Annotated in this window: 60 protein-coding genes, 1 tRNA gene and 1 riboswitch (2 of these 62 running past the window's edge); of the genes, 41 read left to right on the top strand and 20 right to left on the bottom strand. The window is 69.5% G+C overall.

Features of this window, described 5'->3' with window-relative positions:
- The 3 genes from DFR41_RS01310 to DFR41_RS01300 all read left to right on the top strand — a co-directional run.
- Positions 1–685, top strand: partial view of a carboxyl transferase domain-containing protein gene (locus tag DFR41_RS01310; RefSeq protein WP_114801420.1) — the final stretch only. It extends 2,615 nt beyond the left edge of the window; only the last 685 of its 3,300 coding nucleotides appear in the window; the start codon falls outside the window, past its left edge; the stop codon is at positions 683–685.
- Positions 686–749: 64 nt separating this feature from the next.
- Positions 750–1,988 carry an SGNH/GDSL hydrolase family protein gene (locus DFR41_RS01305; protein ID WP_114801419.1) on the top strand — a complete coding sequence of 413 codons (1,239 nt, stop codon included), beginning with the start codon at positions 750–752 and terminating at the stop codon, positions 1,986–1,988.
- A 134-nt stretch (positions 1,989–2,122) separates the two neighbouring features.
- Positions 2,123–2,509 (top strand): YXWGXW repeat-containing protein, encoded by a 387-nt coding sequence (locus DFR41_RS01300; protein ID WP_017757069.1) that lies wholly within the window; start codon positions 2,123–2,125, stop codon positions 2,507–2,509.
- Between the two features lie 141 nt (positions 2,510–2,650).
- Here the strand turns inward: DFR41_RS01300 and DFR41_RS01295 are convergent, their stop codons facing one another.
- The 5 genes from DFR41_RS01295 to DFR41_RS01275 all read right to left on the bottom strand — a co-directional run bounded on the left by DFR41_RS01295 (position 2,651) and on the right by DFR41_RS01275 (position 6,974).
- Entirely contained in the window at positions 2,651–3,379 is a 729-nt protein-coding gene (locus DFR41_RS01295) for an LrgB family protein (RefSeq protein ID WP_114801418.1), read from the bottom strand.
- Complete coding sequence (locus tag DFR41_RS01290) at positions 3,379–3,735, bottom strand: CidA/LrgA family protein (protein ID WP_114801417.1); 357 nt, start codon at positions 3,733–3,735, stop codon at positions 3,379–3,381. The genes DFR41_RS01295 and DFR41_RS01290 overlap by 1 nt, the downstream gene beginning before the upstream one ends.
- Positions 3,735–5,237 carry an FAD-linked oxidase C-terminal domain-containing protein gene (locus tag DFR41_RS01285; protein ID WP_114801416.1) on the bottom strand — a complete coding sequence of 501 codons (1,503 nt, stop codon included), beginning with the start codon at positions 5,235–5,237 and terminating at the stop codon, positions 3,735–3,737. Before DFR41_RS01285 ends, DFR41_RS01290 begins: the two co-directional genes overlap by 1 nt.
- Before the next feature lie 17 nt (positions 5,238–5,254).
- Positions 5,255–6,100, bottom strand: a complete 846-nt coding sequence (gene purU / locus DFR41_RS01280; RefSeq protein ID WP_114801415.1) for a formyltetrahydrofolate deformylase — start codon at positions 6,098–6,100, stop codon at positions 5,255–5,257.
- Positions 6,101–6,167: 67 nt separating this feature from the next.
- Positions 6,168–6,974: an IclR family transcriptional regulator gene (locus DFR41_RS01275; protein WP_114802138.1), complete on the bottom strand. Its 807-nt coding sequence runs from the start codon at positions 6,972–6,974 to the stop codon at positions 6,168–6,170.
- A 96-nt stretch (positions 6,975–7,070) separates the two neighbouring features.
- Here DFR41_RS01275 and DFR41_RS01270 point away from each other — a divergent pair, with 96 nt between their 5' ends.
- The 3 genes from DFR41_RS01270 to DFR41_RS01260 all read left to right on the top strand — a co-directional run bounded on the left by DFR41_RS01270 (position 7,071) and on the right by DFR41_RS01260 (position 10,492).
- Complete coding sequence (locus DFR41_RS01270; protein ID WP_114802137.1) at positions 7,071–8,108, top strand: Bug family tripartite tricarboxylate transporter substrate binding protein; 1,038 nt, start codon at positions 7,071–7,073, stop codon at positions 8,106–8,108.
- Positions 8,109–8,181: 73 nt separating this feature from the next.
- Positions 8,182–9,696: a class I adenylate-forming enzyme family protein gene (locus tag DFR41_RS01265; RefSeq protein ID WP_114801414.1), complete on the top strand. Its 1,515-nt coding sequence runs from the start codon at positions 8,182–8,184 to the stop codon at positions 9,694–9,696.
- 19 nt (positions 9,697–9,715) lie between these two features.
- Positions 9,716–10,492 (top strand): citryl-CoA lyase, encoded by a 777-nt coding sequence (locus tag DFR41_RS01260; RefSeq protein WP_114801413.1) that lies wholly within the window; start codon positions 9,716–9,718, stop codon positions 10,490–10,492.
- A 21-nt stretch (positions 10,493–10,513) separates the two neighbouring features.
- On the opposite strand, the gene DFR41_RS01255 is transcribed toward DFR41_RS01260, so the two are convergent.
- The gene (locus DFR41_RS01255; RefSeq protein WP_170159296.1) at positions 10,514–11,368 is read right to left on the bottom strand and encodes a ChaN family lipoprotein; all 855 of its coding nucleotides are present in this window, start codon (positions 11,366–11,368) and stop codon (positions 10,514–10,516) included.
- 84 nt (positions 11,369–11,452) lie between these two features.
- Here DFR41_RS01255 and DFR41_RS01250 point away from each other — a divergent pair, with 84 nt between their 5' ends.
- Positions 11,453–12,541 (top strand): AbrB family transcriptional regulator, encoded by a 1,089-nt coding sequence (locus DFR41_RS01250; RefSeq protein WP_114801412.1) that lies wholly within the window; start codon positions 11,453–11,455, stop codon positions 12,539–12,541.
- A 92-nt stretch (positions 12,542–12,633) separates the two neighbouring features.
- Here DFR41_RS01250 and DFR41_RS01245 read toward each other — a convergent pair whose 3' ends face one another.
- Entirely contained in the window at positions 12,634–12,909 is a 276-nt protein-coding gene (locus tag DFR41_RS01245) for a BTH_I0359 family protein (RefSeq protein ID WP_043117185.1), read from the bottom strand.
- Between the two features lie 176 nt (positions 12,910–13,085).
- Entirely contained in the window at positions 13,086–14,267 is a 1,182-nt protein-coding gene (locus tag DFR41_RS01240) for a DUF3108 domain-containing protein (RefSeq protein WP_114801411.1), read from the bottom strand.
- A gap of 172 nt (positions 14,268–14,439) precedes the next feature.
- On the opposite strand from DFR41_RS01240, the gene DFR41_RS01235 reads away from it, so the two are divergent.
- From DFR41_RS01235 to DFR41_RS01220, 4 genes are all read left to right on the top strand, one after another.
- Positions 14,440–15,498, top strand: coding sequence for a fumarylacetoacetate hydrolase family protein (locus DFR41_RS01235; RefSeq protein WP_114801410.1), 1,059 nt, complete (start codon positions 14,440–14,442; stop codon positions 15,496–15,498).
- A gap of 90 nt (positions 15,499–15,588) precedes the next feature.
- On the top strand, positions 15,589–16,113 hold the full coding sequence (locus DFR41_RS01230; protein ID WP_114801409.1) for a TspO/MBR family protein: 525 nt from the start codon (positions 15,589–15,591) through the stop codon (positions 16,111–16,113).
- Positions 16,114–16,350: 237 nt separating this feature from the next.
- Complete coding sequence (locus tag DFR41_RS01225) at positions 16,351–17,175, top strand: PhaM family polyhydroxyalkanoate granule multifunctional regulatory protein (RefSeq protein WP_114801408.1); 825 nt, start codon at positions 16,351–16,353, stop codon at positions 17,173–17,175.
- Positions 17,172–18,473: an FIST signal transduction protein gene (locus DFR41_RS01220; RefSeq protein WP_114801407.1), complete on the top strand. Its 1,302-nt coding sequence runs from the start codon at positions 17,172–17,174 to the stop codon at positions 18,471–18,473. Before DFR41_RS01225 ends, DFR41_RS01220 begins: the two co-directional genes overlap by 4 nt.
- 67 nt (positions 18,474–18,540) lie before the next feature.
- Here DFR41_RS01220 and DFR41_RS01215 read toward each other — a convergent pair whose 3' ends face one another.
- Positions 18,541–19,437, bottom strand: a complete 897-nt coding sequence (locus DFR41_RS01215; RefSeq protein ID WP_017759492.1) for a LysR substrate-binding domain-containing protein — start codon at positions 19,435–19,437, stop codon at positions 18,541–18,543.
- Positions 19,438–19,570: 133 nt separating this feature from the next.
- Here DFR41_RS01215 and DFR41_RS01210 point away from each other — a divergent pair, with 133 nt between their 5' ends.
- Positions 19,571–20,191 carry a glutathione S-transferase family protein gene (locus DFR41_RS01210; protein ID WP_114802135.1) on the top strand — a complete coding sequence of 207 codons (621 nt, stop codon included), beginning with the start codon at positions 19,571–19,573 and terminating at the stop codon, positions 20,189–20,191.
- Between the two features lie 54 nt (positions 20,192–20,245).
- Positions 20,246–20,734 carry a DUF2127 domain-containing protein gene (locus DFR41_RS01205; protein ID WP_114801406.1) on the top strand — a complete coding sequence of 163 codons (489 nt, stop codon included), beginning with the start codon at positions 20,246–20,248 and terminating at the stop codon, positions 20,732–20,734.
- Between the two features lie 91 nt (positions 20,735–20,825).
- Here the strand turns inward: DFR41_RS01205 and DFR41_RS01200 are convergent, their stop codons facing one another.
- The 8 genes from DFR41_RS01200 to DFR41_RS01165 all read right to left on the bottom strand — a co-directional run bounded on the left by DFR41_RS01200 (position 20,826) and on the right by DFR41_RS01165 (position 29,301).
- Complete coding sequence (locus DFR41_RS01200) at positions 20,826–21,554, bottom strand: GntR family transcriptional regulator (RefSeq protein ID WP_043114341.1); 729 nt, start codon at positions 21,552–21,554, stop codon at positions 20,826–20,828.
- Positions 21,551–22,444, bottom strand: coding sequence for an ABC transporter permease (locus DFR41_RS01195; RefSeq protein ID WP_017758480.1), 894 nt, complete (start codon positions 22,442–22,444; stop codon positions 21,551–21,553). The genes DFR41_RS01200 and DFR41_RS01195 overlap by 4 nt, the downstream gene beginning before the upstream one ends.
- Positions 22,445–22,567: 123 nt before the next feature.
- Positions 22,568–23,485, bottom strand: a complete 918-nt coding sequence (locus tag DFR41_RS01190; protein WP_114801405.1) for an ABC transporter permease — start codon at positions 23,483–23,485, stop codon at positions 22,568–22,570.
- 262 nt (positions 23,486–23,747) lie between these two features.
- Positions 23,748–25,028: an ABC transporter substrate-binding protein gene (locus tag DFR41_RS01185; protein WP_114801404.1), complete on the bottom strand. Its 1,281-nt coding sequence runs from the start codon at positions 25,026–25,028 to the stop codon at positions 23,748–23,750.
- 81 nt (positions 25,029–25,109) lie between these two features.
- Positions 25,110–26,141 carry an ABC transporter ATP-binding protein gene (locus tag DFR41_RS01180; protein ID WP_114801403.1) on the bottom strand — a complete coding sequence of 344 codons (1,032 nt, stop codon included), beginning with the start codon at positions 26,139–26,141 and terminating at the stop codon, positions 25,110–25,112.
- A 107-nt stretch (positions 26,142–26,248) separates the two neighbouring features.
- Entirely contained in the window at positions 26,249–26,860 is a 612-nt protein-coding gene (locus DFR41_RS01175; RefSeq protein ID WP_052383624.1) for a flavin reductase family protein, read from the bottom strand.
- 36 nt (positions 26,861–26,896) lie between these two features.
- Positions 26,897–28,207 (bottom strand): D-amino acid dehydrogenase, encoded by a 1,311-nt coding sequence (locus DFR41_RS01170; RefSeq protein ID WP_017762074.1) that lies wholly within the window; start codon positions 28,205–28,207, stop codon positions 26,897–26,899.
- A gap of 95 nt (positions 28,208–28,302) precedes the next feature.
- A riboswitch (glycine riboswitch) is annotated at positions 28,303–28,408 on the bottom strand.
- A 161-nt stretch (positions 28,409–28,569) separates the two neighbouring features.
- Positions 28,570–29,301 carry a helix-turn-helix domain-containing protein gene (locus DFR41_RS01165; protein WP_017762241.1) on the bottom strand — a complete coding sequence of 244 codons (732 nt, stop codon included), beginning with the start codon at positions 29,299–29,301 and terminating at the stop codon, positions 28,570–28,572.
- 1,038 nt (positions 29,302–30,339) lie between these two features.
- Between DFR41_RS01165 and DFR41_RS01160 the strand changes: the two genes are divergently transcribed.
- The 4 genes from DFR41_RS01160 to DFR41_RS01145 all read left to right on the top strand — a co-directional run bounded on the left by DFR41_RS01160 (position 30,340) and on the right by DFR41_RS01145 (position 34,741).
- Positions 30,340–32,283: an MFS transporter gene (locus DFR41_RS01160; protein WP_114802134.1), complete on the top strand. Its 1,944-nt coding sequence runs from the start codon at positions 30,340–30,342 to the stop codon at positions 32,281–32,283.
- A gap of 10 nt (positions 32,284–32,293) precedes the next feature.
- Entirely contained in the window at positions 32,294–32,947 is a 654-nt protein-coding gene (locus DFR41_RS01155; RefSeq protein ID WP_017757387.1) for a phosphatase PAP2 family protein, read from the top strand.
- Between the two features lie 179 nt (positions 32,948–33,126).
- Positions 33,127–34,251 (top strand): zinc ribbon domain-containing protein, encoded by a 1,125-nt coding sequence (locus tag DFR41_RS01150; protein ID WP_244917614.1) that lies wholly within the window; start codon positions 33,127–33,129, stop codon positions 34,249–34,251.
- An 88-nt stretch (positions 34,252–34,339) separates the two neighbouring features.
- Positions 34,340–34,741 carry a DUF3597 domain-containing protein gene (locus DFR41_RS01145; protein WP_114802133.1) on the top strand — a complete coding sequence of 134 codons (402 nt, stop codon included), beginning with the start codon at positions 34,340–34,342 and terminating at the stop codon, positions 34,739–34,741.
- A 190-nt stretch (positions 34,742–34,931) separates the two neighbouring features.
- Here DFR41_RS01145 and tgt read toward each other — a convergent pair whose 3' ends face one another.
- From tgt to queA, 3 genes are read right to left on the bottom strand one after another with little or no spacing between them, the layout of a single operon-like run.
- A complete protein-coding gene (gene tgt, locus DFR41_RS01140) occupies positions 34,932–36,110 on the bottom strand; it encodes a tRNA guanosine(34) transglycosylase Tgt (RefSeq protein ID WP_114801402.1) in 1,179 nt (392 codons plus the stop codon).
- Entirely contained in the window at positions 36,107–37,420 is a 1,314-nt protein-coding gene (locus DFR41_RS01135; RefSeq protein ID WP_244917613.1) for a PQQ-dependent sugar dehydrogenase, read from the bottom strand. The genes tgt and DFR41_RS01135 overlap by 4 nt, the downstream gene beginning before the upstream one ends.
- Positions 37,417–38,499, bottom strand: coding sequence for a tRNA preQ1(34) S-adenosylmethionine ribosyltransferase-isomerase QueA (gene queA, locus DFR41_RS01130; protein WP_114801401.1), 1,083 nt, complete (start codon positions 38,497–38,499; stop codon positions 37,417–37,419). The genes DFR41_RS01135 and queA overlap by 4 nt, the downstream gene beginning before the upstream one ends.
- Positions 38,500–38,615: 116 nt before the next feature.
- On the opposite strand from queA, the gene recG reads away from it, so the two are divergent.
- The 24 genes from recG to DFR41_RS01010 all read left to right on the top strand — a co-directional run.
- Positions 38,616–40,742 (top strand): ATP-dependent DNA helicase RecG, encoded by a 2,127-nt coding sequence (recG, locus tag DFR41_RS01125; RefSeq protein ID WP_244917612.1) that lies wholly within the window; start codon positions 38,616–38,618, stop codon positions 40,740–40,742.
- Positions 40,743–40,803: 61 nt separating this feature from the next.
- Complete coding sequence (locus DFR41_RS01120) at positions 40,804–41,769, top strand: LysR substrate-binding domain-containing protein (RefSeq protein WP_114801399.1); 966 nt, start codon at positions 40,804–40,806, stop codon at positions 41,767–41,769.
- 149 nt (positions 41,770–41,918) lie between these two features.
- Entirely contained in the window at positions 41,919–42,524 is a 606-nt protein-coding gene (locus DFR41_RS01115) for a Dps family protein (protein WP_017760919.1), read from the top strand.
- Complete coding sequence (gene ubiA, locus DFR41_RS01110; protein ID WP_017760918.1) at positions 42,521–43,414, top strand: 4-hydroxybenzoate octaprenyltransferase; 894 nt, start codon at positions 42,521–42,523, stop codon at positions 43,412–43,414. Before DFR41_RS01115 ends, ubiA begins: the two co-directional genes overlap by 4 nt.
- Positions 43,415–43,664: 250 nt before the next feature.
- A complete protein-coding gene (gene rplN / locus DFR41_RS01105) occupies positions 43,665–44,033 on the top strand; it encodes a 50S ribosomal protein L14 (protein WP_017760917.1) in 369 nt (122 codons plus the stop codon).
- Between the two features lie 13 nt (positions 44,034–44,046).
- Complete coding sequence (gene rplX, locus DFR41_RS01100) at positions 44,047–44,364, top strand: 50S ribosomal protein L24 (RefSeq protein WP_017760916.1); 318 nt, start codon at positions 44,047–44,049, stop codon at positions 44,362–44,364.
- 8 nt (positions 44,365–44,372) lie between these two features.
- The gene (rplE, locus tag DFR41_RS01095; RefSeq protein ID WP_017760915.1) at positions 44,373–44,912 is read left to right on the top strand and encodes a 50S ribosomal protein L5; all 540 of its coding nucleotides are present in this window, start codon (positions 44,373–44,375) and stop codon (positions 44,910–44,912) included.
- A 10-nt stretch (positions 44,913–44,922) separates the two neighbouring features.
- Positions 44,923–45,228: a 30S ribosomal protein S14 gene (gene rpsN / locus DFR41_RS01090; RefSeq protein WP_043117682.1), complete on the top strand. Its 306-nt coding sequence runs from the start codon at positions 44,923–44,925 to the stop codon at positions 45,226–45,228.
- Between the two features lie 20 nt (positions 45,229–45,248).
- The gene (gene rpsH, locus DFR41_RS01085) at positions 45,249–45,644 is read left to right on the top strand and encodes a 30S ribosomal protein S8 (RefSeq protein ID WP_017760913.1); all 396 of its coding nucleotides are present in this window, start codon (positions 45,249–45,251) and stop codon (positions 45,642–45,644) included.
- A gap of 17 nt (positions 45,645–45,661) precedes the next feature.
- The gene (gene rplF / locus DFR41_RS01080; protein ID WP_043117684.1) at positions 45,662–46,195 is read left to right on the top strand and encodes a 50S ribosomal protein L6; all 534 of its coding nucleotides are present in this window, start codon (positions 45,662–45,664) and stop codon (positions 46,193–46,195) included.
- 11 nt (positions 46,196–46,206) lie between these two features.
- Entirely contained in the window at positions 46,207–46,572 is a 366-nt protein-coding gene (rplR, locus tag DFR41_RS01075; RefSeq protein ID WP_043117689.1) for a 50S ribosomal protein L18, read from the top strand.
- 26 nt (positions 46,573–46,598) lie between these two features.
- Positions 46,599–47,117 (top strand): 30S ribosomal protein S5, encoded by a 519-nt coding sequence (gene rpsE / locus DFR41_RS01070; protein ID WP_017760910.1) that lies wholly within the window; start codon positions 46,599–46,601, stop codon positions 47,115–47,117.
- A gap of 14 nt (positions 47,118–47,131) precedes the next feature.
- On the top strand, positions 47,132–47,317 hold the full coding sequence (rpmD, locus tag DFR41_RS01065) for a 50S ribosomal protein L30 (protein WP_017760909.1): 186 nt from the start codon (positions 47,132–47,134) through the stop codon (positions 47,315–47,317).
- Position 47,318: 1 nt separating this feature from the next.
- Positions 47,319–47,750: a 50S ribosomal protein L15 gene (rplO, locus tag DFR41_RS01060; RefSeq protein WP_114801398.1), complete on the top strand. Its 432-nt coding sequence runs from the start codon at positions 47,319–47,321 to the stop codon at positions 47,748–47,750.
- Between the two features lie 26 nt (positions 47,751–47,776).
- Positions 47,777–49,096: a preprotein translocase subunit SecY gene (gene secY, locus DFR41_RS01055; protein ID WP_017760907.1), complete on the top strand. Its 1,320-nt coding sequence runs from the start codon at positions 47,777–47,779 to the stop codon at positions 49,094–49,096.
- A 98-nt stretch (positions 49,097–49,194) separates the two neighbouring features.
- Complete coding sequence (gene rpmJ / locus DFR41_RS01050; protein WP_017760906.1) at positions 49,195–49,308, top strand: 50S ribosomal protein L36; 114 nt, start codon at positions 49,195–49,197, stop codon at positions 49,306–49,308.
- 23 nt (positions 49,309–49,331) lie between these two features.
- Positions 49,332–49,697, top strand: coding sequence for a 30S ribosomal protein S13 (rpsM, locus tag DFR41_RS01045; protein ID WP_017760905.1), 366 nt, complete (start codon positions 49,332–49,334; stop codon positions 49,695–49,697).
- Positions 49,698–49,709: 12 nt separating this feature from the next.
- A complete protein-coding gene (gene rpsK / locus DFR41_RS01040) occupies positions 49,710–50,114 on the top strand; it encodes a 30S ribosomal protein S11 (RefSeq protein ID WP_017760904.1) in 405 nt (134 codons plus the stop codon).
- Between the two features lie 143 nt (positions 50,115–50,257).
- Entirely contained in the window at positions 50,258–50,881 is a 624-nt protein-coding gene (gene rpsD / locus DFR41_RS01035; RefSeq protein ID WP_017758444.1) for a 30S ribosomal protein S4, read from the top strand.
- Positions 50,882–51,021: 140 nt separating this feature from the next.
- Complete coding sequence (locus tag DFR41_RS01030) at positions 51,022–52,014, top strand: DNA-directed RNA polymerase subunit alpha (RefSeq protein WP_017758445.1); 993 nt, start codon at positions 51,022–51,024, stop codon at positions 52,012–52,014.
- Positions 52,015–52,093: 79 nt separating this feature from the next.
- Positions 52,094–52,492 (top strand): 50S ribosomal protein L17, encoded by a 399-nt coding sequence (rplQ, locus tag DFR41_RS01025; protein WP_017758446.1) that lies wholly within the window; start codon positions 52,094–52,096, stop codon positions 52,490–52,492.
- Positions 52,493–52,511: 19 nt separating this feature from the next.
- Positions 52,512–52,588: transfer RNA gene (locus DFR41_RS01020), tRNA-Met, on the top strand.
- A gap of 108 nt (positions 52,589–52,696) precedes the next feature.
- Entirely contained in the window at positions 52,697–53,965 is a 1,269-nt protein-coding gene (locus DFR41_RS01015) for a class I SAM-dependent methyltransferase (RefSeq protein WP_114801397.1), read from the top strand.
- An 82-nt stretch (positions 53,966–54,047) separates the two neighbouring features.
- Positions 54,048–54,312 carry the 5' portion of a DUF1840 domain-containing protein gene (locus DFR41_RS01010; protein WP_114801396.1) on the top strand. It continues 65 nt past the right edge of the window, so the window shows 265 of its 330 coding nt (coding positions 1–265); its start codon is at positions 54,048–54,050; its stop codon lies off the right edge, out of view.

Raw genomic sequence — 54,312 nt, 5'->3', positions numbered from 1 at the left:
GCGCGGCCTGGTGGACACCGGTTCGCTCCTGGAGCTGCGCGCCGGCTTCGGTGCCGGCATGGTGACGGCGCTGGCCCGCATCGAGGGCCGGCCGGTGGGCGTGCTGGCCAACAACCCGCGCCACCTGGGCGGCGCCATCGACGTCGAAGCGGCCGACAAGGCCGCGCGCTTCATGCAGCTGTGCAACGCCCACGGCCTGCCACTGGTGGCGCTGTGCGACACGCCGGGCTTCATGGTGGGGCCGGACGTCGAGGCCCAGGCCCAGGTGCGGCATGTGTCCCGCATGTTCATGGTGGCCTCGCACCTGCGCGTGCCCTACTTCACCGTGGTGCTGCGCAAGGGCTATGGCCTGGGTGCGCAGGCCATGGCGGCAGGTGGCTTCGATGCGCCGGTGTTCACCGTCGCCTGGCCCACGGGCGAGTTCGGTGCCATGGGCCTGGAGGGCGCGGTGCGGCTGGGTTTCCGCAAGGAGCTGGAGGCGGTGTCCGAAGGTGCCGAGCGCGATGCGCTGTTCAAGGAGCTGGTCGACCGGCAGTATGCCGACGGCCAGGCCGTCAACATGGCGCAGACGCTGGAGATCGACGCCGTGATCGATCCGGCGGACACCCGCGGCTGGCTGGTGCGCGGCCTGGCCTCGGCCGGGCGCGTGCAGGAGTCGCCCAAGCCCTACGTCGACACGTGGTGAGCCCCCGCAGGCGCGGCAGGGCGCCTGCGTCTATCGTGCGCTGTCGTTGACTGCACCTTGCACGATGTCCTTCTTTCCCTGGCGCCGCGTCGGCGCCGCGCTCGTCTTTGGCCTGGCTGCGCTTGGCGTCCATGCGGCGCCCGCGTGGACCGCGGCCTGGGCCGCCGCCCCCCAGAACTTCGACGTACTGCCGCAGTTGCCCGGCGTGCCCGCGGCACCCAAGTGGATGGTGCAGGGCACCGTGCGCCAGCAGCTGACGGTGGCCCTCGATGGCAGCCAGGTGCGGGTGCGCTTCTCCAATCGTTTCGGCCAGCGGCCACTGCGCATCGCCGCCGCCACCGTGGCCCTGGGCACCGGTGGCGGCAACCTGTCGCCCGGCACGGTGCAGCCTCTTGTCATGGGCGGCCGCGCTGCCTTCGAGGTGCCGGCTGGGCAGGAGCGCTGGACGGACGGCGCGGCCCTGGCGGTGCGCGCCGGGCAGCCCTTGGTGGTGAGCTTTGCGCTGGCCGAATCCGTGCCCGCCACCGTGGTGCATCGCCTGCCGCCGGAGGGGGCCTGGCTGGCACCCGGCAACCAGACGGGCGCCGCGCAACTGAAGGACGTCCAGCGCAAGCCGTGGAACCTGTTCGTCACCGGGCTCGACGTCAAGCCGCCCACGCCGGCCAATGTCCTCGTGGCCTTCGGCGATTCGATCACCGAGGGCTCCGGCGCGGAAAGTGGGGCCGAAGCGGCCCGTTATCCGCAGCGCCTGGGTGTGCGGCTGCAGGGTGTCGCCGGGCGCACGCCCGTTTCCGTGATCAACGCCGGCATCGGCGGCAACCGCCTGCTGGCGGATTTCACCGGGCCCAGCGGCATGTCGCGATTTGATGCCGACGTCCTGCAGCAGAGCGGCGCGACGCACGTCCTGGTGCTCATCGGCATCAACGACATCGGCTTCGGCACCTTCCAGGGCAAGCTGCTGCCGGGCTTCAACCCGCCCACTGCCCAGGCGCTCATCGACGGGCTCCAGCAATTGGTCGACCGTGGCCGCGGGCGCGGCCTGAAGGTGCTGCTGGGGACGCTGCTGCCTTTCGAGGGCTCCGGCTACTGGAGTGAGGCGAACGAGGCGAAGCGCGAGGCGGTCAACCGCTGGATCCGCGGCAGGCAGGACGTGGCCGTCGTCGACTTCGACGCCGCGCTGCGCGACCCGAGCGATGCGCGCCGGCTTGCCGCGCGTTACGACAGCGGCGATCACCTGCATCCCAACGCAGCAGGCACGGCGGCCATGGCGCAGGTGGCCGACGTACCGCTGTTGCGGGAATGAGGGCCCCGCGGTTCGGCATTTGCGCCGCCCTCGGGGCGGGATACAGCTTCACACAAGCATTTGCCTTGCGCTGACGTGCCGTTGACACCCGCGGCGCACCATCGAGGCTCCAACACTTCATGAGGAAGCAACCCATGAAAAAGAGCATCACCGCCGTCGCCCTCTCCCTGGGCACCGCCACCCTTCTTTCGCTGGGCGCCATCGCCGTACCGGCCTCTGCCCAGGCCCAACCGGTCATCAATGTGCAGATCGGCCAGCCCCCGCCGCCGCCCCGCGCCGAGCGCATGCCCCCGCCGCGCCGTGGCTTCGTGTGGGCGCCTGGGCATTGGGAAGCCCGTCGCGGCCAGTACGTCTGGGCGCCGGGCCACTGGGTCAAGGCACGTCCGGGCTACGCCTACCGGGCGCCGGAGTGGCGTGAGCGCGGCGGCCGCTGGGAATACAACCGCGGCCGTTGGGACCGCGATGGCGACGGCGTGCCGAATCGCCACGACCGCCGGCCGAACAACCCGAATCGGTATTGACGACAGCCCCATGCCGCTTCGCGGCTCCCCCTCCCTGGCGCCTTCGGCTTGGAGGGGGCGCACCCGGAGGCCTGGCGAAGCCAGTTCCTCGGGTGCACTTGCATCGTCTGCTCCGCGACGTTGCGATCTATGGGTAGGGCGTCAACCCAAGAGCCGGAAGATCAGCGGCATGAGGAGCGCAGCCAGTACCACCTGCAGGCCGAGCGCCAGCCCGGCATAGGCACCCGCGTCGGCGTTCACCTGCAGCGCCCGCGCGGCGCCGATACCGTGCGCGGCGGTGCCCAGCGCAAAGCCGCGGGCGGTCCAGCCCGAGCCGGCTGCAGGCACCCGCAGCAGGTCGAACAGGTACTTGCCGGTCAGCGCACCCACCATGCCTGTCAGTACGGCAAAGACCGCGGAGAGCGCCGGCACGCCGCCGATCTTCTCGGCGATGCCCATGGCCACGGGCGCCGTCACCGACTTGGGCGCCATCGACAGCACCACATCCTTGGGCAGGCCGAACAGCCAAGCCAGCAGCACGGCCGATGCGCCCGCAGCGCCGCCGCCCAGCAGCGCGGCCAGCAGCAGGCGAGGACCGCGCGCGCGCAGCTCGGCCCGGCGTTCCCACAAGGGCCAGGCCAACGCCACCACGGCGGGGCCAAGCAGGAAGTGGATGAACTGCGCCCCCGAAAAATAGGTCGGGTACTTCACCCCGGTCGCCGTCAGCAGCAGTGCCAGCACCACCACCGACCACAGCACCGGATTGGCCCAGGGCGCGCCTTGCATGCGGCCATAGAAGGCCTGCGCCAGCAGGTAGACCACCAGCGTGGCCGTCAGGCCGAACAGCGGCGTGGCAGAGAGGTAGACCCAGAGTTCGACGAAGTGGGGCATCAGCGCTTCTCCTGTTCTGCCTTGGGCCGGGCGGCGTGTAGCACCAGTGCGGTGACCGCCAAGCCGATCCATGTGGAAAGAGCGACGACCAGCAGGATGCGCAGCCCGTAGTCCGCGAACAGCCCCAGGTGCGTCATCACGCCCACGCCCACGGGCACGAACAGCAGCGACAGATGCGACAGCAGGAACTGCGCGCACACGGCCACTGCCTCGCGGATGGCAACCACACGCAGGGCCGGCAGCAGCATCAGCAGGCCCAGCACCGGGCCGGGCAGCGGCAGGTGCAGGCCGCGGGAGATCAACTCGCCCAGCGACTGGAAGACCAGCAACCAGGCCAGGCCACGCAAGCCCTGCATCAGAAGCGCGGCAGCTCGGGATGCGGCAGGCGTCCGCCCCGCACCACCTGCTTGCCGTATTCGGCGCAGCGCGCCAGCGTCGGGATCACCTTGCCGGGGTTGAGCAGGCCGGCCGGATCGAAGGCGGCCTTCACCGCGAACATCTGCGCGTTCTCCTCGGCGGTGAACTGCACGCACATGCTGCTGAGCTTTTCCACGCCCACGCCATGCTCGCCCGAGACGGTGCCGCCCATGGCCACGCTGGTCTCCAGGATGTCGGCGCCGAAGAGCTCGCAGCGGTGCAGCTCGTCGGGGTCGTTGGCGTCGAACAGCACCAGCGGGTGCAGGTTGCCGTCGCCGGCATGGAAGACGTTGCAGCAGCGCAGGCCGTACTTCTTCTCCATCTCCGCGATGGCGAGCAGGATGTCGGCCAGGCGCTTGCGCGGGATGGTCGAGTCCAGGCACATGTAGTCGGGGCTGATGCGGCCCGAGGCGGGGAAGGCGTTCTTGCGGCCGCTCCAGAAGCGCAGCCGCTCCTCCTCGCTCTGGCTCACGGCGATGGCGGTGGCGCCGCAGCCGCGCAGCACCTCGCTCATGCGGCCGATCTCCTCATCGACCTCTTCGGGCGTGCCGTCGGATTCGCACAGCAGGATGGCCGCGGCCGTGAGGTCGTAGCCGGCCTGCACGAAGTCCTCGACGGCGGCGGTCATGGGCTTGTCCATCATCTCCAGCCCCGCGGGGATGATGCCGGCGGCGATCACCGCCGCGACCGCGTCGCCGGCCTTCTGCACGTCGTCGAAGCTGGCCATGATGCAGCGTGCGAGCTGCGGCTTGGGCACCAACTTGACGGTGACTTCGAGCGTCACGGCCAGCATGCCTTCGCTGCCGACGATCAGCGGCAGCAGGTCGAGGCCCGGCGCGTCCAGCGCCTCGCCGCCGAATTCCACCTGCTCTCCATCGGCCAGGAAGCCGCGCACCCGCAGCACGTTGTGCAGCGTCAGGCCGTACTTGAGGCAGTGCACGCCGCCGGAGTTCTCGGCCACGTTGCCGCCGATGGTGCAGGCGATCTGGCTGGAGGGGTCGGGCGCGTAGTACAGGCCGTAGGGTGCAGCGGCCTCGCTGATGGCCAGGTTGCGCACGCCGCACTGCACGGTGGCGGTGCGGGCCACCGGGTCCACCTTCAGGATCTCGTTGAAGCGGGCCAGCGACAGCGTCACGCCTTCGGCATGCGGCATGGCGCCGCCCGAGAGGCCGGTGCCCGCGCCCCGCGCCACCACCGGCACGCCCAGGCCGTGGCAGGTGCGCAGCACGGCCTGCACCTGGGCCTCGTTCTCGGGCAGGGCCACCACCAGCGGGCGCTGGCGGTAGGCGGTGAGGCCGTCGCATTCGTAGGGCGTGGTGTCCTCGTCGTGCCACAGCAGGGCATGCGCGGGCAGCAGGGCGCCCAGGGCCCGCACCACCTGGGCCTGTCGTTCTGCGCGCTGGAAGTTCGAGTGCTGGGCGGGGGTGGCGGGGGCGTTCATGGCGGTCGCGGTGGTGGCTAGCGGAAGATCACCGTGCGGTGGCCGTTGAGCAGCACGCGGTGCTCGCTGTGCCACTTGACGGCGCGGGCCAGCACCAGGCTCTCGGTGTCGCGGCCGCGGGCCGTGAGGTCCTCGACGGTGTCGGTGTGGTCGGCGCGGGCCACGTCCTGCTCGATGATGGGGCCTTCGTCCAGGTCGGCCGTCACATAGTGGGCGGTGGCGCCGATCAGCTTCACGCCGCGGTCGTGGGCCTGGTAGTAGGGCTTGGCGCCCTTGAAGCTGGGCAGGAAGCTGTGGTGGATGTTGATGGCCCGACCGGCCAGCTTGCCGCACATCTCGTTCGACAGGATCTGCATGTAGCGCGCCAGCACCACCAGGTCGGCGCCCTCGGCCTCGATGATCTCCAGCTGCTTGGCCTCGGCCTGGGCCTTGGTGGCGGCGGTCACCGGGATGTGGTGGAAGGGCACGTTGTAGCTGGCGGCCAGCTGGTAGAAGTCGCGGTGGTTGCTGATGATGGCGCGGATGTCCACCGGCAGCAGGCCGCTCTTCCAGCGGAACAGCAGGTCGTTGAGGCAGTGGCCTTCCTTGCTGACCAGCAGCACGGTCTTCATCGGCTGCTGGGCGGCGTGCAGCTTCCAGGCCATGCCGAAGCCGTCGGCCAGCGAGGCCAGCTGGCTGCGCAGCTCGGCCTCGGGCACGCCCTCGCAGGCGAAGCGCACGCGCATGAAGAACAGGCCCGTGCCATGGTCGTTGTACTGGGCGGCCTCTTCGATATTGCCGCCCCGCTCCATCAGGAAGCCCGAGACGGCATGCACGATGCCGCGGCGGTCCGGGCAGGAAAGGGTCAGGATGTACGCGCTCATGAGGGGGCGGATTGTCGCAGCGCCGGCAGCGGGGCGTCGGCGGGCGCAGCGGCGCGGTCGGCGGGGCTCAGAGCTCGCCCGGCGGCATCGCGGCCAGCGCGGCCCGGCAGTTGCGGGCGATGAGTTCCTGCCGCTGGCGCGGCATGCGCTCCAGCGTGGAGGCGACGCTGATGCCCGCCACCGCCTCGCCGCGCGCGTTGCGCACCGCCATGCCCACGGCCAGCACGTTGCGCGTGGCATGGTTGCCGATGACCGACCAGCCGCGCTCGCGCGTGGCCCGCACCAGGATCCGCAGCCGCTCGGGCGTCATGCCGCCGTAGCGCGGCAGCTGCGCGGCGTTGGCGGCGATCACCTCATCCACCTGCGCATCGGGCAGGGCGGCCAGCAGGGCCAGCCCGGCCGCGCCCACGCCCAGCGGCTGGCGCGTGCCCACCTGGATCACCAGCACCTGCACCGGGTGCGTGCCCACCTGTCGCGCGATGCAGTGCGAGGCCGCGCCCTCGCGCACGATGGCGAAGGCCGCATCGCCGCAGGCGCGGCTCACGCGTTCGAGCACCGGCTGCAGCTGCACCGCCATGTTGGGCTGCCGGGCCGCAGGCTGCAGCGCGCCCCAGCGTGGGCCCGGCACGTAGAGGAAGCGGCCGCGTTGCGCCACATGGCCGCCTTCCTTGAGCGTGGCCAGCAGCCGGTAGACCGGCGCCCGCTCCAGGCCGGTGGCGCGGCACAGGTCGACCACGCGCAGGCCCTCGGGCCGGGCCATCACGGCGTCCAGGATCTGCAGTCCGCGGCGCAGGGTGCGGCTGCCGGGGTCTTCCGTGGCCTCGGCCAGATCGTCCGGCTGCCGGACATTTTCGTTCGTGTTTCGGGAGGCCATCTCCAAGAATCCGCCCATCCAAAAGCCTGCAGTGTGCCGCGCATCGCGCGCTGCGCCGACGGGCTCTGGCATTCGAACATCACGGAGACACCGACCATGCCTGCATCCTCACCCCGTCCCTCGCCCTGGCCCGGCCTGCGCCCGCAGCGCGCCGGCCGCCGCCTGTTCACCTTGGCCGCCCTGGCCGGCGCCGTGGTGCTCGGCAGCGCGACGGCGCCAGCCGCCGCCCAGCCGGAGGCCTGGCCGACCAAGCCGATCCGGCTCGTCGTCGGCTATGCCGCTGGCGGCGCCACCGACGTGGTGGCGCGCCTGGTGGCGGTGAAGATGGGCGAACAGCTGGGCCAGCCCATGCTGGTGGACAACCGGGCCGGTGCCAACAGCAACCTGGGCGCCGAGATCGTGGCCCGCGCCGCGCCGGACGGCTACACGCTCTACGTCTACACCATCGCCAACACCATCAACGCCTCGCTCTATCCCAGGCTGGGCTACGACCCGGTGAAGGACTTCGAGCTGGCGGGCCTGATGGCCAAGATCCCCAACATCCTGGTGGTCAATCCCAAGCTGCCGATCCGCTCGGTGGCCGATTACGTGCGCTACGCCAAGTCCTCGAAGGAGGGCCTCACCTTCGCCTCGTCCGGTGCCGGCTCGTCCATCCACCTGTCGGGCGAGATGTTCAAGATGCAGTCGGGCCTCAACATGCTGCATGTGCCCTACAAGGGCAGCGCGCCGGCCATCACCGACCTGATGGGCGGCCAGGTCGACTCGATGTTCGACAACGCGCCCTCGTCGCTGCCGCATGTGCAGGCCGGCAAGCTGCGCGCCATCGCAGTCACCAGCGCCCAGCGCCTGCCGCAGCTGCCCGACGTGCCCACGCTGGCCGAGGCGGGCTACGCCGGCTTCGACGTGCAGTCCTGGTTCGCCCTGGCCGCGCCGGCCGGCACGCCGCGGCTGGTGATCGACCGGCTCAATGCCGCCCTGGCCAAGGTGCTGGCTGCGCCCGACGTGCGCCAGCGGCTGCAGGACCTGGCGGCCACGCCGGCCGGCGGCACGCCGGAGCAGGCGCGCGCCTTCGCCGCGGCCGAGATCCAGCGCTGGCGCGAGGTCGTCAAGGCCTCGGGCGCCAGCGCCCAGTAAGCGCAGGCGCGGCGCGCGCACCCCGCCGCCGCGCCCTGCATCACGCCCGACCGGGCCGCTTTCCTTCCTGACCATGTACCCCATCGACTTCTTCTGGCGGGCCGCCCAGCGCTGGCCCGCGCGCATCGCCATCGATGCGCCCGAGGGCCTCGTGCGCTACGACGCGCTCGCTGCCCGTGTCGCCGCCCTGGCCGCCGGCCTGATGGCCCTGGATCCGGCGTCCCAGAGCCGCGTCGGCCTCTGCGCGGCCAACAGCACGGACCACATCGTTGCGCTGCTGGCGGTATTGGCCTGCGGCAAGGTGTGGGTGCCGCTCAATCCCAAGAGCACGCGGCCGGAGATCCGGCGCATCGTGGACGCGACCAAGCCCTCCATCCTGGTGCTGGACGCGGCCCATGCCGACCTGCTGGACGGCGCGCCGGGTGCTCGCGTGCTGACGGGCGGTGCGGTGCCACCCGCCAGCGCCACCACGCTGCAGGCCCTGGAACAGGCCCATGCCGGCGCGCTGCCGCCGCGCCTGACGTTGCCGGCCGACGCCACGCAGGCCATCAAGTTCACCGGCGGCACCACCGGCCTGCCCAAGGGCGTGATGCAGCCCTACCGCGCGTGGATGGCCACCATCGCCAACCAGATCCATGCCTGGGGCTTCGACGAGCACGAACGCTACGTGGTGGCCGCGCCCATCACCCATGGCACCTCGACCTACCTGCTGCCCATCCTGGCGCAGGGCGGCTGCCATGTGCTGCTGGCGGGCGCGGGCGCCGAGGCGGTGCGCACCGCCTTCCGCGAGCGCGGCGGCACCGTCTGCTTCATGCCGCCCACGCTCGTCTACATGCTGATGGCGCTGCCGGATGCAAGCCGCGACGACTTTCCCCAGCTGCGCCGCCTGATCTATGGCGGGGCGCCGATGCCGCCCGAGAAGATCCGCCAGGTGCGCGACTTCTTCGGCCCGGTGCTGGGCACCACCTACGGCCAGACCGAGGCGCCCCAGATCCTCACCGTGATGCGGCCCGAGGACTTCGACGACCCGCGCAACTGGCCCGCCGTCGGTCGCACCACCTGGTTCAGCGACGTGGCCATCATGGCGCCCGACGGCCGCCTGCTGCCGCCCGGCGAGGTGGGCGAGGTGGTGGCCCGCGGCGACCTGCTGATGACCGGCTACTGGCGCCTGCCCGAGAAGACTGACGAGACGCTGGTGGACGGCTGGCTGCACACAGGCGACCGCGGCCTGATCGACGAGCGCGGCTACCTCTTCCTGAAGGACCGGCTCAAGGACATGGTCATCACCGGCGGCTTCAACGTCTACCCGGTGGACGTGGAGAACGCCCTGGGCCAGCACCCTGCCGTGCACGAATGCGCCGTGTTCGGCCTGCCCGACGACAAGTGGGGCGAGACGGTGCAGGCCGCGGTGCAGCTGCGCCCCGGCGCCGACGTGGGCGAGGCCGAGCTGATCGCCTTCGTGCGCGAGCGCCTGGGGCCGGTGCAGACGCCCAAGCGCATCCACTTCCACGCCAGCCTGCCGCGCTCGCCGGTGGGCAAGGTGCTCAAGACTGCCGTGCGCGACGCCGCCCTGGCCGCCACCGCCTGACCCTCGAACGGAGACACCGATGACCGACAAGAACGCCGCCCCCGTCACCCGCCTGTGCACCCACACCCTCACCAGCCTGCACTACCGCGACGCGGACCTGGTGCAGGACCTGATGGGCCAGAAGACCTTCACCGAGGTGATGCTGATGCAGATCCTCGGCCGCACGCCGCGCCCGGTGGACATGCGCATCACCGACGTGGTGCTGATCGTGCTGATGGAGCACGGCCTCACGCCCAGCGCAATCGCCACGCGGCTGATCTACATGAGCGCGCCCGAGAACCTGCAGGGCGCCGTCAGCGCCGGCCTGCTGGCCGTGGGCAGCTCCTTCGTGGGCACCATGGAGAACTGCTCGCGCCTGCTCGACCGCATCATGGCGGCCGAGGATCCGCAGGCCGAAGCCGCCGCCATCGCCCAGCACCACAAGACGCAGAAGAGCGCGGTCCCCGGCTTCGGCCACCACCTGCACAAGCCGGTGGACCCGCGCGCCTACAAGCTGCTGGAACTCGGCCGCGCCGAGCCCGAGCTGGCCGGCCGCCACATCCGCGCGCTGGAGATGCTCTCGGCCGGCGTCGATGCCGCCGCCGGCCGGCCCATCACCATCAACGCCACCGGCGCAGTGGCCGCGCTGCTGGGCGAGATCGGCGTGCCCACCGGCGTGATGCGCGGCTTTGCGGTCATCTCCCGCGCGGCCGGGCTGGTGGCGCACATCGTCGAGGAGCAGCAGAGCCCCTCGGGCCGCTTCATCTGGGACACGGTGGAGCACGCCATTCCCTACGTGGGCGAGGGCGGCCGCTGAGCGGCCTTTGCGCCGCCGTTTTCAGGGTTTGGCCGGCGCGGCGGGTTTGCGCAGCTCTGCGCAATAGTCCCTGGGCGGCACGGCGGGCGTGGCCCAGAGGGCGTCGAATCGCTGGCGGTCGGCACCCGCGCCGCCTGCGGCCATGCGCACGCTGCGCACCTTCAGGTCGGTCGGCAGGTGCTGGGGCACGCCCAGCGCCGGGTCCGCATGGCCGGCACCGGTCACCAGCAGCACCACCCGGCCCGGCGCTGCCGCCTGCGCGGCCTGGGCCACGGTGCGCGCCATCTCGCGGTCGCGGGCGACCTGGATGCGGGTCATGGGCTGCATCTGCGATTCCGGCAGCAGACCGCAATGGCCCTCGCGCACCGCGGCCATCTGGGCCTGCCAGGCGGGGGGCGGCAGCTGGGCGTCGAGCGAGACGTCGGCCATGGCGTCCTTCATGCGGGCGCGGGGCAGGTTGGCGCCGAGCACCGGCACGCCGGCGCCCACGGCGGCCATCACCACCGGGCCGTAGGCAGTCCAGGGCCAGGCGCGGTCGTTCCAGGCCAGGGCGGCGCGGGCCTGCGCCTCGGTGGCGGTCGGCGGCAGCGCGGCGGTGCTGCGGCCGCTGTCGGCCATCTCCAGCGCGACGGCCGCCAGGCGCTGGCGGGCAGCGAGCTGTTGCACCGTCTCGCGCTCCAGCGCATGGTGGGCGTCGGCGTCGTGCTGCTCGCCGAGGATCAGCACCTGCGCGGGCAGCAGGGCGTCCAGGCGGCGGGAGAGCGGGGTGTCGGGCGCGTCTGCCGCGGGGCCGGCCAGGCCCGCGCAGCCCGCGGCCAGCACGGCCGCCATCGACAGCGCCGCACGGCGGCAGAGCAGGGGCAGGGGAGACAGCATGCCGCGGATACTAGGCGCGCCGGCGGCGGCCTGCCTGTCCGCGCGATTCGCTTTCTTCCGCGTCTTCTTCCGTTCTTCGCCCCCGTGCCGTCTTCCGCTGCCGCTGTCCGGCGCCCCCCTCCCTACGTGCTGCGCGTGCTGGGCACCCTGCTGCTGGCCCTGGCGGCCGCGGGCCTGTGCCTTCTTCTGCACACGCCGCTGCCCTGGATGATCGGGCCCATCCTGGCCGTGTCCTTCGCCTCGATGGCCGGCCTGCCCACCGCGAGCTGGGCGCCGCTGCGCAACGGCGGGCAATGGACCATCGGCGCGGCCCTGGGCCTGTACTTCACGCCCGAGGTGACGGCGCTGGTGGCCAGCCTGTGGTGGGCCATCGTGCTGGCCATCGCCTGGGCGTTGGCGCTGGGCACCGGCTTCGGGCTCTGCCTGGACCGGGTTCACGCGCGCCACATGCCCCAGCTGCCGCCGCGCACGCTGAGAGCCACCACTTACTTTGCAGGCGCCATCGGTGGCGCGTCGGAGATGACGCTGCTGTCCGAACGGGCGGGTGCGCGCACCGATCTGGTGGCCGCCGCCCACAGCCTGCGGCTGGTGATCGTGACGGTCAGCATTCCTTTCGGCCTGCAATGGACGGGCCTGCACGGGCTGGACAGCGTGCCTGCCGCGCTGCGCGAGGTGCGGTGGGGCGGCTTCGCGCTGATGGCGATTGCCACGGCCGCGGGGGCGTGGCTGATGCGGCGGATGGGGCGGGCCAATCCCTGGTTCCTGGGTCCGCTGCTGGTCACCGCGGGAATCTCGATGAACGGCATCACGCCCTCGGCCGTGCCGCAGTGGCTGTCGAATGCGGCGCAGCTGGTGATCGCCGTGAGCCTGGGTGTGCGCTTCTCGCGGGAGTTCGTGCACACCGCGCCCCGCTGGCTGGCCTCGGTGGCCGCCGGCACCTTGGCCATGATCGGCGCTTGTGCCCTCTTTGCCGAGGTGCTGGCCTGGGCCACCGGCCTGCGCTGGACCACGCTGCTGCTGGGCACCTCGCCGGGCGGCATCGCCGAAATGTCGATCACGGCCAAGGTGCTGCAGCTGGGGGTGCCGGTGGTGACGGCCTTCCAGGTCTGCCGGCTGGTGGCGGTGCTGCTGCTGACGGGGCCGCTGTTCGAGCGCCTCTACAGGCGGCGCTGAGGCGGACGCCAGAAAGCAAAAGGCCCGCGATGCGGGCCTTTGTCACGCTGGCGCTGCCGGCCTGTGCCGACGGCGCCCGAAGAGGGCAAACCTCAGTGCATCAGCACCGGGTTCTGCGCCAGCTCGGCATAGCCTTCGAGCGTGTCCTCCACCTCTTCCTGGGTGGGGGTGTTCTCTTGCCAGGCGGCGATCTGCTGCTGGAACAGCTCGGCCCAGGAGCCGTCGAGGTAGACCTCCTTGCCGGAGCGCTTGTCCACGATCTCGAAGCCGTCGCGCGACAGCATCGGATGGCTGCCGGCGGGGCGGCTGGCCTCTTCCGGCTGCACGTGGACGACGACGAAGCTGTCGGAGTCGTAAAGCATGTGCATGGCAGGGTGCTTCAGAGAGTCGATGAGGGACATGGTCATGTATTTAGCAATCAATGCGCCAGATTCAAGAGCTGCCGATCTCGTGTGGGCCAATGCGCCGCCCTAATGTACGCGGCGCATCGCGGGGCCGTCCGCAAAGGGTTTCCTGCGGGGCGCCACTGTTGCGGCGGCGCATCTCACTGTGCCTTGTCGGCGCTGCGCAGCTGCAGGTCGGCGAAGTCGCCATTCGCCTCGGTCTGGCGGATGCGCACGGGCAGCCAGCCGAGGTCGGGGGCGAGCCAGACCTCGATCTTCTGGTCGTATTCACGACGCGGCAGGCGCACCAGGCGGCGCGCCGCATGCTCGCCGGAAGGCGTGGCGACGGTCTCGTCGCCTTCGACGCGGAAGGTCCAGACATCGGCGTCGCGCGGCCCCGCCACCTGCAGGCTGATCGTTCGACCCGTCGTGTAGCGCGCCGGGTCGCCGCCCACCAGGGCCGTCAGCTGCATCAGGATGCTCAGGCGGTCCTGCGCGCCCGGCTGCAGCGGCACGCGGGTGTTGGCGCTGCTGAAGACGATCTCGCCGGTGTCGCGCACGAAATGCGTGGCCACCTCGCTGCGGCGACGGTCCGAGAAGCGCTCCGGCGCGATGCCCTGCGGGCCGATGCGGCCCTCGCTGGTCTGCGCCCGGATGGTGCGGAACAGCACCTTGAGCGACAGCCGCGCGTTGTAGCGGTCGCCGTCCTGCAGCCAGGTGAGTTCGCCGAACACGCCCGACATGGGCTGCATGCCCTGCTGTCCGGTGGCGTCGAAGTCCAGCTTCACCGAGCCCGGCAACTGCAGCGGCACGGTGGCGCCGGCCGTGGGCGTGCCGGACGGCGGGCCCGACGGGGCGCTGCCGCTGCCGCCCGACCCCAGCATTCCGCCGCGTTGAGATCCGCCGCCGTTGTCGGCGTCGTCGGACGCCATCTCGGCGGGCGCGGACGCCGCGGCCTGCGGCGTGGGCGCCGAGGCGGCCGGCTCCGGCGCGGTGGCCACCTCAACGGGCGCAGCGGATGGCGCCGGCACCGGTGGCGCGGGCTCGACGTCTGGGCGAGGCACCGCCACCGGTGCCGGCCGGTGCACATGCGGCCGGGCCGCTGCATGCGGCGCGGCGCGCGCATGCGCCGGTGGCGCTGCGGCGGGGGTGAGGGGCGCGATCACGATCTCGCGCGTGCTGAAGCTGTGGGCCAGCGGCAGGGGCGGCGGCTCGCTGCCCAGCGGCAGCAGGCCCAGCAGCAGCCCGTGCACAGCAATCACGGCCAGGGCCAGCAGCGCCAGCGCCCGCCAGGGCGTGCGGCGGGCGTGGGAAAGGTCGTTGGGCGCGGGGCTCGGCGTCATCGGCGGCACAGGGGGCTGGCTACACTGCCCCGTCCTGGGGGATGGCCTTCGCCGATCGCGCAGCCAGTGGGCAGCAGGCACACGGCGCGGCGATGGGGAACGGCATCCCGATGAGTTTAGTCAGCGCGTGCGGCCCGCCTCCGGCCGCGCGCCGCATCCCCTTCACGCCTCCATGAAACTCGCCACCCTCAAGGACGGCTCGCGCGACGGCCAGCTGGTCGTGGTCTCGCGCGACCTGACGCAGGCCCATTACGCCACCGGCATCGCCCACCGGCTGCAGCAGGTGCTGGACGACTGGGGCTTCATGAGCCCTCAGTTGCAGGACCTGTACGACCTGCTCAACAGCGGACGCGCACGGCATGCCTTTCCCTTCGATCCAGCCCAGTGCATGGCGCCGTTGCCGCGCGCCTACCAGTGGGCCGATGGCTCGGCCTACCTGAACCATGTGGAGCTGGTGCGCCGCGCCCGCGGCGCCGAGATGCCGGCCAGCCTGCGCAGCGATCCGCTCATGTACCAGGGCGGCAGCGACGACCTGCTGGGCCCCTGCGACGACATCGTGGTGCCCAGCGAAGCCATGGGCATCGACTTCGAGGCCGAGGTCGCCGTCATCACCGGCGACGTGCGCATGGGCGCCTCGCCCGAGCAGGCACTGGACGGCGTGCGTCTGCTCATGCTGGTCAACGACGTCTCGCTGCGCCACGTGATTCCGGCCGAGCTGGCTAAGGGCTTCGGCTTCGTGCAGGGCAAGCCCGCCACCGCCTTCAGCCCCGTGGCCGTGACGCCCGACGAGCTGGGCGAGGCCTGGCGCGAAGGCCGCGTGCACCTCACGCTGCAGGTGGCCTGGAACGGCCGCACGGTGGGGCTGTGCGAGGCGGGTCCGGACATGCACTTCCACTTCGGCCAGCTGATCTCGCATCTGGCGGCCACCCGCCGCGTGCGCGCCGGCAGCATCGTCGGCAGCGGCACGGTCAGCAACCCGGGCGTGGAAGATGCCGCGGGCCGACTCGACTGGCCGCGCGGCTATGCCTGCATCGCCGAGAAGCGCTGCATGGAAACGCTGCAGGACGGCGCCCCGCGCACCGGTTTCATGCAGTTCGGCGATACCGTGCGCATCGAGATGAAGGGCCTGGACGGCCGTTCGGTCTTCGGCGCCATCGAGCAGGAGGTCGTGCCGCACGGGGGCCGGCCGCGCGTCGAGGCGCAGCCTGCCGGGGGCGAAGGCCGCGACTGATCCGGCGCCACGGTGCTGGCGTAAGGAGAGCGCAGCGTCCCACCCGCCGATGGTGGCCACGGTGCCAGCATTGCCTTGGAGGTCCTTTCCATGAACGCCACTTCTCTTTCCCTGAACACACCGACGCCGTCGCGGGGCCGCCAGGTGCTGGGCCTGGTCGGCTGGCTGCTGCTGTGTTTTGCGGCGGCCGGTGTGGGCGGACTGGCCTCGGCCAACGCGGCCGGCTTTTACGGCGCACTCACACGGCCCGACTGGGCGCCGCCTGCTTGGCTCTTCGGACCGGTGTGGAGTGCGCTCTACACGCTGATGGCGATCTCGGCCTGGCTGGTCTGGCGGCGCGGTGGTTGGGCGGCTGCACCGGGCGCGCTGGGGCTGTTCGTGGCCCAGCTGGCGGTCAACGCCTCATGGAGCTGGTTCTTCTTCGTGTGGCACCTGGGTGCGGCTTCGCTGGCCGTGCAGGTCGTGTTGCTGGCGCTGGTACTGGCGAACCTGGTGGCCTTCTGGCGGCGTTCGGCGCTGGCGGGTGCGCTGCTGCTGCCCTATATGGCCTGGCTGGGATTTGCCGGTGCCCTGATGACGACCGTCTGGCGACTCAATCCGGCGCAGCTCGGTTGAGCCGCTTGCCGAGGGCGCAGACCGCCGCCTGTGCATGGATGCTCCCAGCGGCCGGGGCATGACGGGCCAAGGAGCGCACCTGGGTCCGCTCTACCCGGGCCGATGGCCGACGCCGCGGCCACCGCTGGCTCGGGTAAGCTGGCACGCCCCTCACCCGCCGCCGGGATGCGCCCGCCAAGGCTCAGCCCTCCGGCCCGCGACCGATCTGCGTTCGAACGCCCCGACAGGAGACGCCCCATGTCCGATGCCAGCCCGCCCCCCTTCAGCTTCGCCCAGTTCGTGCCGGGATTCGACTTCCTGCGCAACCTCGCGGCCGGCGGCGCCGCGACGGCCAGCGCCATGCCTGGACTGGGCAGCATGTCGAGCTGGGTCGCGCCCACGCTCAGCGTGGAGGAGATCGACAAGCGCATCCAGGAGCTCAAGGCCGTGCAGTACTGGCTGGAGCAGAACGGCCACGCGCTCAAGGCCACCATCCAGGCGCTGGAGGTGCAGCGCATGACGCTCTCCACCCTGCGCGGCATGAACGTGCGCATGGAGGACCTGGCCCAGGCCTTCGCCGACTCGACGACCCGCGCGGCCGAGGCCGTTCGCGAGGCGACTGCTGCGGCCGCGGCGAGCGCCTCTGCCGCGGCGTCGCCCGCGTCGACGGCGGACGATGAGCGGGATTCGTCCACGGCGCCGGCCCCTGAGCCGGACGGACCCTCTGCGGCGCCAGCATCGGAGGCCGGCGCCGCAGAAGGTCCAGCCGCAGCACCGGGCGTCATCGACCCGCTGCAATGGTGGGGCTCGCTCACCCAGCAGTTCCAGCAGATCGCCAGCCAGGCCCTCAAGGAGGCCTCGGCCATGCAGATGCCGATGGCCGCGGCCGGCGCGATGCCCGCCGCGCCGACTGCCCCTGCCAAGAGCCGGCCGACCGCACGCAAGCCCCCCGCGAAGAAGGCTGCGACCCGCAAGCCCGCCGCCCGCAAGAAGGCGCCGGCCGCCCGGTCCAACCCCGGCAAGAAGCCGGCCGCGGCCGCCTCCACCGCCCGCCGCACCGGCGGCAACCGGAGCACCGGATGAAGCTCTTTCCCACCGGCCACGCCACCCATCCCGACTGGCGCATGGCCGCCGGCCTGGTGCTGGCGCAACTGCGCGCGCAGATGGCGCTGCCCGACTACGAATCCTCGCCCTCGCTGGGCCTGCTCTACGTCACCGACCACTACACCGCCGAGGCGGCCGACATCCTCGACCTGCTGGCGGCCGAGCTGCCCGAGGTGAGCGACTGGGCCGGCGCCGTGGCGGCCGGCATCGTCGCCAACGCGGCCGAGTACATCGACGAGCCCGCCATCGGCGTGATGCTGCTGGGCGTGCCGGCCGACCAGTACCGCGTGTTCTCGGGCGTCGCACCGCTGGCGGCTTCGGGCCATGCGCCGGGCGACGGGCCCAATGCCGGCTTCAGCGCGCGCTGCGCGCTGGTGCATGCCGACCCGGAGACGCCCGAGCTGCCCGAGCTGATCGCCGAGGTCGCCGGCCGCACCGACGACGGCCTGCTCTTCGGCGGCCTGGCCTCGGGCCGTGCGGGCGCGCTGCAGTTCGCGCTGGGCGGCAACGGCACCATGGCGGGCCAGGGCGCCACGCGCGGCGTGTTCGAGGGCGGCTTGTCGGGTGTGGCCTTCGGGCCCGAGGTGGGGCTGGCCACGCAGGTCACGCAGGGCTGCCAGCCTGTCTCGCGCCAGCGCGAGATCACCGGCGCCGACGAGAACCTGCTGCTCACGCTCGACGGCCGACCCGCCCTGGACGTGCTGCTCGAAGACCTGGACATCTCGCTGGAACGCGACCCGCAGCAGGCCATCGACACCGTGCGGGCCACGCTGGTGGGCCTGTCGGCCGCCGGCACCGACGGCGTACGCATCACCGGCGACCTGGGCCCGCAGGCGCGGGTGCGCCACATCATCGGGCTGGACCCCAAGCGCCGCGCCGTCGCCATCGCCGACCGGGCCGAGGCCGGCATGCGCATGAGCTTCTGCCGCCGCAACGCCCAGGCCGCGCGGGCCGACCTGATGCGCATCTGCGCCGAGATCCGCGAAAGCCTGGAGCCGCAGGAGCAGAGCCTGGCGACCGCCCAGGCGCTGGCGCTGTCGGAGACCGATGCCTCGCCGCACCCGGCGCGCCGCATCGCCGGCGCGGTCTACATCAGCTGCGTGGGCCGCGGCGGCCCGCATTTCGGTGCGCCCAATGCCGAGCTGCAGATCCTGCGGCACGCGCTGGGCGACGTGCCGCTCACCGGCTTCTTCGCCGGCGGCGAGATCGCCGGGCATCACCTGTACGGCTACACCGGCGTGCTGACGGTGTTCACCGCGGACGCGCCCACGGATTGAGGGCCTGAACTTCTTCCGCACTCCGCCAGGCGGGTGCGGCGACGCCCGAAATTAGGCTGGGACGGACTCAGCCGCCCGCCAGCCTGGCGCGGTAGGTCGCCACTTCCTCCGCCAGCCAGTCGCCGAAGGCCGTCGGCGGCGCCCGCCGTCCGCCTGTGGTCGGCCACACCAGCCAGTAGGGATAGGGGTAGGGCACGCGCACGTCGGTCAGCGCCACCAGCTCGCCGCGCTGCAGCAGGCCGTGGACGATGCTCAGCCGCTCCAGCGCGACGCCCTGACCCAGGCGCACGGCCTCGATCGTGAGGTTGGAGTCGTTGATCCACAGGCCGGCGAGCGGCGGCGGTTCAGGCAGGCCCACGGCCTCGCACCAGCTCGACCAGGATTCGGCCGAGCGCACCGGCGGGCAGGCCAGCACCTCGGCCGGCGTGGCCGGCAGCCGGCCGCCGCGGAAATGCGGCGCTGCCACCATCAGCAGTACGTCCTCGAACAGCGGCTGCTGGCTCAGGCCCTCCCACGGCCCGTGGCCCATGCGGATGGCGACGTCGGCCGCGCCCTGGCGCAGGTCCTGCACATCCAGGCCGGCCTGCAGGCGGATGCGCTCATTCGGATGGCGCTCGGCAAAGCGCGGCAGCCGCGGCAGCAGCCAGTGCAGGCCGAAGGAGGGGATCACCGACACCACCAGCTCGCCCTCGCGCGGACGCACCCGCAGGCTGCGGGTGGCGTCGCCGATGTCCGAGAGCGCGGCGCGCACCTGCAGCGCATAGAGCCGGCCGTTCTCGGACAGGCGCAGGCCGCGGCCCTCGCGCTCGAACAGCGACAGGCCCAGCAGCGATTCGAGGTGCCGCAGCTGCTGGCTCACGGCCGAATGGGTGACGTGCAGCGTCTCGGCCGCGCGGGTGACGCTGCCCAGCCGGGCCACGGCCTCGAAGCATCGCAGGGCTTGCAGGGGCGGCAGGTCGCTCATGGAAGGCGGGGGTCGTTGAAGAAGAACTAACGGATTGGCGCAGAACAAGTCGATGGTGCCTGGCTCTGTCGGAGGGTAGATTGAAAGGCGCGGCACTGATGCCCGCCTGACTCGCTGAAGTGGAACTGAAATGATGCAACTGATCGGCATGCTGGACTCGCCCTACGTCCGGCGCACCGCCATCGCCCTGGAACTGCTGGGCCTGCCCTTCGAATCGAAGCCCCTCTCGGTCTTCCGGCAGATGGACGAATTCCGCCGCCACAACCCGGTGGTGAAGGCGCCCACGCTGGTGCTGGAGGACGGCCAGGCGCTGATGGATTCGACGCTGATCCTGATGCACGCGGAGCAGATCGCTGCCCCGGGCCGCAGCCTGTGGCCGGCCGATGCCGCTGGCCGCGTGCGGGCGCTGCGCCTGACCGGCCTGGCCCTGGCCGCTTGCGAAAAGGCGGTGCAGGCTGTCTACGAGAGCGAGCTGCGCCCGGCCGAGCGGCAACATGCGCCCTGGTCGGAGCGCGTGACGGGCCAGATGCGCACGGCCTGGCAGCTGCTGGAGGCCGAGATGCGCCGCGCGCCCGTGCCCGGCGGCGCCCGCGCCGGGGCCATCGGTCATGCCGGCATCGCCATTGCGGTCAGCTGGCACTTCACGCAGCAGTTGCTGCCGGGCGTGCTGGCGCCAGCGGACTTTCCGATGCAGGCGGCCTTCTCGGCCGAGGCCGAGGCGCTGCCCGCCTTCGTGCGCTGGCCGCACGCCTGAAAGAGCCGGCCGCGCTGACCCGGCGGCGTCGGCGGGCCGTGCGATCATCCCGCGATGCATTCCCGCTCCGCCCGCGCCATCCGGCTGGTCGCCCTCATCGAAGCCTTCAAGGGCGTGCTCGCCGTCGCTGCGGCTTCGGGGTTGCTCCTGCTGCTGCACAAAGACCTGCGCACGGTGGCCGAGCACCTGGTGCATCACCTGCACCTCAACCCCGCCGCGCACGAGCCGCAGGTCTTCATCGACTTCGCGGCTCATCTGCAGGACGGCCGGCTGGCGCTGCTGTCGGCGGGGGCGGCGGCCTATGCGCTGGTGCGCTTCACCGAGGCCTACGGCCTGTTCCGCGAGCGGGCCTGGGCCGAGTGGCTCGGCGCTCTCAGCGGAGCCATCTACCTGCCCTTCGAGGTGCTGGCGCTGGTGCGCCACATGCACTGGCTGGACGTGGTCACGCTGGCCGCCAACCTGACGGTGGTGGGCGTCATGGTGCGGGCGCTGTGGCTGCGCCGGCGTGCGGCCGCGCCGGGCCTCCCACTGCGCGTCAATTGATGCGCCACCGTTCGGGCTGAGCCTGCCGAAGCCTGGGCACCCACCCTTCGACCAACCCGGCACAGGTCCTGCGAAGGGTCGCCGGGCCGTCTCAGCCCACCACGCCCAGCAGCCGCGCCAGGTCGCCGGCCGTCTCCGGCCGCGAATCGAAGGCCAGCTGCGACTCCAGCCGCGTCAGGTGCTCGTGCATGCGCCTTGCCGCCTCCGGCGCGTCGCGCAGGCGGATGGCGTCGATCAGCGCCCGGTGCTCGCGGCAGCCGCAGGCCGTGGCCTCCTCGCGCTCGTCGGCATGGGCCGAGCTGTAGGTCATCAGGATCAGCGAGGTGCGCGAGATCAGCTCGCGCAGGATGCGGCCCAGCGTCTGGTTGCCCGAGCGCTCGGCGATGGCCAGGTGGAAGTCGCCCGCCAGCCGGATCGCGCGGCGCATGTCGCCGCTGGTGCGGGCCGTCTCCTCGGCCTCGGCAGAGGCGCGCAGGCGCTGCACATCGGCGTCGCTGGCGCGGGCCACGAACAGCTCGACCAGCGTCGGCTCGATCAGCCGCCGCGCGCCGAAGACCTCGCGCGCCTCTTCCTGCGTGGGTTCGGCGATGGTGGCGCCGCGGTTGGGCGTGAGCGTGACCACCTGCTCGTTGGCCAGACGCACCAGCACCGGCCGGATGCGGGTGCGCGAGACGCCGAAGGCGCTGGCCAGCTTGTCTTCCACCAGCTTGGTGCCCGGCGGCAGCTTGTGGTCGAGGATGGCCGAGACGATGCGCTCGTACATCTGCGCCTCGGTCAGCGCCGTGGTCGCGGCGGCAGGGCTACTGTCGTCCGATGTCATCGGCGGCCCGGCGTCTGGCGGCGGCGCAGCAGCAGCGCCAGGCCCACGGTGAGGCCCATCACGCCCAGCGACACCACGGTGGTGACCGTGCCCAGCGCATAGATGGCCGGCGTGGTGACGGTGGAGGTCAGGCCCTGCAGCTCCAGCGGCAGGGTGTTGACGTCGCCGATGGCCTGCGAGGTGCGGGCGATCTCGTCCCAGCTCAGCGTGAAGCCGAACATGCCGATGCCGACGATGGAGGGACCGATCAGTGGCAGCACCACGTGGCGGAAGCTCTGCCACGGCGTGGCGCCCAGGTCGCGGGCGGCCTCCTCGTAGGCGGGATTGAAGCGGTTGAACACGGCGAACATGATGAGCAGGCCGAAAGGCAGCGTCCAGGTGAGGTGGGCGCCCAGGGCCGAGGTGAACAGGCCGAGCGCAGTGCCGTAATTTTCGAGCATGCCGTCCGCGCCCAGCGCGCCGAGCGCCGACTTGAGGCCGGTGTCGATCAGCCGGAACTGCAGGCCGATGCCCAGCGACACGATGATGGACGGCATGATCAGGCTGGCGATGCTCACGTAGAAGAGCGCGCCCCCACCCGCCAGCCGCTTGCGGAAGGCCAGCCCCGCCAGCACCGACAGCCCCACCGTCAGCGCCATCACCGCCGTGCCCAGCGCCAGCGAGCGCCGGAAGGCCGCCCCGATGTCCACCGTGCCCAGCCCCTCGGCCAGTTGCCGGAACCAGTGCAGCGACACCCCCCGCATCGGAAAAGTGAGCCCACCCTCCGGCCCCTGGAAGGACAGCACGAAGATGGTGAACATCGGCCCGTACAGGAACAGCACGAACAGCACGAACACCGCCGCCAGCGGCCAGAAGCCCGGCGCGCGCGCCTCAGAAACCCGAGCCTGCATAAAAAATCACTCCTGTCTTTCTCGCATCGCCTGTCTTCGCGGGTGGCACCGCGGAACCGGCTCCGCCGGGCCGCGGGTGCCGCCCCCTTGAGGGGGAGGCGCCGAAGGCGCCACGGGGGTGGGTCACAACTCTTTCCGGATGTCGACCACGCGCGTGAGGCCCCAGATGATCATCAGCACCACCGCGAGCAGGATCACCGCGTTGGCCGCTGCCAGCGGGAACTGCAGGTAGCTGGTCTGCACCTGGATGATCTTGCCCACCGAGGCGATCTGCTGGCCGCCCATCACGCCGATGGTGACGAAGTCGCCCATGACGATGGTGATGACGAAGATGGAGCCGATCAGGATGCCGGTGCGCGACAGCGGCACGATCACGTTCCACAGCGTCTGCCATCCGGACGCGCCGCAGTCGTCGGCCGCTTCCAGCAGGCTGCGGTCGATGCGCATCATGCTGTTGAAGATGGGCACGATCATGAACATGGTGTAGAGGTGCACGAAGGCGAGCACTACCGAGAAGTCGGAGAACAGCAGCCATTCCACCGGCTCGTGCACCAGCCCCAGGCCCATCAGCGTCTGGTTGACCAGGCCGTTGCGCCCCAGCAGCGGCACCCACGAGATCATGCGGATCACGTTGCTGGTCCAGAAGGGCACCGTGCACAGCACGAACAGCAGCGTCTGCATGCCCGGCGAGCGCACATGGAAGGCCAGGAAGTACGCCACCGCAAAGCCCAGCAGCAGCGTGATCGCCCACACCAGCAGGCAGAACTTGAAGGTCGACAGATACGTCGAAAGCGTCACGCAGAGATCGCCGTTGTCCGTCAGGTGCGAGCAGCCCTCGAAGATCGCGAGGTAGTTGCGCAGCGAGACGGCGGGAATCAGCTCGTACTCGTTGAAGTCCCACAGGCTGACCATGCCGATCAGCCCCAGCGGCACCACGAAGAACAGCAGGAACACCAGCGCGAACGGCGCCGCCTGCCACCAGGGCTTGACCCCGCCCTCCATCGGCGCGGAGGCATGGACGCTGGATGCGGGAGCACTCATGGCAGTCAGGGATGAGGAGAGGCGCCGAAGCGCGGAAGTTGAAGCAGGGTGGCGTCAAAGCAGCCAAAGCAAAGCGAAGCGAGCCGAAGGCAGCATGACCCCAACGCGCCCGCTCCAACCCACAAGAGCGATCACCCCGGCAAGCGCAGCGAGCCGCTGCGGGAGCACCCGCGGAACCGGCTTTGCCGGGCCGCTGGGTGCGCCCCCTTGTAGGGGGTAGGCGGAGCGAAGCGCAGCCTGGGGGTCGAATTCGTGACTGCCGTCAGGCGGCCACGAATTCGTTCCATTTCCGGACCATGTATTCGTTCTCGTCCATCACGGCGTTCCAGCATGCGATGCCGCCCATGCGCTGCTCGTAGCTGCCGCCGTCGCGCACGCTGCCCGCCTTGGCGATCACCACGCCCTGCGGGCTCTTGATGTCCTGCGTGGCCGGCTTGCCTTCCATCCAGTAGGCCCATTCGTAGGGCTCCATCTTGGCCTTGGCCGTCTCCAGCACGGCGCTGTAGTAGCCCTGGCGGTTGAGGTAGGCGCCGGCCCAGCCGTCGAGGAACCAGTTGATGAACTCGTAGGCGGCGTCGAGCTTCTTGCCCGACAGCGTGGCCGGCAGGCCGAAGCCCGAGGCCCAGGCGCGATAGCCTTCCTTGAGCGGCTGGAACACGCAGTCGATGCCCTTGCTGCGCACGGCCGTCACGGCGGGGCTCCACATCGACTGGATCACAACCTCGCCCGAGGCCATCAGGTTGACCGACTCGTTGAAGTCCTTCCACAGCGCGCGGAACTGGCCGGCCTTCTTGGCCTCGATGAGCGTCTTGATCGTCAGGTCGATCTCGGCCTTGCTCATGTTGCCCTTGTCCTTGTACTTGTGGATGCCCTTGGCCTCCACCACCATCGCCGCGTCCATGATGCCGATGGACGGGATGTTCAGGATCGCGGCCTTGCCCTTGAACTCGGGGTTGAGCAGCTCGGCCCAGCTCTCGATGGGGCGCTTGATCAGGTCGGGGCGGATGCCCAGCGTGTCGGCGTTGTAGGTGGTGGGGATCAGCGTCATCCACTGCGTGGGCGCCTTGGCGAAGACCTTGCTCTTCTCGCCTTCGAGGAAGATCACCTTCTTGGGCGCCGTGCCCTGGTCGCCCACGGCCTTGCCGGCGACTTCGCCCTTGGTGAAGAGCGAGGTGATCTTGTCGGCGTTCTTCACGCGCTTGACGTCGATGCCCTTCAGATTGCCGGTGGGCACGATCTTCTTGAGGGAGAAGAACTCGGTGTCGATCAGGTCGAAGCTGTTGGGGGCGGTGACGGCGCGCTTGGTCACGTCGTCGGTGGTCACGGCCACGTACTGGATCTCGATGCCGGTGTCGGCCTTGAACTTCTCGGCGATGGCCTTGTCCTGGTTCACCGCGGTGCCCAGGTAGCGCAGAACCATCTTCTCCTGCGCATGGACGAAGGGCGCCGCGCCCGTGGCCAGGATGCCGGCCATGCCGGCGCCGCCTTGCAGCAGGCTGCGGCGCGAAAGGCCGGGGGTGCGGGGATCGAGCGTGTCGGACATCGAGGACTCCTTCTTGGGGGATGAGGAAGCGCGAGCGCGGTTGGAAAAAAAGAAAGGGCGGCGACGGCTGGGGCGTGTGCCTCAGGCCGGCAGTGCATGCGCCTGGTGCGGCGCCCAGAACAGGTGCACGTCTTCGCCCAAGGCATAGGGCCGTTCGGCGAAGCGGGCTTCGGGCAGCATCACCGACACGCCGTTGGCACCGGCCGCGTCCTGCGCCTGCAGGCCGAGCAGCACGTAGGTGCCCTGGTATTCGACGTCGGTGACGGTGGCGCCCATGCCCGGCACGGCCATGACCGGTGAATCGTCTGCGGTGGGTTGGATCTGCAGGTGGTCGTTGCGCACGGCCACCTTGCCCGTGCCGGTCTGGATGACGTTGTGGCCGCCCATGAAGCGGGCCACGAATTCTGTGGCCGGCGCGTTGTAGACCTCGTGCGGCGAGCCGACCTGCTCGATGCGGCCATGGTTCATCACGACCATGGTGTCGGCCAGCGCCATCGCCTCTTCCTGCGAATGCGTGACGTGGATGAAGGTCAGGCCCAGCTCCTTCTGCCAGCGGCGCAGCTCGGCGCGCATCTGCACGCGCAGGAAGGGGTCGAGGGCGGAGAGCGGCTCGTCCAGCAACAGCACGCGCGGCTGCGTGATCAGCGCCCGCGCCAGCGCCACGCGCTGCTGCTGGCCGCCGGACAGCTCACCCGGCTTGCGCTGCGCCAGATGGCCGAGCGAGACGCGCTCCAGCAGGTCCTGCGCGCGGGTCTGGCGTTCGCCCTTGGCCACGCCCTTCATCTTCAGGCTGAAGGCCACGTTGTCCAGCGCCGACAGGTGCGGGAAGAGGGCGAAGCTCTGGAACATCATGGCCGTGCCGCGCGCGGCGGCGGGCAGGTCGGTGATGTTGCGGTTCTCGAGCAGGATGTCGCCGCCGGTCACCGATTCGTGCCCCGCGATCATGCGCAGCGTGGTGCTCTTGCCGCAGCCCGAGGGGCCGAGCAGGCAGCAGTAGCTGCCGCTGGCGATGCGCAGGTCGATGGCATCGACGGCCGGCGCGCCCTGCGCATAGCGCTTGGTCAGCGCGACGAGCTCGATGGCGGCGGGCGATGGCGTGGCGATGGCATCCATGCCGCACACCTACGCAAGGCGTGTGCCAGCGTGCGCTCATTGTTTGCACGCAATCGCCAGCCGAAATTGCGTACAAAAGGCACCGCCGCAGTGCGCGGCGGGCCGGTTCAGCGCCGAAGCGGTGCCAGCGGCTGCGCGTCGGCCGCGTCGCCGTCGATCAGGAAGTGCCCACCCGCGACATGGTGCAGGGTGCGCAGCGTGTCGTGGCCATCGAAATGCCAGCGGCTGTCCGAGAAGACGCGCGCATCGGCCTGCGCGGCCACCACCTCGCCCAGGAACAGGTCGTAGCGCTGCTGGATCGGCGGCTCGGGCAGCAGCCTGCATTCCAGCCAGGCGGCACAGCCTTCCAGCAGCGGTGCGTCCGTCGCGCTGCCGGCGAAGGTGGTGAGGCCATAGGCCGCGAACTTGTCGACGCCGCCCGACGCATCGGCATCCCGGCCCGAGACGCTGCCCAGGGCGTTGCACAGGTCCAGCTGCGCGCGCACCGGCACCTGCAGCACGAATTCGCCGCTGGCCTCCAGCAGTTCGCGGGTGTAGGTGCTCTTGTCCAGCACCACCGCCACCTTGGGCGGATCGAAGTCCAGGGGCATCGTCCAGGCGGCCGCCATGATGTTGCGGCGTCCGCCCGCCGCCGCGCTCACCAGCACGGTCGGGCCGTGGTTGAGCAGGCGGTAGGCCTTGGCCAATTCGACGGGGCGGCGGTGTTGGGCGGCAGTCATGCCGCCGACGATAGCGCGCCCGTGTGTCGGATCAGATCAGGCAGCGCTGGCGAGCGGTCTGAGCGCGCCGGCCTGGCGGGTGTGGGCGGTGAAAGCGAAATCCACCTCCGGCGCCAGCCCGCTCACGATGCGCGCGATGGACTGGCCCGAGCCGCAGGCATGCGTCCAGCCCAGCGTGCCGTGGCCGGTGTTGAGGAACAGCCGGCCCACGCGGCTGGCGCCGATGATCGGCACGTTGCTCGGCGTGGCCGGACGCAGGCCGCTCCAGAACTGGGCCCGCGCCGTGTCGCCCGCACCGGGAAAGAGCTGTTCCACGCGGCGCACGATGGCCTCGCAGCGCACCGTGTTCAGGTCGCGGTCGTAGCCGTTGAGCTCGGCCGTGCCGGCGATGCGCAGCCGGTCACCCTGCGGGCCGGTCAGGCGCGAGAACACCAGCTTGAACTCGTCGTCCGTCAGCGAGACCTGGTGCGCCCGGCTGGCGTCCTTGACCGGCATGGTCACCGAGTAGCCCTTGGCCGGGTAGATCGGCAGGCGGATGCCCAGTGGCGCCGCCATCAGCGGGCTGAACGAGCCCATCGCCAGCACGTAGGCATCGGCGCGCAGGCGCTGGTAGCGGCCTTCGGCGTCGGTGGCTTCCACATGGTCGATCTCGCCGGCCACCTCGCGCAGCGCGGTGATGGTGTGGCCCATCAGGAAGCGCACGCCGGCGGCCTCGGCCTGCTTCGCCAGTTCGCGGGTGAAGCGGTTGGCATCGCCCGACTCGTCCTCGGCGGTGTAGGTCGCGCCGGCCAGCTGCGGGCGGATGTGGGCCAGGGCGGGTTCCAGGCGCACGGCCTGGTCGGCGTCGATCACCTGCCGCTCGCAGCCCAGCTGGCGCATCTGCTCGGCCGGCGCCAGGGCGGCGTCGAACTCCTTCTGCGAGGTGTAGAAGTGCAGGATGCCCTGCGTGCGCTGGTCGTAGGCGATGCCGGTGTCGCGGCGCAGCTGCTGCAGCACGTCGCGGCTGTAGGTGCCCAGGCGCACGATCTGTTCGATGTTGTGGCGGGTGCGCGCGGGGGTGCATTCGCGCAGGAAAGATAGGCCCCACAGCCATTGCCGCAGGTCGGGCCGCAGGCGGAAGAGCAGGGGCGCATCTTCGCGGCCCAGCCACTTCAGCAGCTTGAGCGGCGCGCCGGGGTTGGCCCAGGGCTCGGCATGGCTGACGGAGATCTGCCCGCCGTTAGCGAAGCTGGTCTCGGCGCCGGGCGTGGCCTGGCGGTCGACGACGGTCACGTCGTGGCCGAGCTGGGAGAGGAAGTAGGCGGAGGTGGTGCCGAGCAGGCCGGCGCCGAGGACGATCACGCGCATGGAAGAACCCCTTTCAGGTTGCAGCGCATGAACGCGGCAGCGGGGACTCGTCCTTGGAGCACAAAGGAGCAACCGCCGCATGACGCGTTCAGGTTGCCGCTCCCCCTGTCCTTGGTACCTGAGAGTTTCACCCGCAGCGCTCGCGGCGGGTTTGCTCCTTCGGTGCGCCACATGACGTGGCGGCTCTCCAGACGGCGTGATGGATGTTGCAGTACGGGCCCGTTGCCGGACCGACCTGAGCGTTTATGGGAGTTTGCGCCTTCGGTAGCGCCGCCCGGCTTGTGCAGGCGGGCGGTGCGTTCTCCTGCGGGGCGCGATTCTAGGGGCCGGTCTGCGATCGGCCAAGCCCAATCGAAACGGGGTCAGCGCCGAAGCTGGGTGAACTGGCCGAATTCCCATTCGCGCATCGCCAGCAGCAGGGTGTAGCCCTCCAGCTCGCCGGCGGGCAGCTTCTGGTCGGTCTGGTGCTGCTGGGCGAAGTCCTGCGCCACGCGCTGCAGCCGCTCCAGGAAGGCCGGCGCCAGTGCCCGCGAGATGGAGCCGTGCACCAGCAGCAGGCCCTCGGCCGGGCCGTCGAAGCCGCCTGCGTAATAGTCCAGCACCACCTCTTCGCGGAAGAACTGCATCACCGGCCCGTGCGGCCGCCAGCGGAAGGTCTTGGCCACCTTGAGCCGGTAGCGGTTGAGCGGCCGTAACTCGATGATGCCGATGCGGTCCAGCTGCGCCAGGTAGCCGATGCATTCGGCCTCGGTGATCCGATAGGTGCCGACGATCTGCTCCAGCGTCCACTGGCTCAGCACGTTGATGGCCACCAGCAGCAGCTTGCGGTCGCGCACCACGGCCTGCTCCTGCTCCTGCGTCAGTTCGCGCAGCAGCGGCTGGCTGTCGGCGACGCGCCGCGCCAGGTCCGCGAAGTCGATGCGCAGGGCGCGGCAGATGGCGTCGATGCGCGCCAGCGGCATGTCGCCCCGGGCCAGCATGCGCTTGACGCTGGATTCGGCCAGACCGAGGGCCGCGGCCAGATCGGCGTAGGTCATCTGCGCCGCCTTGAGTTCGCGCTTGATGGCGTGGACGAGGTCCTGGGTGGTGCTCACGGGTCAACATGGTATCGGCAGGCGATACCTGAGGTGGTTTTGTCTGCCACTGTATTGGAATACGAGCCTCGGCGGCGAGGGTGGGCCGGGAGACTGCGCCACCTTCTTCTAGTCCTCCTGCTGGCCATGTCTTCATCCACCGCCTCCGCTGCCGACCCCGCGTCTACCAACACCGAGGCCGCCCTTCTGCCACGCGGCCTCGGGCTGGCGCTGGCCGGCCTGCTGCTGCTCTGGCTCGCCACCTGGCTGGCCGGGCCGGCCTTGCTGGCGGCGCTCGGCCTGCCCCTGGATGCGCATGGCCACCTGCAGGCACATGCACCGGCCGTGGCCGCGCCCTTCGCCGACGTGCGACCACGCTGGGGCATCCCCAACGCCTTCGACGTGCTGAGCAACCTGCCTTTCGCCCTGGCCGGCCTGTGGGGCCTGGCGCGACTGCGAGCGCGAACTTTGCCGGCGGCCACGCGCCGTGCGGCGCAGGTGTTCTTCGCCGGCCTGCTGCTGACGTCGCTCGGCTCTGCGTGGTACCACTGGGCGCCCGATGCCGGCCGGCTGGCGGGCGACCGGCTGGGCATGGCGGTCGCCTTCGCGGGGGCCTGGGCGTTGGTCGTGGCCGAGCGGTTGACGCTGGCGGCGGTGCGGCCCGTGCTGTGGGGTGCGCTGCTGCTGGGAACGGTGTCGGCGGCGTGGCCCCAGGTGGACGGCAACGTGCTGCCCTGGGCCGTGGTGCAGTACGGGGGCATCGGCTTCATCGTCTGGGCCTGGCGCCGCCCCAAGGTGCCCGGCGCACTGGGGCTGCGCGTCGGTGCCGTGCTGGCGGCCTACCTGCTCGCCAAGCTGCTGGAGATGAATGACTTCGCCCTGTTCGAGGCCACCGGGCAGACCGTGTCGGGCCACAGCCTCAAGCACTTGGCGGCGGCGCTGGCGGCACTGCCCGTGCTGGCCGCCGTGGGGCGGGCACCGCTGCGGCAGAATGCGGCGGGCGCCGGTACCCCACGTGCCCATCGGCCATGGGCGCGGGCCGGACTTCAGGACCAGACCATGCGCACCGACGCCCCACCGGCCGCCGCTTCTCCGGCGCACGCCAACCAGTTCGCCCTGCTGCGCCAGCGCCGCTTCGCGCCCTTCTTCTGGACGCAGTTCGCCGGGGCCGCCAACGACAACCTGTTCAAGTTCGCCTTCACGGTGATGGTGACCTACCAGCTGCAGGTGGCGTGGCTGCCGCCCTCGCTGGCGGGCCTGGCGATCGGCGCGCTGTTCATCCTGCCCTTCCTGCTGTTCTCGGCCACTGCGGGGCAGCTCACCGACAAGTACGACAAGGCCCGCATCATCCGGCTGGTCAAGACGCTGGAGATCGCCATCATGGCGCTGGCCGGCTGGGGCTTCATGGCCGCCAACGTGCCGGTGCTGCTGGGCTGCGTCTTCCTGATGGGCCTGCATTCCACGCTGTTCGGCCCGGTCAAGTTCGCCTACCTGCCGCAGGCGCTCGACGCGCACGAACTCACCGGCGGCAACGGCATGGTGGAAATGGGCACCTTCGTCGCCATCCTGCTGGGCCAGGTGGCGGGCGGTCTGCTGGTGGCGCTGCCGGGCATCGGCCACGGCACCGTGGCGGCGGCCTGTGTGGCAGTGGCCGTGATCGGTCGGCTGACGGCGCAGGCCGTGCCCGCGGCGCCGGCCACCGACCCGACCCTGGCTGTCAACTGGAACCCGGTGTCCGAGACCTGGCGCAATCTCAGGCTGGCGCATGGCAACACGGTGGTGTTCCGCTCGCTGCTGGGCATTTCGTGGATGTGGTTCTTCGGCGCCACCTTCCTGTCGCAGTTCCCGAGCTTCGCCAAGGAGGTGCTGCACGGCGATGCGCAGGTCGCCTCGCTGCTGTTGGTGGTGTTCTCGGTGGGCATCGGCGCGGGCTCGCTGCTGTGCGAGACGCTGTCGCGCCGCCAGGTGGAGATCGGCCTGGTGCCGCTGGGCGCCATCGGCATGAGCGTGTTCGCCATCGACCTGTACTTCGCCTCGCGCGGGCTGCCGCCTTCGGCCGAGATGGGGCTGGGCGCCTTCCTGGCGCAGCCGGCGCATTGGCGGGTGATGGCCGACCTGGCGCTGCTCTCGCTGTTCGCGGGCCTCTACAGCGTGCCGATGTATGCGCTGATCCAGCTGCGCAGCCAGCCCACGCACCGCGCGCGGATCATCGCGGCCAACAACATCCTCAATGCGCTGTTCATGATCGCCAGCGCGGTGATCGCCGGGGCGCTGATCGGCGCCGGCTTCAGCATTCCGCAGGTCTTCCTGTTCACCGGCATCGCCAATGCGGTGGTGGCGGGCTACATCTTTTTGCTGGTGCCCGAATACCTGCTGCGCTTCATCGCCTGGGTGGCGTCGCGCTTCGTCTACCGCTTCAAGGTGCGGGGCGACGAGCAGATCCCCGACCACGGCCCGGCCGTGCTGGTATGCAACCACGTGAGCTTCGTCGACGCCGTGCTGCTGATGGCGGCCAGCCCACGGCCGATCCGCTTCCTGATGGACCACCGCATCTTCCGCGTGCCGGTGCTGGGCTGGCTGTTCCGGCTGGCCAAGGCGATCCCGATCGCGCCGCAGAAGGAAGACCCGGCCGCCTACGAGCGCGCCTTCGACGAGGCGGCCCAGGTGCTGCGCGAGGGCGATCTGCTGGGCATCTTTCCCGAAGGCGGCATCACGCGCGACGGCACGCTGCAGCCCTTCAAGGGCGGCGTGATGAAGATCCTGGCCCGCGCGCAGGAGGACGACCTGGCCGTGCCGGTGGTGCCGATGGCGCTGACGAACCTGTGGGGCTCGTACTTCAGCCGTATCGAGCTGCGCGGCGGCGAGCCGGTGGCGATGGTGCGGCCCTTCCGCCGCGGCTTCTGGAGCCGCGTCGGCCTGAACGTGGGCACGTCCCTGCCGGCTTCGGCGGTGCAGCCCGAACTGCTGCGCGAGCGGGTGTCCAACCTGCTGACGCAGTCTTGATTCCTCATTGATGAACGCTTTTCTGAACTGGCACGCACTGACCTGGCTGGGCGACAGCAGCCTGATGATGCCGATGGCGCTGGCCATCACCGCCTGGCTGGGCTGGGCACGGCGGACCCGGCCGGTGATGTGGCTGTGGCTGCTGTGCGTGGGTACGGCGGGCGCGACCGTGGTGGCAGGCAAGCTGGCCTTCATGGGCTGGGGGCTGGGCATCGCGGCCATCGATTTCACCGGCTTCAGCGGCCACACCACGCTGTCGACCACCCTCTGGCCGGTGGCGCTGTGGCTGGCGGTCTCCAGCTTCGCGCATCGCTGGCGCGTGGCGGCCGCCTTCGCGGGCTGGGCCCTGGGCATGGCCATCGGCTATTCGCGTCTGGCCCTGGACGCGCATTCGGTGTCGGAGGTGGTGTCGGGCTTCCTGCTCGGGCTGTCGGCCAGCGGCGTCTTCCTGTGGCGCCAGCGGAGCAAGCCGCATCCCAGGCTGCGCCTGCTGCCGGTGCTGCTCACGCTGGTACTCCCCGCGCTGGTGATTCAGCCCGGCACGCGCGCGCCGACGCACGAGCTGATCGGTCGCATTGCGGCCTGGATGGCCGGCAACGAACGCCCCTTCGTACGGGCCGATCTGCATGCCGGCACGCGGCCGGCGCGGCGGGCGGCCGGCTGAGCGATGGCCTCGCGGCGGTATCGCCTGGCGATACCTTAAGCCGCAAATTCTTGTCAACGTACAAGCCGGCGCCGCCCTCGGGCCGAGGCCTGGGCATGATGCGATTGATCTCCGGCGGAGGGTGGGTGACTGGATTTCCCAGTCGCGATCCCGCCGCCGAGCCTGAAAGGAAATCGCGCATGAAGACCTCCCTCCGCCTGTCCGAAGCCTGGTTCCGTCGCGGCCTGTGGCTGCTGTCGCTGGTGTTCGCCAGCTTCCTGATCGGCCTGGGCGGCACCGTGGTGGGCGACCTGCCGCGGGTGGAGCGCCAGTTGCAGCTGGACGACTTCATCGACCGGCCGGCCGCACAGGCCCAGCGCGACGCCCTGGCCCGCGCGCAACAGGCCCAGACCGAGGCCGACGAGGCCCTGGCGCAGGCGCAACTGCGCGCCCGGACGGCCCAGGCCAACACCCGTTCGGCGCAGGCCAGCCTCGGCGACTGGCTGGCCACGCGCAGCGCCACCGCCCGGCCGGAGCAGGACCCGGCCCTGATCGAACGCACGCGCGCCCTCGACGAACTGCGTGCCGCCCAGCGGCAGGCCCAGTCGGCGGCCGAGCGTCACGAGCAGCGGGCACTCGACGCCCGCCAGGCCGCTGCACGCAGCCAGCGCCAGCTGGACGAACTGGAAGCAGCTGCCGCCGGGCGCCTGCAGGCGGCCGAGCGGCGGCAGGAACTGCGCGTCTTCGGCTACCGCCTCGCCCTCACGCTGCCGCTGCTGGCCGTCGCCGGCTGGCTCTTCGTGCGGCACCGCAAGGGCAACGGGTGGCCCTTCGTCTGGGGCTTCGTCTTCTTCGCCCTCTTCACCTTCTTCGTGGAGCTGGTGCCCTACCTGCCCAGCTATGGCGGCTATGTGCGCTACGGCGTGGGCGTGGTGCTGACGCTGCTGGCCGGCCGTTGGGTCATCGCCGCGCTGCAGCGCTACCTGGCGCGGCAGCAGGCGGCCGAGGCCCGGCCCGAGCCGGCACGGCGCCAGGCCCTGGACTACGACGTGGCGCTGGCGCGCCTGGCCAAGGGCGTCTGCCCGGGCTGCGAGCGGCCGGTGGACCTGAAGAACGCGGCCATCGACTTCTGCCCGCACTGCGGCATCGGCCTGTTCGACCGCTGCGGGGGCTGCGGCACCCGCAAGAGCGCCTTCGCGCGCTTCTGCCACGGCTGTGGCAAGGCGGCGGAGACCCGGCCGACCGTCACTCCGGGGTCAGATACAGAATTAAGCAACATTTCTTCGCAGAAGCCGGCAGAAGATCACGAACACGGCCGCCGCTGACGCAGGGCCACCCCGCACGGGTGCTAGAACCGGGCACCCGCCGCCGAGCGGTGACTGTTCCTCCCCATTCGACCCAGGAGTCATGCCCGTGAGCATCTTCAGCAGCATCCTTTCCAAGATATTCCCCGGCGCACAGGCTGCGCCCGCCCCGGCCCCCGCGCCCGCCGCACCGTCGGCGACCGCTGCACCGGCTCCGGCGGCGGCGCCTGCCGTGTCCGCGCCACCGCCGTCCATCCCGCTGGGCGAGGTGGCCCCCATCCTCGATGCGAAGCCGGGCGCGGCCCAACTGAACTGGCGCACCTCCATCGTGGACCTGCTCAAGCTGCTCGGCCTCGACAGCAGCCTGGCCGCCCGCAAGGAACTGGCCAACGAGTTCATCTACACGGGCAGCGCAGAACCGGGCTCTGCCGAATGGAACATCTGGCTGCACAAGCAGGTGATGACCCGCATCGCGGCCAACGGCGGCACGCTTCCGCCCGAGATGCGCTGAGCGCGTCACGTCCCCAAAAAAGACAAGCGGCCTTCGGGCCAATCTCAGTCAGTTCACCAAGAACCGTTCGGGCTGAGCCTGTCGAAGCCAGGGCACTGCGTGTCAAAGCCCTTCGACAAGCTCAAGGCGAACGGATTAACTGACTGGCATTGGCCCGAAGGCCGCTTTGTCGTTGTGGCAGAGGACCTTCTCAAACGCCCCGCGCCCGGTCGCTCGCGAACTGCCGCCGGAATTCGCCGAAGCGCCCCGCATCCAGCGCCTCGCGGATCTCCCGCATCAGGTTCAGGTAGTAGTGCAGGTTGTGGATGGTGGCGAGCATCGGCCCCAGCATCTCGCCGCAGCGGTCCAGGTGGTGCAGGTAGGCGCGCGAGAAACCGCCGCGGCCGCCGTCGGCCCAGGGCACGCCCGCCGTGCCGGCGCAGGCATGGCAGGTGCAGCTCGGGTCCAGCGGCTGCGGGTCGTTGCGGTGGCGGGCATTGCGCAGCTTCAGGTCGCCGTAGCGGGTGAAGATGGTGCCGTTGCGCGCATTGCGGGTGGGCATCACGCAGTCGAACATGTCCACGCCCTGGGCCACGCCCTCGACCAGGTCCTCCGGCGTGCCCACTCCCATCAGGTAGCGCGGCTTGTGGGCCGGCAGACGGTGCGGCGTGTGGGCGGTGATGCGGCGCATGTCCTCCTTGGGCTCGCCCACGCTGACGCCGCCGACGGCGTAGCCGGGAAAGTCCATCTCGACCAGCGCGGCCAGCGATTCTTCGCGCAGGTGCTCGAACATGCCGCCCTGCACGATGCCGAAGAGGGCGTTGGGGTTCTGCAGCCGCGCGAACTCGGCCTGGCAGCGCTTGGCCCAGCGCAGGCTCAGTTCCATGGAGCGGCGGGCCTCGGCCTCGGTGGTGATGCGGCCCTGCGTCTCGTAGGGCGTGCATTCGTCGAACTGCATGACGATGTCGCTGTTCAGCACCGTCTGGATCTGCATCGATACCTCGGGCGTGAGCAGCAGCTTGTCGCCATTGACCGGCGAGGCGAACTTGACGCCTTCCTCGCTGATCTTGCGCATCGCGCCCAGGCTCCAGACCTGGAAGCCGCCCGAGTCGGTGAGGATGGGCCTGTTCCACTGCTCGAAGGCATGCAGGCCGCCGAAGGCGCCCATCACGTCCAGCCCGGGGCGCATCCACAGGTGGAAGGTGTTGCCCAGAATGATCTGCGCGCCCATCTCTTCCAGGCTGCGCGGCATGACGCCCTTGACGGTGCCGTAGGTGCCCACGGGCATGAAGATCGGCGTCTGCACCACGCCGTGGTTGAGGGTCAGCGTGCCCCGGCGCGCATGGCTGTCGGGGTCGGTGGCCAGCAGGTCGAACTGGAGGGCGGTCATGGCTTGGTGGACGGAGAGGGTTGGGTGGCCGAGGGCTGTGCGGGCAGCAGCATCAGCACGGTGCGGTTGAAGTCTTCCACCACCAGCAGGCGGCCGGCGCGGTCGACGGTGAGGCCGGTGGGGCGGCCCATCGGCCGCACGCCGTCCCTGGCCTGCCAGCCGGCGAGCCAGTCGATGGCGGGGCCGGCGGGCAGGCCGGTCTTGGCATCGAGCTTGAAGCCGACCACGCGGTGGCCGCTGGCCTGCGGGCCGCGCCAGGCGACGAGCAATTGCCCGGCATAGGGCGTGCCGGCGGGGCCGAGCGTCATCTGCAGCGGCGCAGCATGGGCTGGCCACAGTGCCAGCGGCGATTCGCTCTTGCTGCAGTCGTAGCGGCCTTCGTAGCCCTGGGCGTTCTTGCGTGCGCCGAGGCAGTAGGGCCAGCCGTAGAAGCGGCCACGCTGCAGCAGGTTCAGTTCTTCGGGCGGGCTTTGCGCGTCGCGGTAGTCGATGCTGTTCTCGCCCTGCAGCAAGCGGCCTTCGGGTGCGCCAGCCGTTGCGGGCAGAACCGCCAGCGCCATGCTGTTGCGCAGGCCGGTGGCGAAGGGCGCGAAGCGCTGCACGGTGCGCTGCGGGCCGCCCAGCTGCGCCTCGTACACGGCGGCGCGGGGCTTGGCGCCTTCGCCGTCGGGGCAGGGCAGGGCGGGGGCGTCCTTGCCGCTGCGGCAGTTGTCGCTGCTGGAGCCGACGTTGACGTAGAGCCGGTCGCCGGGGCCGAAGGCGATCTCCTTGAGCGGATGGCTGCCGTCGTCGGGCAGCTGGTCGATCACGGTCTCGCGTTGCGGCTCGGCGCCGGCGGCGCCGACGGGCGTGCGCCAGATCCGGCCGGCCTCGCCGACGTAGACCTTGCCGTCGGGGCCCAGCGCCAGGCCGGAGGGCCGGTCGAGGCCGCTGGCCAGCACGGCGAGGCGCGCGCGGCGCGGGGCGGGGCCGTCCGCGGGCAGCGTCATCTCCAGCAGGCGGCCGCGCTTCGGCTCCCACGAGCCCATGTCGGCGATCCAGTACCGGCCGGGCGCCACCTCCAGGATGCGGCGCGGTGCGCGCAGGCCCTCGGCCTCGTCGGCCAGCAGCGCGACGCAGGTGCCGGCGGGGCTGGGAATGTCCAGCCGCGCGAAGTCGCCGCAGCGGCCGGCGGGCGTGTAGCCGCGGGCGGCGGCCGGCAGTGCCAACGCCAGCAGCGCGCACAGGAGGGCGGCGTGCAGCAGGCGCCAGGCCGGCCGCGCCTCGTCAGCGGTGCGCGCGCCCTTCGACGCAGATGGGCGCGCGCTCATGCCGCCCGCTCCAGCAGCATCGCGTCCCCATAACTGAAGAAGCGGTAGCGCTCGCGGATGGCGTGGGCATAGAGCGACATCACGCGCTCGTAGCCCGCCAGGGCGCTGACCAGCATCATCAGCGTGCTCTTGGGCAGGTGGAAGTTGGTGACGAGCAGGTCCACGTGTTGGAAGCGGAATCCCGGTGTGATGAAGATCTGCGTGTCGCCCTGCGCCTGCCCGCTGGCGGCCCAGGATTCGAGGGTGCGCACGGTGGTCGTGCCCACCGCCACCACGCGGCCGCCGCGGGCGCGGCAGTCGGCAATCGCCTGCTGCGTGGCCGGCGGCACGTCGTAGCGCTCGGCATGCATCACATGCTCGGCGATGTTCTCGGTCTTGACCGGCTGGAAGGTGCCCGCGCCCACGTGCAGCGTGACGTTGGCGCGGCGCACGCCGCGGGCCTCCAGCTGCGCGAGCAGTGCCTCGTCGAAGTGCAGCGCCGCGGTGGGGGCCGCCACGGCGCCGGGCACGCGGGCGAAGACGGTCTGATAGCGGCGGGCGTCCTCGGCGGCGTCGGTGGCGCTTTCCTGCGCCTGCTGGCGCTCGATGTAGGGCGGCAGGGGCACGTGGCCGTGGCGCTCCATCAGCGTGTAGGGGGCGGCACCGTCGTCGCTCTCCAGCGCGAAGCGGAACAGCGGGCCGCCTTCCTCGGGCCAGCGGCCCAGCAGCGTGGCGCGGAAGGCCGGCTGGCCGGGCGCGGCGTCCATGCGCAGGACCGTGCCGACGGCGGGCTTCTTGCTGACCTTCATGTGGGCGGCCACTTCCTGGCCGTCCAGCACGCGCTCGATCAGCAGCTCCAGCCGGCCGCCGGTGGGCTTCTCGCCGAAGAGGCGGGCCTTGACCACCTGCGTGTCGTTGAAGACCAGCAGGTCGCCCTCGCGCAGCAGCGAAGGCAGGTCGCGGAAGATGCGGTCGGTGAGCCCGGGGCCGGTGCCGTCGAGCAGGCGCGAGGCGCTGCGTTCGGGGGCAGGCTGCTGCGCGACCAGTTCAGGCGGCAGCGCGAAGTCGAAATCCGAGAGCGTGAAGTCGGTGCGGGACATGCTTGAGGGCCGGACGGGCCCGTTCCAAGAAAGAAGCGGAAGCCCTCCGATGAGGCCGGCGAAGGATGCGGGCCTGCCGCGCGGGGCGGAGGAGGGCGGGGAGGCAGAATTGTCCCATGTCCGCGCGCCCCCTCGCCTCGCCTGCCCCTGCGCCCGCCGCGCCCCGCGCGCCCGGCAGCGGCGAAAGCCAGGTGCAGCGCGCGCTGAAAAAACTCGGCCTGGTGCGCGACATCGACTTCGCCCTCTACCTGCCGCTGCGCTACGAGGACGAGACCCGCATCGTGCAACTGGCCCACGTGCGCGATGGCGAGCATGCGCAGGTCGAGGGCACGATCGTGGACAGCGAAATCGTCTTCCGCCCGCGCCGCCAGCTCATCGCCACGCTGGACGACGGCAGCGACACCTGCCAGCTGCGCTTCTTCAATTTCTACCCTTCGCAGCAGAAGCAGCTGGCGCCCGGCAGCCGGGTGCGGGCGCGTGGCGAGGTGCGTGGCGGTTTCGTGGGCCGGACCATGCTGCACCCGGTCATCAAGGCGGCCGGCACGGCGCTGCCGCTGGCGCTGACGCCCGTCTATGCGACGACCGCGGGCCTGGCGCAGCCCGTGCTGCGCCGCGCCGTGCAGGCCGGCCTGGCGCGGGCGCCGCTGGAGGAACTGATTCCCGCCGAGCTGCTGCCTCCCAACGCCTGGACGCTGCGCGCCGCCCTCGAATTTCTGCACCACCCCACGCCCGACGTGGCCCTGGCCGCCCTGGAGGATCGCAGCCATCCCGCCTGGCAGCGCCTGAAGGCGGACGAGTTGCTGGCCCAGCAGCTGTCGCAGCTGGAGGCCCGCCGCGCCCGCGAGGCCCAGCGCGCGCCCGTGCTTCGCGCGGGCACCGGCGACGGCAGCCTGCATGCCCGCTTGCTGGCGGCGCTGCCCTTCTCGCCCACCGGCGCGCAGGCGCGTGCCGACCGCGAGATCGCCGCCGACCTGGCCCATCGCCAGCCCATGCACCGGCTGCTGCAGGGCGACGTGGGCTCGGGCAAGACGCTGGTGGCGGCACTGGCCGCGGCCCGCTGCATCGACGCCGGCTTCCAGTGCGCGCTGATGGCGCCCACCGAGATCCTGGCCTCGCAGCATTTCGGCAAGCTGGTCGGCTGGCTCGACCCGCTGCTGGCTGCCCAGGGCCGGCGCGTGGCCTGGCTCACCGGCAGCCAGAAGAAGCGCGAGCGCGACGCCATGGCGGCCGCGGTCGAAAGCGGCGAGGCGGCGCTGGTGGTGGGCACACATGCGGTCATCTCGGAGAAGGTGCGCTTCCAGCGGCTGGCGCTGGCCATCGTGGACGAGCAGCACCGCTTCGGCGTGGCCCAGCGGCTGGCGCTGCGCGGCAAGGCGTCGGAAGGCAGCGACGGCATGCAGGCGCTGGAGCCCCACCTGCTGATGATGAGCGCCACGCCCATCCCGCGCACCCTGGCCATGAGCTACTACGCCGACCTGGACGTCTCCACGCTCGACGAGCTGCCGCCGGGCCGCACGCCGGTCGTCACCAAGCTGCTGGCCGAGCACCGGCGCGACGAGGTCATCGCCCGCATCCACGGCCAGATCCAGCAGGGCCGGCAGGTCTACTGGGTCTGCCCGCTGATCGAGGAAAGCGAGGCGGTGGACCTGCGCAATGCCACCGCCACCCGCGACGAACTGGCCGACGCCCTGGGCGAGACGGTGCGCGTCGGCCTGCTGCATTCGCGCATGCCCACCGCCGAGAAGCAGGCCGTGATGGCCGACTTCAGCGCCGGCACGCTGCAAGTGCTGGTCAGCACCACCGTCATCGAGGTGGGCGTGGACGTGCCCAACGCCTCGCTGATGGTGATCGAGCATTCGGAGCGCTTCGGCCTCTCGCAGCTGCACCAGCTGCGCGGCCGGGTGGGCCGCGGCGCGGCGGCCTCGGCCTGCGTGCTGCTCTATGCGCCGGGCGACAGCGGCCGCGTGGGGCAGGCCGCCAAAGCCCGGCTGACGGCAATGGTCGAAACGGCCGACGGCTTCGAGATCGCGCGGCGCGACCTGGAGATCCGCGGCCCCGGCGAATTCCTGGGTGCACGCCAGTCCGGCGCGCCGTTGCTGCGCTTTGCCGACCTGGGCACGGACCAGCGCCTGCTCGAGTGGGCGCGCGAGCTGGCGCCGCAATTGCTGGACCGCCATCCGGACCAGGCCCACCGGCATGTGGACCGGTGGCTGGGGACGAGGGCGGAGTTCCTGAAGGCCTGAAGGGCTGCCCGCCGGCAGGGCTTCGCCCGCCCGGGACCGACGCGCATAATTGACGCAAGCTATGACCCTGACCGAACTCAAATACATCGTCGCGGTGGCGCGCGAGCGGCATTTCGGCAAGGCGGCCGAGGCCTGCTACGTCTCCCAGCCCACCCTGTCGGTGGCGATCAAGAAGCTGGAAGACGAGCTCGAGGTGAAGCTCTTCGAGCGCAGCGCCGGCGAGGTGACGGTCACGCCGCTGGGCGAGCAGATCGTGCAGCAGGCCCAGTCGGTGCTCGACCAGGCCGCCACCATCAAGGAAATCGCCAAGCGCGGCAAGGACCCGCTGGCCGGCCCGCTGAACCTGGGCGTCATCTACACCATCGGCCCCTACCTGCTGCCCGACCTGGTGCGCCAGAACATCGCGCGCACGCCGCAGATGCCGCTGATGCTGCAGGAAAACTTCACCGCCAAGCTGCTGGAGATGCTGCGCGCCGGCGAGATCGACTGCGCCATCATGGCCGAGCCCTTTCCGGATTCCGGTCTGGCCATGGCCCAGCTCTACGACGAGCCCTTCCTCGCGGCCGTGCCGGCCCAGCACCCGCTGGCCAGCCGCGAATGGGTCAGCTCCGACGAGCTCAAGAACGAGACCATGCTGCTGCTGGGCACTGGCCACTGCTTCCGCGACCATGTGCTGGAGGTCTGCCCGGAGTTCGCCCGCTTCTCCAGCAACGCCGAGGGCATCCGCAAGAGCTTCGAAGGCTCCTCGCTGGAGACCATCAAGCACATGGTGGCCGCAGGCATGGGCGTCACATTGGTGCCGCGGCTGTCGGTGCCGCCCGAGGCGCTCAAGCCCCGCAGCAAGGCGCGCAAGGATCTGGAGCCCATCGTGCGCTATGTGCCCGTGCGCGATGGCGAAGGCGGTGCCCCGCCGTCCCGCCGCGTGGTGCTGGCGTGGCGGCGCAGTTTCACCCGCTACGAAGCGATCGCGGCCCTGCGCAACGCGATCTATGCCTGCGAGTTGCCGGGCGTCAAACGTTTGTCCTGACGCGGTGCTGGCCTGCATCGCGGCCGGCTATGTCTTCGATAGAGTGCGGGGTGTTGCCTCCGGCAGGCCCCGGCGCCTAAGGTAGAGGCCTCGCCGCCCCGCTCTGCGGGGTGCACCCCGTTCCCGACCTCCCTCCAAAGGAAACCAGCATGGCCAAGATCCCCAAGTCGCCCAAGAAGGACAAGAACCCCATCGTGGCTGCTGCGCCCGCGGCATCTGCCGGTGCCGTGCCCGACAAGGGCGGTGACCGCGTGGCGCCGGAGTCCGGTAGCCGCAACGCGCCCATCATCAACATCGGCATCGATCGCCAGGACCGCGCCGCCATTGCCGAAGGCCTCTCGCGCGTGCTCGCCGACACGTACACGCTCTACCTCACGACCCACAACTTCCACTGGAATGTGACCGGGCCGCATTTCAACTCGCTGCACGCCATGTTCATGGCGCAGTACACCGAGTTGTGGAACGCCACCGACGTGATCGCCGAGCGCATCCGCGCCCTGGGCCACTATGCGCCGGGCTCGTATGCCGAGTTCAGCAAGATCGCCACCGTGCCCGACGTGCCGCTGCAGCCGCCGCGGGCCATGGAGATGGTGCGCATCCTGGTCAAGGGCCACGAGACGGTGTCGCGCATCGCGCGCGAATTCATCCCGGTGGCCGAAGAGGCGGGCGACGATCCGACCGCCGACATGCTCACGGCACGCTGCACCGTGCACGACCAGACCGCCTGGATGCTGCGTTCGCTCCTGGAAGAGTGAGCGCCAGTGCCACCCAGCCGCCCGCCCGCCGCGGGCGGCTTTCTCTTTATCTGGACCTGATCCGCTGGGACCGGCCCGCGGGCTGGCTTCTGCTGCTCTGGCCGACGCTGGGCGCGCTGTGGTTCGCCGCAGACGGTTTCCCGGGTTGGCACCTCCTGGCCGTCTTCGTGCTCGGCACGATCCTCATGCGCAGCGCCGGCTGCTGCGTCAATGACGTCGCCGACCGCGACTTCGACCGCCACGTCAAGCGCACCGCGAAGCGGCCCGTCACCAGCGGCGCCGTGTCGGTCAAGGAGGCGCTGGCCCTTGGCGCTGCCCTGGCGCTGGTCGCCTTCGCCCTGGTGCTGACGACCAACGGGCCGACGGTGGCCTGGTCCTTTGGCGCGCTGGCCATCACCCTGGCCTATCCCTTCGCCAAGCGTTTCGTCTCGCTGCCGCAGGCAGTGCTCGGCGTGGCTTTCAGTGTCGGCATTCCGATGGCCTTCAGCGCGGTGCGCGACGGCGCAGTGCCGGCGATGGCTGCCTGGCTTCTGCTGGGCAACCTGGGCTGGGTCCTGGCCTACGACACCGAGTACGCGATGGTCGACCGTGACGACGATCTGCGCATCGGCATCAAGACTTCCGCGATCACCTTCGGCCGCTTCGATGTGGCGGCGGTGATGGCTTCCTACGCACTGTTCCTGGCGATCTGGGGCGTGCTGGGCCTGCGCGCCGGGCTGGGCGGAGCGTTCGCGCTGGGGATGGCAGCGGCGCTGGGTCAGGCGTTCTGGCATTGGCGACTGATCCGCGACCGCACCCGGGAGGGATGTTTCCGGGCCTTCCGCCACAACCATTGGCTGGGCTTCGCCGTCTTCGCCGGCATCGTCGCCGGCTACGCCCTTCGCCCGTGATCCCGCAACACGGGTGTAGCGACGGCGCCAAACCAGGCGCTTGACAGCAATCCGCCTGCAACGCACAATAGCCGGCTTCGCCCTAAAAAGCGAACTCTTTCCGCCCAGACGGACGCGTGCAACCAGCAGAAGCGCCTTTCGGCTTTTTTGTGTGCGCCGACGACGGGCCCAAGACTGACCGAACAGGCTTTTCGCGCCGGTGCACTGCCGGGCGTCTGGCCTCAACGGTACAAGTTGGGAACTACTAGCAATGATCCAGACTGAATCCCGGCTCGAAGTGGCCGACAACACGGGCGCGAAGTCCGTCCTGTGCATCAAGGTGCTCGGCGGCTCCAAGCGCCGCTACGCCAGCGTCGGCGACGTCATCAAGGTGAGCGTCAAGGAAGCTGCGCCGCGTGGTCGCGTCAAGAAGGGCGAGATCTACAACGCCGTCGTGGTGCGCACCGCCAAGGGCATCCGTCGTGGCGACGGTTCGCTCGTCAAGTTCGACGGCAACGCCGCCGTCCTGCTCAATGCCAAGCTGGAGCCGATCGGCACCCGCATCTTCGGACCCGTGACGCGCGAGCTGCGTACCGAGAAGTTCATGAAGATCGTCTCGCTGGCCCCCGAAGTTCTGTAAGAAGGACAACGCCATGAACAAGATTCGCAAGGGCGACAAGATCATCGTGATCGCCGGCCGCGACAAGGGCAAGCAAGGCACCGTCAGCCTGCGCGCCGGTGAAGAGCACGTGGTCGTCGAGGGCGTGAACCTCGTCAAGAAGCACGCCAAGCCGAACCCCATGAAGGGCACGACCGGCGGCATCGTCGAGAAGGCCATGCCCATCCATCAATCCAACGTGGCCATCTTCAATGCCGCGACCGGCAAGGCCGATCGCGTCGGCATCAAGCTGGTGGACGGCAAGCGCGTGCGCGTCTTCAAGTCCAGCGGCGAAGAAATCAAGGCTGCCTGAGGTACACCATGGCCCGTCTGCAACAACACTACCGCGAAAAGATCGCGAAAGAACTGACCGAGAAGTTCGGCTACAAGTCGCCGATGCAGGTCCCCCGCCTGACCAAGATCACGCTGAACATGGGCGTGAGCGAAGCCGTGGCGGACAAGAAGGTCATGGACCACGCCGTTGCCGATCTGACCAAGATCGCCGGCCAGAAGCCCGTCGTGACCAAGGCCAAGAAGGCCATCGCCGGCTTCAAGATCCGCGAAGGCCAGGCCATCGGCTGCATGGTCACCCTGCGCGGCGTGAAGATGTACGAGTTCCTGGATCGTTTCGTCACCGTGGCCCTGCCCCGCGTGCGTGACTTCCGCGGTATCTCCGGCCGGGCCTTCGACGGCCGCGGCAACTACAACATTGGCGTCAAAGAGCAGATCATCTTCCCCGAGATCGAGTACGACAAGGTGGATGCACTGCGTGGTCTGAACATCAGCATCACGACGACCGCCAAGTCCGACGAAGAAGCCAAGGCGCTGCTGCAGGGCTTCCGCTTCCCCTTCAAGAACTAAAGGTGACCCTGTGGCAAAAGTTGCTTTGATCCAGCGCGAACTGAAGCGCGACAAGCTGGCCGCCAAGTACGCCAAGAAGTACGACGAACTGAAGGCGACCGCCAACGACGCGAAGAAGAGCGACGAAGAGCGCGCCGCCGCCCGCCTGGCGCTGCAGAAGCTGCCGCGCAACGCGAACCCCACCCGCCAGCGCAACCGCTGCGAAATCACTGGCCGCCCCCGCGGCACCTTCCGCCAGTTCGGTCTGGCCCGTGCCAAGGTCCGCGAACTCGCCTTCGACGGCGAGATCCCCGGCGTCACCAAGGCCAGCTGGTAAGCCAGGCAGGAGCAAGAAACATGAGCATGAGTGATCCCATCGCCGACCTGCTGACGCGCATTCGCAATGCGCAGATGGTCGCGAAGCCCACCGTGTCGGTCCCGTCTTCCAAGGTGAAGATCGCGATCGCGCAGGTGCTGAAGGACGAGGGCTACATCGACGGCTTCCAGGTCAAGACGGAAGACGGCAAGACGAACCTCGAGATTTCGCTGAAGTACTATGCCGGCCGCCCGGTGATCGAGCGCATCGAGCGCGTGAGCCGCCCCGGCCTGCGCGTCTACAAGGGTGCCGGCGCGATTCCCAAGGTCCAGAACGGTCTGGGCGTGGCCATCGTCACCACGCCGCAAGGCGTGATGACCGACCGCAAGGCCCGTGCAAACGGCGTCGGCGGCGAAGTGCTGTGCTACGTGGCCTAAGACGGAGGAACTGAACAATGTCCCGAGTCGGAAAAATGCCGATCACCGTCCCCGCAGGCGTGGACGTGCAGATCAAGGGCGACCAGATCAGCGTCAAGGGCGCTGGCGGCCAACTGTCCATCCCGGCCAACGCGCTGGTGAAGGTGTCGGCCGATGATGGCAAGCTGACCTTCGTGCCCGCCGACGAGTCGCGTGAATCGAACGCGATGAGCGGCACGGTGCGCCAGCTGGTCAACAACATGGTGCTGGGTGTGAGCAAGGGCTTCGAGAAGAAGCTGACGCTGGTGGGCGTGGGCTACAAGGCCGCTGCCCAGGGCACCAAGCTGAACCTGGCCGTGGGCTACTCGCACCCGGTCAACATCGAGATGCCTGCCGGCATCACCGTCGCCACCCCCACCCCCACGGAAATCGTGATCAAGGGTGCCGACCGCCAACGCGTCGGCCAGGTGGCTGCCGAGATCCGCGCGGTCCGCTCTCCCGAGCCCTACAAGGGCAAGGGCATCCGCTATGCGGACGAGAAGATCGTGATCAAGGAAACGAAGAAGAAATAAGAGGCCGCATGATGTTGACCAAAAAGGAACAGCGCCTGCGCCGCGCCCGTCAGACCCGCATCCGCATTGCCACGCAAGGCGTCGCGCGTCTGATGGTGAACCGCACCAACCTGCACATCTACGCCACCGTCATCTCCGGCGACGGCGCCAAGGTGCTGGCCACGGCCTCCACGGCCGAAGCCGAAGTGCGCGCCTCGCTGGGTGGTGCTGGCAAGGGTGGCAATGCCGCCGCCGCCACCATCATCGGCAAGCGCATCGCCGAGAAGGCCAAGGCCGCCGGCGTCGAGAAGGTGGCCTTCGACCGTGCAGGCTTCGCCTACCACGGCCGTGTCAAGGCTCTCGCCGAAGCCGCCCGCGAGGCCGGCCTGCAGTTCTAAGCGCCCGCGCAGAACAGGAATTCAAGATGGCAAAGATTCAGGCAAGAACGCAGAACGAAGGTCCCGAGGACGGTCTGCGCGAGAAGATGATCGCGATCAACCGCGTCACCAAGGTGGTGAAGGGTGGTCGTATCCTGGGTTTCGCGGCACTCACCGTGGTGGGTGACGGCGACGGTCGCGTCGGCATGGGCAAGGGCAAGTCGAAGGAAGTGCCCGCCGCCGTGCAGAAGGCGATGGAAGAAGCCCGCCGCAACCTCATGAAGGTGTCGATCAAGAATGGCACCCTGCACCATGAAGTGACCGGCCACCATGGCGCCTCCACCGTGATGATGTCCCCGGCTCCCAAGGGTACCGGCATCATCGCCGGCGGCCCGATGCGCGCCGTGTTCGAAGTCATGGGCATCACCGACGTCGTGGCCAAGAGCCATGGCTCGTCGAACCCCTACAACATGGTTCGCGCCACGCTCGACGCGCTGAAGAACTCGACCACCGCCTCGGAAGTCGCTGCCAAGCGCGGCCTGACGGTCGAAGAGATCTTCGCCTGAGCAGGAGAGACGCAATGACGACGCAACAACAGACCGTGAAGGTCCAACTGGTTCGCAGCCCGATCGGCACGAAGCAGTCGCACCGCGCCACCGTGCGTGGCCTGGGCCTGCGCAAGCTCAACAGCGTGAGCGAGCTGCAGGACACGCCCGCCGTGCGCGGCATGATCAACAAGATCGCCTACCTGGTGAAGGTGCTCTGACATGGAACTCAACAGCATCAAGCCCGCAGCGGGCGCGAAGCACGCCAAGCGCCGCGTGGGCCGTGGCATCGGCTCTGGCCTGGGCAAGACCGCAGGTCGCGGCCACAAGGGTCAGAAGTCGCGTGCCGGCGGCTTCCACAAGGTCGGTTTCGAAGGCGGTCAGATGCCGCTGCAGCGCCGCCTGCCCAAGCGTGGCTTCAAGTCGGCTTCGCTGAAGTTCAACGCCGAGGTCACCCTGACGGCGCTGGAGCAACTGGGTCTGGCCGAAGTCGACGTCCTGGCACTGAAGCAAGCGGGCCTGGTGGGCCAGCTCGCCAAGGTGGTGAAGGTCATCAAGGCTGGTGAACTGACGAAGGCTGTCAAGCTGACGGGCGTCGGCGCGACCGCGGGTGCCAAGGCTGCCATCGAGGCCGCCGGCGGCTCCGTCGCCTGAACCTGACGCGAAAGCAAGGCAGCACAGTGGCAACCAACGCGGCAACGCTCGCGAAGACCGGCAAGTTCGGCGACCTGCGTCGTCGGCTGGTTTTTCTGCTGCTCGCCCTCGTGGTGTACCGCATCGGCGCGCACATCCCTGTTCCCGGCATCAACCCGGACCAGCTGGCTCAGCTGTTCCAGGGTCAGCAGGGCGGCATCCTGAGCCTGTTCAACATGTTCTCGGGTGGTGCGCTGTCGCGCTTCACGGTCTTCGCGCTGGGGATCATGCCGTATATCTCGGCATCGATCATCATGCAGCTGATGACCTATGTCCTTCCCTCCTTCGAGCAATTGAAGAAGGAAGGCGAGGCCGGTCGCCGCAAGATCACGCAGTACACCCGCTATGGCGCGCTGGGTCTGGCTCTTTTCCAGTCTTTCAGCATCGCTGTGGCGCTGGAGGCTTCTCCCGGCCTGGTGGTGGCACCTGGTTTCGGCTTCCGGTTCACCGCGATGGTGAGCCTGACGGCGGGTTCCATGTTCCTCATGTGGCTGGGCGAGCAGATCACCGAGCGCGGCCTGGGCAACGGCATCTCCATCATCATCTTCGCCGGTATCGCCGCGGGCTTACCCAACGCCATCGGCGGGTTGCTGGAGCTGGTGCGCACCGGCGCCATGAGCGTGATCGTGGCCCTGTTCATCGTGGCGTTGGTCGTGCTGGTCACCTACTTCGTGGTGTTCGTCGAACGCGGACAGCGCAAGATCCTGGTGAACTATGCGCGCCGTCAGGTGGGCAACAAGGTCTACGGTGGACAGGCTTCGCACCTGCCGCTGAAGCTGAACATGGCTGGCGTGATCCCCCCGATCTTCGCCTCGTCCATCATCCTGCTGCCTGCGACGGTGGTGGGCTGGTTCAGCACTGGCGACAGCATGCGCTGGCTCAAGGACATCGCTTCGGCGCTGGCCCCGGGGCAGCCGATCTACACGCTGCTGTACGCAGCAGCGATCGTGTTCTTCTGCTTCTTCTACACGGCCCTCGTGTTCAACAGCCGCGAGACCGCCGACAACCTGAAGAAGAGCGGTGCGTTCATCCCCGGGATCCGTCCTGGTGACCAGACCGCCCGCTACATCGACAAGATCCTGCTGCGTCTGACGCTGGCGGGCGCGGTGTACATCACCTTCGTCTGCCTGCTGCCGGAGTTCCTGATCCTGAAGTACAACGTGCCGTTCTATTTCGGCGGCACCTCGTTGCTGATCCTGGTGGTCGTGACGATGGACTTTATGGCCCAGGTGCAGAACTACCTGATGTCGCAGCAGTACGAATCGCTGCTCAAGAAGGCCAACTTCAAGACGACGTTGGGTGGTTGAACGCAAGGTCGAGTGAACGCCCTGCCGCGACGAGCCGGGCACGCACATCGTGTTTCGGGCGTCCTAGGGTCGCCACAGTAAGAGTTAGGAGAAATGAAATGAGAGTTTCGGCATCGGTCAAGCCCATCTGCCGCAATTGCAAGGTCATCCGCCGCAAGGGTGTGGTGCGCGTGATCTGCACCGACCCGCGCCACAAGCAGCGCCAGGGTTGATTCGAGAGTTCTAGAGGACGCACATGGCACGTATTGCTGGCATCAACATCCCGCCGCACAAGCACGCCGAGATCGGCCTGACGGCAATCTTCGGCATCGGCCGTACCCGCGCTCGCAAGATCTGCGAAGCCTGCGGCATCGACTACGCCAAGAAGATCAAGGACCTGACGGACGCCGATCTCGAAAAGATCCGCGACCAGATCGCCCAATTCACGATCGAGGGTGACCTGCGTCGTGAAACCACGATGAACATCAAGCGCCTGATGGACATCGGCTGCTACCGCGGCTTCCGCCATCGTCGCGGTCTGCCGATGCGTGGTCAGCGCACGCGCACCAACGCCCGTACCCGCAAGGGTCCGCGCAAGGCTGCCCAGGCCCTGAAGAAGTAAAGAGAGAACAGCATGGCTAAAGCTCCTGCCAACAACGCCGCACAGCGTGTGCGCAAGAAGGTCCGCAAGAATGTGGCGGACGGCATTGCGCACGTGCATGCGTCGTTCAACAACACGATCATCACCATCACCGACCGCCAGGGCAACGCACTGTCCTGGGCTTCCTCGGGTGGCCAAGGCTTCAAGGGTTCGCGCAAATCGACGCCCTTCGCTGCCCAGGTGGCTTCCGAAGTTGCCGGCCGCGCCGCTGTCGAGCAAGGCATCAAGAACCTGGACGTCGAGATCAAGGGCCCCGGCCCGGGTCGCGAATCCTCGGTGCGCGCACTGGCTGCGCTGGGTATCCGCATCACGTCGATCTCCGACGTGACCCCGGTGCCCCACAACGGCTGCCGTCCCCAGAAGCGTCGTCGCATCTGAGGTGAGGCCGCCTGCGCAGTCCGCCTCCGGGCGGTCTGCGCGTTTTTGCGTTCTCGCTTTTCACAAGCCCACCGCCATCGACCGAAACGACTGATGGCTCCCGCGGCAGCAATGCCCGCGGCAGAAACCACAAGGAAAATACCGTGGCACGTTACCTCGGCCCCAAGGCCAAACTCTCCCGCCGTGAAGGCACCGACCTGTTCCTGAAGAGCGCTCGCCGCTCCATCGCGGACAAGGCCAAGTTCGACTCCAAGCCCGGCCAGCACGGCCGTACCTCGGGTCAGCGCACCTCCGACTTCGGTCTGCAACTGCGCGAGAAGCAGAAGGTCAAGCGCATGTATGGCGTGCTGGAAAAGCAATTCCGCCGCTACTTCGCCGAAGCCGATCGCCGCAAGGGCAACACCGGCGCCAACCTGCTGTCGCTGCTCGAGTGCCGTCTGGACAACGTCGTCTATCGCATGGGCTTCGGTTCGACCCGTGCCGAAGCGCGCCAGTTGGTGTCGCACAAGGCGATCACGGTGAACGGCCAGTCGGTCAACATCCCGTCCTACCTGGTGAAGGCCGGTGACGTCGTGGCGGTTCGCGAGAAGTCCAAGAAGCAGGCTCGCATCATCGAGGCGCTGCAGCTGGCCCAGCAGGTCGGCATTCCGGGCTGGGTCGAAGTGAGCATCGACAAGGCCGAAGGCACCTTCAAGAAGGCCCCGGACCGTGACGAATTCGGCGCCGACATCAACGAATCGCTGATCGTCGAACTCTACTCGCGTTAAAGCGAGACCCAGAGGCGACCGGTGGCGCTGCCGCGCAGCGCCACCCTTGAATGTTTTTGTACCCCCTCGAAGGCATTCGAGGCGGGCACTTCACCAGCCTTACCGGTGTAACGAGCCGGGGGTATTGAGAGGAAGTCCGCATGCAAACCACCCTGCTGAAACCCAAGACCATCCAGGTCGAGCAACTGGCTGCCAACAAGGCGAAGGTCACGCTCGAGCCTTTCGAGCGCGGCTATGGCCACACGCTCGGCAACGCGCTGCGCCGCGTTCTGCTGTCGTCGATGGTGGGGTATGCAGCCACGGAAGTGACGATCGCTGGCGTGCTGCACGAGTACTCGTCGATCGACGGCGTTCAGGAAGACGTCGTGAACATCCTGCTCAACCTCAAGGGCGTGGTGTTCAAGCTGCACAACCGCGACGAGGTTACGCTGAGCCTGCGCAAGGAAGGCGAAGGCCCGGTCACGGCCGCCGACATCCAGACGCCGCACGACGTCGAGATCATCAACCCCGAGCATGTCATCGCCCACCTGTCGCAAGGCGGCAAGCTGGACATGCAGATCAAGGTCGAGAAGGGCCGCGGCTATGTGCCCGGCACGATGCGCCGTTACGCGGACGAGCCGACCAAATCGATCGGCCGCATCGTCCTCGACGCTTCGTTCTCGCCCGTCAAGCGCGTGAGCTACACCGTCGAGAGCGCCCGCGTCGAGCAGCGCACCGACCTGGACAAGCTGCTGGTCGAGATCGAGACCAACGGTGCGATCACGGCCGAAGATGCCGTGCGCGCCTCGGCCAAGATCCTGGTCGAGCAACTGGCCGTGTTCGCGCAGCTGGAAGGCGGCGAACTGACCGGCATGTTCGAGCAGCCTGCCCAGCGCAGTGCCCAGCAGTTCGACCCGATCCTGCTGCGCCCCGTCGACGAGCTGGAACTGACCGTGCGTTCGGCCAACTGCCTGAAGGCCGAGAACATCTACTACATCGGCGACCTGATCCAGCGCACGGAGAACGAGCTGCTCAAGACCCCGAACCTGGGCCGCAAGTCGCTCAACGAAATCAAGGAAGTGCTCGCCTCGCGCGGCCTGACCCTTGGCATGAAGCTCGAGAGCTGGCCGCCGGCCGGCCTCGACAAGCGCTGAGAGGCCTTCGGGTTTCTCGCTCCACGGGGCAGTACCTGATCCGGCTGCTCCGATCAACTAAAGTCAAAAGGAAATCACCATGCGTCACGGCCTCGGTCTTCGCAAACTCAACCGCACCAGCTCGCACCGCCTCGCGATGCTGCGCAACATGTCCAACTCGCTGATCGAGCACGAAGCCATCAAGACGACCGTGCCCAAGGCGAAGGAACTGCGCCGCGTCGTGGAGCCGCTGATCACGCTGGCCAAGAACCCCACCGTCGCCAACAAGCGCCTGGCCTTCGACCGCCTGCGCAACCGCGACAACGTGGTCAAGCTGTTCAACGAACTGGGCCCGCGCTACCAGGCTCGCCCGGGTGGTTACACGCGCATCCTGAAGATGGGTTTCCGCGTTGGCGACAACGCGCCCATGGCGCTGGTCGAGCTCGTCGATCGTCCGGAAATTTCTGACGAAAAAGACGTGCAGACCGCGCAAGACTGACATATAATCTATTCTTCGACGCGCGATGGAGCAGTCTGGTAGCTCGTTGGGCTCATAACCCAAAGGTCGGAGGTTCAAATCCTCCTCGCGCAACCAAATTCAAGGGCCCTCTTTTGAGGGCCCTTTTTTCTTGGTCGCTCGGCCTGCGCCTGCCCGCCGAGGAGCTTCTGCACAATCCGGAAACTTTCTGCACAATGGCTCGTCATGCAGAGCCTGGTTCAGAAGATCGAGTCTCAACTCGTTTCTCTCCCGATTCCTGTATCGCTGCGCTTGCCGGACGGGCATCGCATCGACACCCCTGGCGCCAAGGTCCGGCTGGGTTTCTCGAGTTGGACCGGATTGGCCAAGCTCGCTGCGCGGCAGATCGGCAGTGTGGGCGAGGACTATGTCGAAGGTCGCGTGGAGATCGAAGGCTCCATGCGCGATCTGATGGCTGCTGCCGCCGCGCTCATGCCGGACAACCCGGTGGAAAGCGACACCGGCTGGTGGACACGCCTGCTGCGCAACGCCAAGTCCCGTGGCTCGCACACGCTGCGACGCGACGCCGAGCAGATCCAGTTTCACTACGACGTTTCCGACGACTTCTACGCCCTCTGGCTCGATCCGCGCCGCGTGTATTCGTGCGCGTACTACCGCGACGAGGCGATGACGCTGGCCCAGGCGCAGGAGGCCAAGCTCGACCACATCTGCCGCAAGCTGCGTCTGAAGCGGGGCGAGCGCTACCTCGACATCGGCTCGGGCTGGGGCGGGCTGCTGCTGTGGGCGGCGGAGCACTACGGCGTGGATGCCACCGGCATTACCCTGTCGAAGAACCAGCACGCGCATGTGGAGAAACTGATCGCGCAGCGGGGCCTGGAGAACCGCGTGCGCGTCCGCCTCATGGACTATCGCGAACTTGCGGCCGAGCAGCCCTTCGACAAGATCTCATCGGTGGGCATGTTCGAGCATGTGGGCAGCGCCAACATGGGCACCTACTTCCAGGATGTGCACAAGCTGCTCGCGCCCGGCGGCCTGACGCTGCAGCACGGCATCACCTCGGGCCAGCTCGACTATCGCCAGTTGGGCGCAGGCATGGGGGACTTCATCGAGAAGTACATCTTTCCCGGCGGGGAGTTGCTGCACGTGACGACCGTGCTGCGCGAGACCGCGCATGCGGGCCTGGAGATGGTCGACACCGAGAATCTGCGGCCGCATTACGCCCGCACGCTCTGGGCTTGGTCCGATGCGCTCGAAGCCCAGCTCGACAAGGCGCGGGAGGTGCTCGAAACCACCGCCGGCGCCGAGCGGGGTGCGCGCATCCTGCGCGCCTATCGCCTCTACCTGGCCGGCTGCGCGATGAGCTTCGAGCAGGGATGGATCGCCCTGCACCAGATGCTCTCGGCCCGACCCGACGGCAAGATTTCGTCCCACGCCATGCGCGGGGCCCAGTCGCTATACCCTTTCTCGCGCGATTACATGTACGCGCCGCGGTAGGCAGCGTGCCGACCCGGAGTCCGGGAACCGCGGCCACTGGCGCAGGTCACAACAACAAACAAGTGCGAAAAGGAGTTGCCGCATGCTGTACCGCTTCAAATCCCAGGCTTCGGCCGATGTGGTGATGCTCGAACCGAGCGCCCGCCATCTTCTGGAGATCATCGGCAAGACGCCGGGCGCACCCGGTGTCATCACCGTGGACCAGATGCCCGCCGCGATCTCGGCGCTAGAGGCGGCGGTCGCCAGTGAGGCGAAGATGGCCAGCCACGGCAATCACGACGCCCATGCCGTCGAGGACCACGAGGCACGAGCCGAGCAGGAGCATGTGTCGCTGCACCAGCGGGTCA

The sequence above is a fragment of the Pseudacidovorax intermedius genome (assembly GCF_003350475.1).
Classification (GTDB): domain Bacteria; phylum Pseudomonadota; class Gammaproteobacteria; order Burkholderiales; family Burkholderiaceae_C; genus Xenophilus; species Xenophilus intermedius.
Note: the sequence above shows the minus strand (reverse complement) of the source record. Positions and strands in the feature narration are given on the sequence as shown.

Bases quoted from the DNA above. Each gene is read 5' to 3' on its own strand.
- DFR41_RS01305 (WP_114801419.1), top strand. From the start codon at position 750: ATGTCCTTCTTTCCCTGGCGCCGCGTCGGCGCCGCGCTCGTCTTTGGC.
- DFR41_RS01300 (WP_017757069.1), top strand. From the start codon at position 2,123: ATGAAAAAGAGCATCACCGCCGTCGCCCTCTCCCTGGGCACCGCCACC.
- DFR41_RS01295 (WP_114801418.1), bottom strand. From the start codon at position 3,379: ATGCCCCACTTCGTCGAACTCTGGGTCTACCTCTCTGCCACGCCGCTG.
- DFR41_RS01290 (WP_114801417.1), bottom strand. From the start codon at position 3,735: ATGCAGGGCTTGCGTGGCCTGGCCTGGTTGCTGGTCTTCCAGTCGCTG.
- DFR41_RS01285 (WP_114801416.1), bottom strand. From the start codon at position 5,237: ATGAACGCCCCCGCCACCCCCGCCCAGCACTCGAACTTCCAGCGCGCA.
- purU (WP_114801415.1), bottom strand. From the start codon at position 6,100: ATGAGCGCGTACATCCTGACCCTTTCCTGCCCGGACCGCCGCGGCATC.
- DFR41_RS01275 (WP_114802138.1), bottom strand. From the start codon at position 6,974: ATGGCCTCCCGAAACACGAACGAAAATGTCCGGCAGCCGGACGATCTG.
- DFR41_RS01270 (WP_114802137.1), top strand. From the start codon at position 7,071: ATGCCTGCATCCTCACCCCGTCCCTCGCCCTGGCCCGGCCTGCGCCCG.
- DFR41_RS01265 (WP_114801414.1), top strand. From the start codon at position 8,182: ATGTACCCCATCGACTTCTTCTGGCGGGCCGCCCAGCGCTGGCCCGCG.
- DFR41_RS01260 (WP_114801413.1), top strand. From the start codon at position 9,716: ATGACCGACAAGAACGCCGCCCCCGTCACCCGCCTGTGCACCCACACC.
- DFR41_RS01255 (WP_170159296.1), bottom strand. From the start codon at position 11,368: ATGCTGTCTCCCCTGCCCCTGCTCTGCCGCCGTGCGGCGCTGTCGATG.
- DFR41_RS01245 (WP_043117185.1), bottom strand. From the start codon at position 12,909: ATGCACATGCTTTACGACTCCGACAGCTTCGTCGTCGTCCACGTGCAG.
- DFR41_RS01240 (WP_114801411.1), bottom strand. From the start codon at position 14,267: ATGACGCCGAGCCCCGCGCCCAACGACCTTTCCCACGCCCGCCGCACG.
- DFR41_RS01235 (WP_114801410.1), top strand. From the start codon at position 14,440: ATGAAACTCGCCACCCTCAAGGACGGCTCGCGCGACGGCCAGCTGGTC.
- DFR41_RS01230 (WP_114801409.1), top strand. From the start codon at position 15,589: ATGAACGCCACTTCTCTTTCCCTGAACACACCGACGCCGTCGCGGGGC.
- DFR41_RS01225 (WP_114801408.1), top strand. From the start codon at position 16,351: ATGTCCGATGCCAGCCCGCCCCCCTTCAGCTTCGCCCAGTTCGTGCCG.
- DFR41_RS01220 (WP_114801407.1), top strand. From the start codon at position 17,172: ATGAAGCTCTTTCCCACCGGCCACGCCACCCATCCCGACTGGCGCATG.
- DFR41_RS01215 (WP_017759492.1), bottom strand. From the start codon at position 19,437: ATGAGCGACCTGCCGCCCCTGCAAGCCCTGCGATGCTTCGAGGCCGTG.
- DFR41_RS01210 (WP_114802135.1), top strand. From the start codon at position 19,571: ATGCAACTGATCGGCATGCTGGACTCGCCCTACGTCCGGCGCACCGCC.
- DFR41_RS01205 (WP_114801406.1), top strand. From the start codon at position 20,246: ATGCATTCCCGCTCCGCCCGCGCCATCCGGCTGGTCGCCCTCATCGAA.
- DFR41_RS01200 (WP_043114341.1), bottom strand. From the start codon at position 21,554: ATGACATCGGACGACAGTAGCCCTGCCGCCGCGACCACGGCGCTGACC.
- DFR41_RS01195 (WP_017758480.1), bottom strand. From the start codon at position 22,444: ATGCAGGCTCGGGTTTCTGAGGCGCGCGCGCCGGGCTTCTGGCCGCTG.
- DFR41_RS01190 (WP_114801405.1), bottom strand. From the start codon at position 23,485: ATGAGTGCTCCCGCATCCAGCGTCCATGCCTCCGCGCCGATGGAGGGC.
- DFR41_RS01185 (WP_114801404.1), bottom strand. From the start codon at position 25,028: ATGTCCGACACGCTCGATCCCCGCACCCCCGGCCTTTCGCGCCGCAGC.
- DFR41_RS01180 (WP_114801403.1), bottom strand. From the start codon at position 26,141: ATGGATGCCATCGCCACGCCATCGCCCGCCGCCATCGAGCTCGTCGCG.
- DFR41_RS01175 (WP_052383624.1), bottom strand. From the start codon at position 26,860: ATGACTGCCGCCCAACACCGCCGCCCCGTCGAATTGGCCAAGGCCTAC.
- DFR41_RS01170 (WP_017762074.1), bottom strand. From the start codon at position 28,207: ATGCGCGTGATCGTCCTCGGCGCCGGCCTGCTCGGCACCACCTCCGCC.
- DFR41_RS01160 (WP_114802134.1), top strand. From the start codon at position 30,340: ATGCGCACCGACGCCCCACCGGCCGCCGCTTCTCCGGCGCACGCCAAC.
- DFR41_RS01155 (WP_017757387.1), top strand. From the start codon at position 32,294: ATGAACGCTTTTCTGAACTGGCACGCACTGACCTGGCTGGGCGACAGC.
- DFR41_RS01150 (WP_244917614.1), top strand. From the start codon at position 33,127: ATGAAGACCTCCCTCCGCCTGTCCGAAGCCTGGTTCCGTCGCGGCCTG.
- tgt (WP_114801402.1), bottom strand. From the start codon at position 36,110: ATGACCGCCCTCCAGTTCGACCTGCTGGCCACCGACCCCGACAGCCAT.
- DFR41_RS01135 (WP_244917613.1), bottom strand. From the start codon at position 37,420: ATGAGCGCGCGCCCATCTGCGTCGAAGGGCGCGCGCACCGCTGACGAG.
- queA (WP_114801401.1), bottom strand. From the start codon at position 38,499: ATGTCCCGCACCGACTTCACGCTCTCGGATTTCGACTTCGCGCTGCCG.
- recG (WP_244917612.1), top strand. From the start codon at position 38,616: ATGTCCGCGCGCCCCCTCGCCTCGCCTGCCCCTGCGCCCGCCGCGCCC.
- DFR41_RS01120 (WP_114801399.1), top strand. From the start codon at position 40,804: ATGACCCTGACCGAACTCAAATACATCGTCGCGGTGGCGCGCGAGCGG.
- DFR41_RS01115 (WP_017760919.1), top strand. From the start codon at position 41,919: ATGGCCAAGATCCCCAAGTCGCCCAAGAAGGACAAGAACCCCATCGTG.
- rplN (WP_017760917.1), top strand. From the start codon at position 43,665: ATGATCCAGACTGAATCCCGGCTCGAAGTGGCCGACAACACGGGCGCG.
- rplX (WP_017760916.1), top strand. From the start codon at position 44,047: ATGAACAAGATTCGCAAGGGCGACAAGATCATCGTGATCGCCGGCCGC.
- rplE (WP_017760915.1), top strand. From the start codon at position 44,373: ATGGCCCGTCTGCAACAACACTACCGCGAAAAGATCGCGAAAGAACTG.
- rpsH (WP_017760913.1), top strand. From the start codon at position 45,249: ATGAGCATGAGTGATCCCATCGCCGACCTGCTGACGCGCATTCGCAAT.
- rplF (WP_043117684.1), top strand. From the start codon at position 45,662: ATGTCCCGAGTCGGAAAAATGCCGATCACCGTCCCCGCAGGCGTGGAC.
- rplR (WP_043117689.1), top strand. From the start codon at position 46,207: ATGTTGACCAAAAAGGAACAGCGCCTGCGCCGCGCCCGTCAGACCCGC.
- rpsE (WP_017760910.1), top strand. From the start codon at position 46,599: ATGGCAAAGATTCAGGCAAGAACGCAGAACGAAGGTCCCGAGGACGGT.
- rpmD (WP_017760909.1), top strand. From the start codon at position 47,132: ATGACGACGCAACAACAGACCGTGAAGGTCCAACTGGTTCGCAGCCCG.
- rplO (WP_114801398.1), top strand. From the start codon at position 47,319: ATGGAACTCAACAGCATCAAGCCCGCAGCGGGCGCGAAGCACGCCAAG.
- rpmJ (WP_017760906.1), top strand. From the start codon at position 49,195: ATGAGAGTTTCGGCATCGGTCAAGCCCATCTGCCGCAATTGCAAGGTC.
- rpsM (WP_017760905.1), top strand. From the start codon at position 49,332: ATGGCACGTATTGCTGGCATCAACATCCCGCCGCACAAGCACGCCGAG.
- rpsK (WP_017760904.1), top strand. From the start codon at position 49,710: ATGGCTAAAGCTCCTGCCAACAACGCCGCACAGCGTGTGCGCAAGAAG.
- DFR41_RS01030 (WP_017758445.1), top strand. From the start codon at position 51,022: ATGCAAACCACCCTGCTGAAACCCAAGACCATCCAGGTCGAGCAACTG.
- rplQ (WP_017758446.1), top strand. From the start codon at position 52,094: ATGCGTCACGGCCTCGGTCTTCGCAAACTCAACCGCACCAGCTCGCAC.
- DFR41_RS01015 (WP_114801397.1), top strand. From the start codon at position 52,697: ATGCAGAGCCTGGTTCAGAAGATCGAGTCTCAACTCGTTTCTCTCCCG.